63 protein-coding genes and 1 tRNA gene are annotated in these 53,476 nt (G+C 59.7%); 54 read left to right on the top strand and 10 right to left on the bottom strand.

The genetic code is table 11. The annotated features are described in order from the left end of the window. From NKH02_RS15145 to NKH02_RS15120, 6 genes are all read left to right on the top strand, one after another. Window positions 1-311: pilus assembly protein (locus tag NKH02_RS15145; protein WP_352879760.1), on the top strand; the 311-nt coding region annotated here is incomplete at its 5' end. Window positions 312-1,171: 860 nt separating this feature from the next. After that, window positions 1,172-2,386 carry a tyrosine-type recombinase/integrase gene (locus NKH02_RS15140; protein ID WP_352879758.1) on the top strand — a complete coding sequence of 405 codons (1,215 nt, stop codon included), beginning with the start codon at window positions 1,172-1,174 and terminating at the stop codon, window positions 2,384-2,386. After that, a complete protein-coding gene (locus NKH02_RS15135) occupies window positions 2,383-2,937 on the top strand; it encodes a hypothetical protein (RefSeq protein WP_352879757.1) in 555 nt (184 codons plus the stop codon). Before NKH02_RS15140 ends, NKH02_RS15135 begins: the two co-directional genes overlap by 4 nt. Window positions 2,938-3,021: 84 nt before the next feature. Next, complete coding sequence (locus NKH02_RS15130) at window positions 3,022-3,300, top strand: helix-turn-helix transcriptional regulator (RefSeq protein WP_352879756.1); 279 nt, start codon at window positions 3,022-3,024, stop codon at window positions 3,298-3,300. Window positions 3,301-3,577: 277 nt separating this feature from the next. Further along, window positions 3,578-3,781, top strand: coding sequence for a hypothetical protein (locus NKH02_RS15125; RefSeq protein WP_352879754.1), 204 nt, complete (start codon window positions 3,578-3,580; stop codon window positions 3,779-3,781). Then, window positions 3,778-5,358 carry a hypothetical protein gene (locus tag NKH02_RS15120; RefSeq protein WP_352879752.1) on the top strand — a complete coding sequence of 527 codons (1,581 nt, stop codon included), beginning with the start codon at window positions 3,778-3,780 and terminating at the stop codon, window positions 5,356-5,358. Before NKH02_RS15125 ends, NKH02_RS15120 begins: the two co-directional genes overlap by 4 nt. Window positions 5,359-5,707: 349 nt before the next feature. Here NKH02_RS15120 and NKH02_RS15115 read toward each other — a convergent pair whose 3' ends face one another. From NKH02_RS15115 to NKH02_RS15105, 3 genes are all read right to left on the bottom strand, one after another. Next, window positions 5,708-6,616 (bottom strand): TIR domain-containing protein, encoded by a 909-nt coding sequence (locus NKH02_RS15115; RefSeq protein WP_352879750.1) that lies wholly within the window; start codon window positions 6,614-6,616, stop codon window positions 5,708-5,710. Window positions 6,617-6,793: 177 nt separating this feature from the next. Beyond that, window positions 6,794-7,384 (bottom strand): hypothetical protein, encoded by a 591-nt coding sequence (locus tag NKH02_RS15110; protein WP_352879748.1) that lies wholly within the window; start codon window positions 7,382-7,384, stop codon window positions 6,794-6,796. Between the two features lies 1 nt (window position 7,385). Continuing rightward, window positions 7,386-7,928 carry a hypothetical protein gene (locus NKH02_RS15105; RefSeq protein WP_352879746.1) on the bottom strand — a complete coding sequence of 181 codons (543 nt, stop codon included), beginning with the start codon at window positions 7,926-7,928 and terminating at the stop codon, window positions 7,386-7,388. A 421-nt stretch (window positions 7,929-8,349) separates the two neighbouring features. Between NKH02_RS15105 and NKH02_RS15100 the strand changes: the two genes are divergently transcribed. From NKH02_RS15100 to NKH02_RS15015, 18 genes are all read left to right on the top strand, one after another. Further along, window positions 8,350-8,547: a hypothetical protein gene (locus tag NKH02_RS15100; RefSeq protein ID WP_352879744.1), complete on the top strand. Its 198-nt coding sequence runs from the start codon at window positions 8,350-8,352 to the stop codon at window positions 8,545-8,547. Next, window positions 8,544-8,963, top strand: a complete 420-nt coding sequence (locus tag NKH02_RS15095; RefSeq protein ID WP_352879742.1) for a hypothetical protein — start codon at window positions 8,544-8,546, stop codon at window positions 8,961-8,963. The genes NKH02_RS15100 and NKH02_RS15095 overlap by 4 nt, the downstream gene beginning before the upstream one ends. Beyond that, window positions 8,960-10,468 (top strand): terminase large subunit domain-containing protein, encoded by a 1,509-nt coding sequence (locus NKH02_RS15090; protein ID WP_352879740.1) that lies wholly within the window; start codon window positions 8,960-8,962, stop codon window positions 10,466-10,468. The genes NKH02_RS15095 and NKH02_RS15090 overlap by 4 nt, the downstream gene beginning before the upstream one ends. Window positions 10,469-10,543: 75 nt before the next feature. Next, window positions 10,544-11,236, top strand: a complete 693-nt coding sequence (locus tag NKH02_RS15085; RefSeq protein ID WP_352879738.1) for a hypothetical protein — start codon at window positions 10,544-10,546, stop codon at window positions 11,234-11,236. A 320-nt stretch (window positions 11,237-11,556) separates the two neighbouring features. Further along, window positions 11,557-13,689, top strand: coding sequence for a site-specific DNA-methyltransferase (locus NKH02_RS15080; protein ID WP_352879736.1), 2,133 nt, complete (start codon window positions 11,557-11,559; stop codon window positions 13,687-13,689). A gap of 3 nt (window positions 13,690-13,692) precedes the next feature. Further along, on the top strand, window positions 13,693-16,290 hold the full coding sequence (locus tag NKH02_RS15075) for a DEAD/DEAH box helicase (protein ID WP_352879734.1): 2,598 nt from the start codon (window positions 13,693-13,695) through the stop codon (window positions 16,288-16,290). A 322-nt stretch (window positions 16,291-16,612) separates the two neighbouring features. Further along, a complete protein-coding gene (locus NKH02_RS15070) occupies window positions 16,613-17,971 on the top strand; it encodes a tyrosine-type recombinase/integrase (RefSeq protein WP_352879732.1) in 1,359 nt (452 codons plus the stop codon). 444 nt (window positions 17,972-18,415) lie between these two features. Continuing rightward, window positions 18,416-18,607 carry a helix-turn-helix domain-containing protein gene (locus tag NKH02_RS15065; RefSeq protein ID WP_027036524.1) on the top strand — a complete coding sequence of 64 codons (192 nt, stop codon included), beginning with the start codon at window positions 18,416-18,418 and terminating at the stop codon, window positions 18,605-18,607. Between the two features lie 79 nt (window positions 18,608-18,686). Further along, the gene (locus NKH02_RS15060) at window positions 18,687-19,040 is read left to right on the top strand and encodes a winged helix domain-containing protein (protein WP_352879730.1); all 354 of its coding nucleotides are present in this window, start codon (window positions 18,687-18,689) and stop codon (window positions 19,038-19,040) included. Continuing rightward, on the top strand, window positions 19,037-19,219 hold the full coding sequence (locus tag NKH02_RS15055) for a hypothetical protein (protein WP_352879729.1): 183 nt from the start codon (window positions 19,037-19,039) through the stop codon (window positions 19,217-19,219). Before NKH02_RS15060 ends, NKH02_RS15055 begins: the two co-directional genes overlap by 4 nt. After that, window positions 19,219-19,791 (top strand): helix-turn-helix domain-containing protein, encoded by a 573-nt coding sequence (locus tag NKH02_RS15050; protein WP_352879727.1) that lies wholly within the window; start codon window positions 19,219-19,221, stop codon window positions 19,789-19,791. Before NKH02_RS15055 ends, NKH02_RS15050 begins: the two co-directional genes overlap by 1 nt. Before the next feature lie 115 nt (window positions 19,792-19,906). Continuing rightward, window positions 19,907-20,161, top strand: a complete 255-nt coding sequence (locus NKH02_RS15045) for a DUF6074 family protein (RefSeq protein ID WP_352879726.1) — start codon at window positions 19,907-19,909, stop codon at window positions 20,159-20,161. Beyond that, window positions 20,158-20,592, top strand: coding sequence for a hypothetical protein (locus NKH02_RS15040; RefSeq protein ID WP_352879724.1), 435 nt, complete (start codon window positions 20,158-20,160; stop codon window positions 20,590-20,592). The genes NKH02_RS15045 and NKH02_RS15040 overlap by 4 nt, the downstream gene beginning before the upstream one ends. Beyond that, window positions 20,589-21,683 (top strand): hypothetical protein, encoded by a 1,095-nt coding sequence (locus tag NKH02_RS15035; RefSeq protein WP_352879723.1) that lies wholly within the window; start codon window positions 20,589-20,591, stop codon window positions 21,681-21,683. Before NKH02_RS15040 ends, NKH02_RS15035 begins: the two co-directional genes overlap by 4 nt. A gap of 11 nt (window positions 21,684-21,694) precedes the next feature. Next, window positions 21,695-22,090: a hypothetical protein gene (locus NKH02_RS15030; protein WP_352879721.1), complete on the top strand. Its 396-nt coding sequence runs from the start codon at window positions 21,695-21,697 to the stop codon at window positions 22,088-22,090. Next, on the top strand, window positions 22,074-22,550 hold the full coding sequence (locus NKH02_RS15025; protein ID WP_352879720.1) for a terminase small subunit-like protein: 477 nt from the start codon (window positions 22,074-22,076) through the stop codon (window positions 22,548-22,550). The genes NKH02_RS15030 and NKH02_RS15025 overlap by 17 nt, the downstream gene beginning before the upstream one ends. Further along, a complete protein-coding gene (locus NKH02_RS15020; RefSeq protein ID WP_352879718.1) occupies window positions 22,528-23,952 on the top strand; it encodes a hypothetical protein in 1,425 nt (474 codons plus the stop codon). The genes NKH02_RS15025 and NKH02_RS15020 overlap by 23 nt, the downstream gene beginning before the upstream one ends. A 386-nt stretch (window positions 23,953-24,338) precedes the next feature. Next, a complete protein-coding gene (locus NKH02_RS15015; protein WP_352879716.1) occupies window positions 24,339-25,424 on the top strand; it encodes a hypothetical protein in 1,086 nt (361 codons plus the stop codon). Here the strand turns inward: NKH02_RS15015 and NKH02_RS15010 are convergent. Then, window positions 25,421-26,170 (bottom strand): methyltransferase domain-containing protein, encoded by a 750-nt coding sequence (locus NKH02_RS15010; protein ID WP_352879714.1) that lies wholly within the window; start codon window positions 26,168-26,170, stop codon window positions 25,421-25,423. The two genes, NKH02_RS15015 and NKH02_RS15010, sit on opposite strands and share 4 nt — an antisense overlap. Before the next feature lie 125 nt (window positions 26,171-26,295). Between NKH02_RS15010 and NKH02_RS15005 the strand changes: the two genes are divergently transcribed. Genes NKH02_RS15005 through NKH02_RS14985 form a run of 5 tightly spaced genes read left to right on the top strand, consistent with a single transcriptional unit; the run spans window position 26,296 to window position 27,991 of the window. Next, window positions 26,296-27,000 carry a glycoside hydrolase family 108 protein gene (locus tag NKH02_RS15005; RefSeq protein ID WP_352879713.1) on the top strand — a complete coding sequence of 235 codons (705 nt, stop codon included), beginning with the start codon at window positions 26,296-26,298 and terminating at the stop codon, window positions 26,998-27,000. A gap of 2 nt (window positions 27,001-27,002) precedes the next feature. Beyond that, window positions 27,003-27,218: a hypothetical protein gene (locus tag NKH02_RS15000; protein ID WP_352879711.1), complete on the top strand. Its 216-nt coding sequence runs from the start codon at window positions 27,003-27,005 to the stop codon at window positions 27,216-27,218. Between the two features lies 1 nt (window position 27,219). After that, on the top strand, window positions 27,220-27,474 hold the full coding sequence (locus tag NKH02_RS14995; RefSeq protein ID WP_352879710.1) for a hypothetical protein: 255 nt from the start codon (window positions 27,220-27,222) through the stop codon (window positions 27,472-27,474). After that, a complete protein-coding gene (locus NKH02_RS14990; RefSeq protein ID WP_352879709.1) occupies window positions 27,459-27,668 on the top strand; it encodes a hypothetical protein in 210 nt (69 codons plus the stop codon). The genes NKH02_RS14995 and NKH02_RS14990 overlap by 16 nt, the downstream gene beginning before the upstream one ends. Then, window positions 27,668-27,991 carry a hypothetical protein gene (locus NKH02_RS14985; RefSeq protein ID WP_352879707.1) on the top strand — a complete coding sequence of 108 codons (324 nt, stop codon included), beginning with the start codon at window positions 27,668-27,670 and terminating at the stop codon, window positions 27,989-27,991. The genes NKH02_RS14990 and NKH02_RS14985 overlap by 1 nt, the downstream gene beginning before the upstream one ends. Window positions 27,992-27,996: 5 nt before the next feature. Here the strand turns inward: NKH02_RS14985 and NKH02_RS14980 are convergent, their stop codons facing one another. Then, window positions 27,997-29,298: a hypothetical protein gene (locus NKH02_RS14980; protein WP_352879705.1), complete on the bottom strand. Its 1,302-nt coding sequence runs from the start codon at window positions 29,296-29,298 to the stop codon at window positions 27,997-27,999. 260 nt (window positions 29,299-29,558) lie between these two features. Between NKH02_RS14980 and NKH02_RS14975 the strand changes: the two genes are divergently transcribed. The 17 genes from NKH02_RS14975 to NKH02_RS14895 all read left to right on the top strand — a co-directional run bounded on the left by NKH02_RS14975 (window position 29,559) and on the right by NKH02_RS14895 (window position 46,564). Further along, the gene (locus NKH02_RS14975) at window positions 29,559-31,850 is read left to right on the top strand and encodes a hypothetical protein (RefSeq protein WP_352879703.1); all 2,292 of its coding nucleotides are present in this window, start codon (window positions 29,559-29,561) and stop codon (window positions 31,848-31,850) included. After that, window positions 31,850-32,266 (top strand): hypothetical protein, encoded by a 417-nt coding sequence (locus NKH02_RS14970; RefSeq protein WP_352879701.1) that lies wholly within the window; start codon window positions 31,850-31,852, stop codon window positions 32,264-32,266. Before NKH02_RS14975 ends, NKH02_RS14970 begins: the two co-directional genes overlap by 1 nt. 56 nt (window positions 32,267-32,322) lie before the next feature. Then, window positions 32,323-32,556 carry a hypothetical protein gene (locus NKH02_RS14965; RefSeq protein ID WP_352879699.1) on the top strand — a complete coding sequence of 78 codons (234 nt, stop codon included), beginning with the start codon at window positions 32,323-32,325 and terminating at the stop codon, window positions 32,554-32,556. After that, a complete protein-coding gene (locus NKH02_RS14960; protein WP_352879697.1) occupies window positions 32,553-33,725 on the top strand; it encodes a hypothetical protein in 1,173 nt (390 codons plus the stop codon). Before NKH02_RS14965 ends, NKH02_RS14960 begins: the two co-directional genes overlap by 4 nt. Beyond that, window positions 33,725-34,108: a hypothetical protein gene (locus NKH02_RS14955; protein ID WP_352879695.1), complete on the top strand. Its 384-nt coding sequence runs from the start codon at window positions 33,725-33,727 to the stop codon at window positions 34,106-34,108. Before NKH02_RS14960 ends, NKH02_RS14955 begins: the two co-directional genes overlap by 1 nt. A 69-nt stretch (window positions 34,109-34,177) precedes the next feature. Continuing rightward, window positions 34,178-34,468 (top strand): hypothetical protein, encoded by a 291-nt coding sequence (locus NKH02_RS14950; RefSeq protein WP_352879693.1) that lies wholly within the window; start codon window positions 34,178-34,180, stop codon window positions 34,466-34,468. Window positions 34,469-34,521: 53 nt separating this feature from the next. Further along, window positions 34,522-35,571, top strand: a complete 1,050-nt coding sequence (locus NKH02_RS14945) for a hypothetical protein (protein ID WP_352879691.1) — start codon at window positions 34,522-34,524, stop codon at window positions 35,569-35,571. Window positions 35,572-35,576: 5 nt separating this feature from the next. Next, on the top strand, window positions 35,577-36,560 hold the full coding sequence (locus tag NKH02_RS14940; protein ID WP_352879690.1) for a phage major capsid protein: 984 nt from the start codon (window positions 35,577-35,579) through the stop codon (window positions 36,558-36,560). A 12-nt stretch (window positions 36,561-36,572) separates the two neighbouring features. After that, on the top strand, window positions 36,573-37,064 hold the full coding sequence (locus tag NKH02_RS14935) for a hypothetical protein (RefSeq protein WP_352879689.1): 492 nt from the start codon (window positions 36,573-36,575) through the stop codon (window positions 37,062-37,064). Between the two features lie 70 nt (window positions 37,065-37,134). Next, complete coding sequence (locus NKH02_RS14930) at window positions 37,135-37,314, top strand: hypothetical protein (protein ID WP_352879687.1); 180 nt, start codon at window positions 37,135-37,137, stop codon at window positions 37,312-37,314. A gap of 40 nt (window positions 37,315-37,354) precedes the next feature. Next, complete coding sequence (locus tag NKH02_RS14925) at window positions 37,355-38,038, top strand: hypothetical protein (protein WP_352879685.1); 684 nt, start codon at window positions 37,355-37,357, stop codon at window positions 38,036-38,038. After that, complete coding sequence (locus NKH02_RS14920) at window positions 38,038-38,742, top strand: phage adaptor protein (RefSeq protein WP_352879684.1); 705 nt, start codon at window positions 38,038-38,040, stop codon at window positions 38,740-38,742. Before NKH02_RS14925 ends, NKH02_RS14920 begins: the two co-directional genes overlap by 1 nt. Before the next feature lie 98 nt (window positions 38,743-38,840). Continuing rightward, window positions 38,841-40,589 (top strand): hypothetical protein, encoded by a 1,749-nt coding sequence (locus NKH02_RS14915; RefSeq protein WP_352879682.1) that lies wholly within the window; start codon window positions 38,841-38,843, stop codon window positions 40,587-40,589. After that, window positions 40,586-41,059 (top strand): GNAT family N-acetyltransferase, encoded by a 474-nt coding sequence (locus NKH02_RS14910; protein ID WP_352879680.1) that lies wholly within the window; start codon window positions 40,586-40,588, stop codon window positions 41,057-41,059. Before NKH02_RS14915 ends, NKH02_RS14910 begins: the two co-directional genes overlap by 4 nt. 2 nt (window positions 41,060-41,061) lie before the next feature. Beyond that, window positions 41,062-42,054: a tail fiber domain-containing protein gene (locus tag NKH02_RS14905; protein WP_352879678.1), complete on the top strand. Its 993-nt coding sequence runs from the start codon at window positions 41,062-41,064 to the stop codon at window positions 42,052-42,054. After that, a complete protein-coding gene (locus NKH02_RS14900; RefSeq protein WP_352879676.1) occupies window positions 42,051-44,438 on the top strand; it encodes a phage tail tip lysozyme in 2,388 nt (795 codons plus the stop codon). The genes NKH02_RS14905 and NKH02_RS14900 overlap by 4 nt, the downstream gene beginning before the upstream one ends. After that, the gene (locus tag NKH02_RS14895; protein ID WP_352879674.1) at window positions 44,438-46,564 is read left to right on the top strand and encodes a hypothetical protein; all 2,127 of its coding nucleotides are present in this window, start codon (window positions 44,438-44,440) and stop codon (window positions 46,562-46,564) included. The genes NKH02_RS14900 and NKH02_RS14895 overlap by 1 nt, the downstream gene beginning before the upstream one ends. Here NKH02_RS14895 and NKH02_RS14890 read toward each other — a convergent pair. Together NKH02_RS14890 and NKH02_RS14885 are read right to left on the bottom strand one after the other, a co-directional pair. Beyond that, complete coding sequence (locus tag NKH02_RS14890) at window positions 46,499-46,744, bottom strand: hypothetical protein (protein ID WP_352879672.1); 246 nt, start codon at window positions 46,742-46,744, stop codon at window positions 46,499-46,501. The two genes, NKH02_RS14895 and NKH02_RS14890, sit on opposite strands and share 66 nt — an antisense overlap. Before the next feature lie 848 nt (window positions 46,745-47,592). Further along, window positions 47,593-47,802, bottom strand: coding sequence for a hypothetical protein (locus NKH02_RS14885; protein WP_352879670.1), 210 nt, complete (start codon window positions 47,800-47,802; stop codon window positions 47,593-47,595). 787 nt (window positions 47,803-48,589) lie between these two features. Between NKH02_RS14885 and NKH02_RS14880 the strand changes: the two genes are divergently transcribed. From NKH02_RS14880 to NKH02_RS14865, 4 genes are all read left to right on the top strand, one after another. Further along, window positions 48,590-49,453, top strand: a complete 864-nt coding sequence (locus NKH02_RS14880) for an ATP-dependent DNA ligase (RefSeq protein ID WP_352879668.1) — start codon at window positions 48,590-48,592, stop codon at window positions 49,451-49,453. A 76-nt stretch (window positions 49,454-49,529) separates the two neighbouring features. Next, window positions 49,530-49,772 (top strand): hypothetical protein, encoded by a 243-nt coding sequence (locus tag NKH02_RS14875; RefSeq protein WP_352879666.1) that lies wholly within the window; start codon window positions 49,530-49,532, stop codon window positions 49,770-49,772. Between the two features lie 117 nt (window positions 49,773-49,889). Further along, on the top strand, window positions 49,890-50,075 hold the full coding sequence (locus NKH02_RS14870; RefSeq protein ID WP_352659956.1) for a hypothetical protein: 186 nt from the start codon (window positions 49,890-49,892) through the stop codon (window positions 50,073-50,075). Window positions 50,076-50,093: 18 nt separating this feature from the next. After that, on the top strand, window positions 50,094-50,414 hold the full coding sequence (locus tag NKH02_RS14865; RefSeq protein ID WP_352879665.1) for a YybH family protein: 321 nt from the start codon (window positions 50,094-50,096) through the stop codon (window positions 50,412-50,414). A gap of 52 nt (window positions 50,415-50,466) precedes the next feature. Here NKH02_RS14865 and NKH02_RS14860 read toward each other — a convergent pair whose 3' ends face one another. Together NKH02_RS14860 and NKH02_RS14855 are read right to left on the bottom strand one after the other, a co-directional pair. Further along, entirely contained in the window at window positions 50,467-50,841 is a 375-nt protein-coding gene (locus tag NKH02_RS14860; RefSeq protein ID WP_352879663.1) for a hypothetical protein, read from the bottom strand. 89 nt (window positions 50,842-50,930) lie between these two features. Then, window positions 50,931-51,212 (bottom strand): helix-turn-helix transcriptional regulator, encoded by a 282-nt coding sequence (locus tag NKH02_RS14855; protein WP_352879661.1) that lies wholly within the window; start codon window positions 51,210-51,212, stop codon window positions 50,931-50,933. Between the two features lie 52 nt (window positions 51,213-51,264). Between NKH02_RS14855 and NKH02_RS14850 the strand changes: the two genes are divergently transcribed. From NKH02_RS14850 to NKH02_RS14835, 4 genes are all read left to right on the top strand, one after another. Next, complete coding sequence (locus NKH02_RS14850) at window positions 51,265-52,092, top strand: hypothetical protein (RefSeq protein ID WP_352879660.1); 828 nt, start codon at window positions 51,265-51,267, stop codon at window positions 52,090-52,092. Next, on the top strand, window positions 52,089-52,394 hold the full coding sequence (locus NKH02_RS14845) for a hypothetical protein (protein WP_352879658.1): 306 nt from the start codon (window positions 52,089-52,091) through the stop codon (window positions 52,392-52,394). The genes NKH02_RS14850 and NKH02_RS14845 overlap by 4 nt, the downstream gene beginning before the upstream one ends. A 172-nt stretch (window positions 52,395-52,566) precedes the next feature. Further along, on the top strand, window positions 52,567-52,995 hold the full coding sequence (locus tag NKH02_RS14840; RefSeq protein WP_352879656.1) for a hypothetical protein: 429 nt from the start codon (window positions 52,567-52,569) through the stop codon (window positions 52,993-52,995). Beyond that, a complete protein-coding gene (locus NKH02_RS14835; RefSeq protein ID WP_352879654.1) occupies window positions 52,992-53,246 on the top strand; it encodes a hypothetical protein in 255 nt (84 codons plus the stop codon). The genes NKH02_RS14840 and NKH02_RS14835 overlap by 4 nt, the downstream gene beginning before the upstream one ends. Window positions 53,247-53,336: 90 nt before the next feature. Here NKH02_RS14835 and NKH02_RS14830 read toward each other — a convergent pair. Continuing rightward, window positions 53,337-53,411: transfer RNA gene (locus NKH02_RS14830), tRNA-Glu, on the bottom strand. Window positions 53,412-53,476: the final 65 nt, after the last annotated feature.

Raw genomic sequence — 53,476 nt, 5'->3', positions numbered from 1 at the left:
TCGGGATCTTCGCCTTCGGCTGGTCGATGCACTCCGTGTCCAGCGTTCGCTATGTGTTGGAGACATCATCACGCTCGCTGCAGCTTAAGAACACGCTGACCCAGGCCGACATCCAGTCGATCGCCACGCAGAAATTGGAGGCCCTGGGTTTGAAGGATGTGAACGTCGCAATCGCTATCGACCCGGCGAGCGGTGGCTTCCGCATGGCGCATCTGACCGCCAGCTATGCCTTCGTCATCGACTTCCCTTACTTCAGCAACTTCCCGATCAACTACGCGACAACCGTTACGGTACCGATGGTCGGGAGTTAGGCTAGATCTGCCCAGTACGGGCTTTGGGCGGTCATGTAACGCAAGCTTGGCACTCCGGCCGGCTTTCGACGGCACAGGGCTAGCTTATATATTCATTAATGCTAATATAAAGCTGTCGCAACGTCATGTCCGAGCATGTCTCGGAGTGTGCACTGTGGGGGTTCCAATGAGAGTGGCTATATTTTGCGCGGCTATCGTGTTCGCTGCGACGGGTGTCGCTGTTGCCAAGGAAAAGAAGGTGGCAGTCAGTGACGCCGCCGCCTTGTGTTCTACCAACCCGTCAACCAAGAAGCCCGTTCCAAAGCTGGACTGTAGTGTGACCGGAACCGCCAAATCGGAAGACAGCGGCCCAAAGGCAGAGCCGCGCCTCGGATACGACTCGAATCCGTGGATCATAACTGGCTTTTGACTTTGCTTTGACAGACGCCAAGTTCAAGCGCTGAAGGGAGCCGCCTTAACCGGCGGGCGCCCGTTTCAGCATAGCCTTTCATGCAACGCCGTCCTTGTCGCTCGAGCCGCCGGCCGAAGCATGTCGCAAGATGCGGGTGAAGTCTCTGGTACGCCCAAGGGGAATCGAACCCCTGTTACCGCCGTGAAAGGGCCGCGTTTCGGCACCCCGGTTAGCCCCCGCTAGCTCCGGTAGAGCGAACTAAAGCACTGATGTAAATATTTTTTCGGCGCCGGCGAGTAGCAGGGGCTAGCGCGGGAGCGCCCTGGCATATTAACCTGATTTTTAACCCGGTTGGCCGGGGATACTGGAGATCAGGGAAGTGGCGAGAACTGTCAGGGACGCGAAACTTGAGACGAGGGCGGCGCGGTCGCGACTGCCCAAGGGGGACGATCCGCATTGGCGAACGCTGGTGCCGGGCGAGCTTCATCTGGGATACCGCAAGAGGCGCGCCGACGCGCCGGGCAAGTGGCTGGTCCGACGCTACCTAGGGGCGGTTGAGAAGGGCAAGAACCCCTACCAGAAGGAGACGCTGGGCTTCGCCGATGACTATCGGGACGCCGACGGCGTGACCGTGCTGTCCTACGCTGACGTGCAGCGGCGAGCGCACGACTGGGCTGCGGCGGCGTTGAGGGGAGGCGCCGTCGCGTCCCCCCGGCACCCCACGGTGCGCGACGTTGTCGAGGACTACATCGCGTTCCTGAAGGCCGAGCGGCGAACTGGCCGCGACGCCGATCGGCGAGCCAGCAACTTCATCCTCCCGGAGCTCGGCGGTCTCAAGGTCTCAGAGCTGACCACCACTCGCCTGGTGCAGTGGCGGGACGCACTGGCCGCTTCGCCCGCCCGCCTGCGCACCCGGAAGGGCAGAGAGCAGCGCTACCGGGCGGCCCCGGCCACGCCTGGGGAGGCCCGCGCACGGCGCGCGACCGTCAACCGGACCGTCACGGTGCTGAAGGCCGCACTGAACCGCGCCTTCGAGCACGGCCGGGTGAACGACGACCTAGCGTGGAGGCGGCTGAAGCCCTTCGACAAGGTAGACGTGGCTCGCCCTGGCCACCTGTCCGTCGCCGAGGCCCAGCGCCTGATCAACGCCGCCGACGCCGCCAGCGGCTTCCGCGACGTCGCGCACGGCGCGCTCCTGACGGGGTGCCGCTACGGCGAACTCTGTCGACTGCTGGTTGGCGACTTCCAGCGCGGGCGGATCGTCGTCCGGGAGTCGAAGAGCGGCAAGCCGCGCGACGTGCGCCTGACCGACGAGGCAGCGTCGTACTTCCGGACGCTGGCGGCCGGCCGCCCGGCCGACGCCCTGATGTTCACCCACGCCGATGGCTCGGCGTGGGCTAAGTCGCATCAGGCGCGGCCCATGCGCGACGCCTGCGCGACTGCGCAGATCGTGCCGGCTGTTGGCTTCCATCAGTTGCGCCATACATGGGCCTCTCTGGCCGTGATGAACGGCATGCCGCTGATGATCGTGGCCGAGAACCTGGGCCACACGGATACGCGCATGGTCGAGAAGCACTACGGCCACCTGACGGAGGACTATCGCGATGAAGCAATCCGCACCAGCGGGCCGCGCTTCGGCGTCGCGATGACGGGCAATGTGGTATCGATGGAGGCACGGCGATGACGGTCGAGAGGCCAGCATGGCCGGCGGCAACCGATAAGATGGGCATCGAGCTTCTCGCTTTTTGGGTCGAGGAGCAGCTTCCGCTGCTGAAGGAGGAGATCGACGCAGCCGATGCGGAGTTCGACGAAGATACGTTGTTCTTACTGCACGTCGGGGAGCTAGATGCTCTCGCACATGGTTTCGAGGGCAAAGAGCTTGGGCGATGGAGGAACGTTGCGGAAATTCTGCGGACAGGTAACGCGACAGACGGATTCATGTCGGCAGTTGCCGATCTTATAGAGCACGGCGGTTTTACGAACCGTGCGAAACTAGCCTCGCATCGCGCTCTGCACATCTACAATGAGAAGCGTCTGGTGGAGAAAGTGCTTCGGATCGAGTTTGGCCAGCGAACGACCGAGAAGAAGCGCATCCATATGGCGACACGAATCGCTGCTTTCCTCGAAGGCGTAGAGATCGCCGACGTGCAGAAAGCGGTTAAGACTTTCAAGGATCCTCGCCGTCGGCCGCTTCTAGAAATGAGGTTGCGAGTCATGACCGGGCCTCGTGCATAATTTTCTGCGTTTCTAAAACCGGTCGATAGTCCCATAGGCTTGCGCAGGCTAGTATTGGCTTAGTTACCAAGAGGACCTAAGCCTATGAATTCAGTATATAAAACATCGGGTCAGGAGCTAGAGGCGGCACTCTCCATTCCGGAGTTCTGTCGCAGGTTCGGCATCTCAACGCCGACTTACTACAAGATGCGCGCCGAGGGTCGCGCGCCACGCGAAATTCGCATGGTCGGGGCAGTCGTTCGCATCAGCGCCGACGCCGTACGCGACTGGATCGCCGACGCCGAGAGAGAGGACGCCGCCGCCGTTCAGCGAGCGAAACTGAAGGCACGTTCGATCTATGCCCTCGCCTCAGCCGGGCGGTGAGGTCGTCATGAGCAGGGCAAGCAGGGAGCGCACCCACTGGGCGCTGAGAGTAGACGGAACCGACTTCGAGCGCATGGCGGCAAATGAGCGAGTGCCGGGCGGAGTACGGCTGTCGGTCGCCCATCGCGGGCGACGGGTTGGACATGGCCCAACCTTCTACGTCTATCGACTCGACTCACTAGGGCTGATCGTTCCGCCGGAGAGCATGAGCCTTTGGCGGCGACCTCTGGATACACCTGATTGCGCTCAACTCCGCCGAGCGCGACTGGAAGCGGCGGTGAAGCGCACCCAGGTGCGCGCGATTGTAAATGCGAACCCCGCTTGCCCCATTGATCACATCGATCGCCGAACTCTCGGCCTACTGTGGGCAATCGAAGCCGAAGACATCGCCGTCATACAGGCCGCCGGCCTCGATCCCGCGTCCGTACTGGACATGGACGAACTGCCGATCGTCGACGAGGGACCGCGGGGTACAGAATGAGCGTCCTTCAGAAGATGCCCGACGAGCCGGAGCCAGATCGCGCGGAACGACTCCTCATCTTGTTCGACGGTGAACGAACGCGCCACGGCACCTACGACCCGACCCGACTCCGCCTCGTCGGTGACAAGTTGGAGATGAAAGACGAGAGAGGGCAGGGACCACGCGACGTATCGGGTCCACCGACAATCAATCTATGGCGACGGCATCTGTCGGGCGAGCTTCCGCTTGGCGTCAGGCCAGTCGGCGACGACGGCAGGTGCCGATGGGGTGTCGTCGACGTCGACAGCTACGGAGTGGATCACGCCGACCTCGTCGCGAAGGTCGAGGCGGAGCGGCTTCCGCTCGTCGCGTGCCGGTCAAAGTCGGGCGGTGCGCACCTATTTCTGTTTCTGAGCGAATGGTCATCTCAGGCAGCGGTGAATGCGGCCTTGAGGGCGATGGCAGTGCAGCTGGATTTGCCAGCTGACACGGAGGTCTACCCCCCGGCCAGCGGCGAGGGGAATTGGCTCAACATGCCATACTTCGGGGGCGACCAGACGGACCGCTATGCCGTGAAGAAGGGCGGCCTCGCCATGTCGCTGGCGGAGTTCCTGTACTCGGCTGAGCGATCCTGGATGTCTGCCGAAGATCTCGGTCGTCTGTCGAAGCCCACCCGCCGCACCGATCGCACTAGTACCGGGGGAGGGAAAGCAGGGAGGGCAGCTCGCGATCTCGGAAGGTACTCGGCCGAGCTTGCCAGCAAGCGAGAGGGTGGCCGAGCGAAGCTGCTCTACGGACGCGCCAAGGACATGGGGAAGATGATCGGCGCGGGTTGGATCGACGAGGACGCTGTGTGGAGCGGGCTTCTGCAATCGGCGACCGCCGGCAGCGTCGATCCTCTACCCTATGGTGAGGCCAGCGGCCACATCAAGAGGGGCATCGAAGACGGAAAGAAGGAGCCGCCCACCGACGACGATGACAATCGATATCCGGTCGTTGAAAGCATCGTCATCTGGCGAGGCGGCGAGGAAACCTTGTGGGAGATTACGCTGGCCGGGCACGGCACCGTCACGCTCCCGGTAAAGGAGGCGATGCACTACTGGACTTTCAACGTGCGATGCGCCGACAAGCTCCGCACGTCCTTTCGCCAAATGAAGGCCGACGCGTGGAACGATCAGATTGCAGTTGCCCTCGCCGCTGCCGAGGAGCGGGAGATTTCCCCCGACGAAACCGTCGAGGGCATGTTCCGCGATGGGCTGCGCGAGTTCTGCTTGCACAGGCATCGCGGCGATAGAATCGAGGACCTCATCCTGGGAAAACCCGCCCACGTAGACGATGACAGGCGCATCTACTTTCGCTTTGAAGACTTTCACCGGTCCCTCGAAAGAAAGGATTCCGGCCCGTTCAGGAGTACAAAGCGCCAGGTCCTTGGCAGGCTTCTAGCGGGGATTGGCCGCGAAGGCGTCGACCACGGCAAGACGACCAAGAAGCTGAAGGGGGTGACCACCGAGGTTCGATGGATCAGGATCGACCTGTTCGAGAGCATCGAGCCGCATAAGCGAGAGGACCTTCCGGCCTTGCCGGGGGAGCCGATCTGATGGTCGCGCTGAAAGCCGCGCAAAGTATCCCGAAATCGGGTTCTGCTTTTTCGCAAATCCTCGCCGGCGTTCCGGTGTAAGCGTGTGTAAAGGACCTAAAGCCGTTAAAGCCGTTACGCGCGCGCGCGATCATACGCGCGGGCGTTCGCGCATAGCCACGGCTTTCGCGGCCATGCGCAGAAGGCCCCCGGCCGACCGCCGCCCCCCGGGTTAGGTGGGCGAGCCGGCATCCGCTGCTGGGGCCGTAGGGACATCACACAAGGCCGGCGCAGCGCGGGCGGCGGAAGGGTTACCCCCGGAGCGCGCCGCACGCGCCGCAGCGCGCTGCACGGGTTCGGCGCTAGCGCGCTCACCTGTTTCGAGTTACCCCCGGCACCAGTCCCTCTCGCTCCAGTACCCGACGTATCTCGTCCTTGGCGCTGTTAATATCCCCCTTGGGAAACGGGATGTAAGTCAGCCCGTGAATATTCGAGAAGTCGGCGCAGTTCTTCTCCATCAGAATGATCGCCCTCTCAAAGCCGAGGCGGCCCTGAAAAAGACCTAGTTCGTGTACGACGTTCATACGTGCGGTGAGACTCCCGTCGCTCGTCTCATCCTCCCCAGTCATCACTAAAAAGGCGAAGCCGGCCTGGTCGAGCATCTGCTTCAGACGTTCCGTCGTCGAGCGGCCGGCAACCGCCTCGCTGTTGAATTCTACGCACTCGAGGCCCAGCCTGTCGACGAGGTAGTCCTTGAGGTCTCGCCAGACGGCCGATCTGCCATGGCCAACGAATATGCGCTTATTGTTCGTATCTGCCATCTGTTGCTCCGTGTTTGCCGCATCAGCTAGCGCTTGCTCGACTTCGTCCCATCCCAAGCTAGTCAGCCCGTAGAAATCGTTGGCACGAAACCGCACGAGGTCGTCCTTCAATGCTTCGGCTAGAACGTGAGATACGGCGTCGCCATCGACGGCGCCGATCAAGCCAGCCAAATTTTCAGGCCAGCCGACGTCTACAAAGCCCATTCGGTCGTCGTCCAACTGGGCCGCTATCCAAAGTAAAAGGTGGTCGACCTGAACGCGGGTAGGCGGAAGTTTCTCGCCGCCCCATATGTCTAAGTTCGATGAGTCGATAACGGGCCATGGATTGCCGCATCTGCGCCTTACTGAATGGCTGAGCCGCGCTCGGAACATCCGATTGGTGACGCGCGGGTGTATCATCTCGATCGCCGTTCCAGTGATCTCGTACTGACCACAGCGCTCGCAATCGACCTGCCTCATGTCAAAACTGCCGCCGGTATCGGCAGGGGCCCGACAGATTGGGCATTCTCCATTAAGCATCACAGCCGCTCAGTTGCAGTTGCCGGGCACCGGAGTCACTACTCTGTCTCGTTCTTTGGAGCTAGTGTTCCAGATATTTTTGGACGCCGGCGGGCATATCAGCCGGCGCGGCCGTGGCTAAGGCCGCTGACGAGCGAGCTGAACCAAAAAGGCCTCGTAGGCGGGAACGTTGGCGATAAGCCCGGTCACTCTGTCGGATAGTTGAATGCCCAGCGGAGACTTTTTGAACGATGAGGGTCGCTGAAATCCGTCGTAGCCAAACGTATTCTGCGCACCGTTAGCGAGTTGTCGGCACCAGTCGCGAATATGGCTGACATGCTGGAGAAGCATTGTCGTGTCATTGCGGTCGGAGGTTAGCTGCCCGTGGAAAATCTTGTTCCGGGCGTCCATGGCGTCGCTCAATCGATTCCGCAGCACATGATGCTGGGCTCCGATCAACGCGGCGATGCTGGTGCCTGACAATTCGCCGATGCCGGCCTCGAAGTGATAGAAGTAGATGCGCCCCTGCGCCCCGAGAGCATCGCGGAGAGGTTTGACATCCTTGCGTTCAAACGCCGTCGACTGGAATACAAGATAGGTGAATAGTCTCCTCATCTGCCGCTCTGCGCGTAACAGAGAAAGCGAAAAAGCATCCACTCCTTTTGTCTGATGACCAGATTTCTCGATTTCTTCAACCGGCTGGAAATCTTCCTCGTAGCTTGCAGTCATTTTATGTCCTCACCATTTTCACGTCAAAGTTCACCAAGGCGGTATAACTTTGGATGATAGCGCCGGTTACGTACACTTTCTTTGTCTTTCCATCCACAGTCTTAGCGACGGTAGCACCCACCCCGTTCTTAATGGCCCAACCGAGTTCGATGTTGATTCGGCCTTTGAGTGGGTTGCCATGCTTGTACGGGCTGTCTTTCACGTACTTCTCATAGTCCGATGCCCACTTCTCGTCGGACATGCATAGCTCAAGTGTGTGTCCGGTGAGGTCGGGCCCGAACTCGCCGTTCCTACACAGGCGCTTTGCGGCTTCAACCGCCCGGTCGACAAGGCTCTTCATCAACTGCATGCGCATCGCGTCCGTCGCGGCGATAAGTTCATTGTCCATCACGTGCTTCTCCAGGATCTGCTGTATGAGCTCGCTTACATCGATCCCTTGCTCATCTGCCTGTCGCTTCAGACCTGTGGCGACCACTGTATCGAGACTTGCCACAACCCTCGTGGTTGATTGTCCAAACTCTGTTTTAAGACTCATAGCTCTCATGACCTCTCGGTAAGGTCGACCTCTTCGTAAGGTCGATGCCATCTACTAGCACAATGGATGGCCATGGTCAATTATATAGATGGCATCTGCTGTATCGCTGATGCCATCCGCCAGAAGCGGAGGCGTCCAGACCTTAAGGGGAGAAATTTCTCGCGTGGAATAACCGCGCTCGTCGCTGAACCTTGTCACGTTCGCGCGACCGATACCTCCGCCCCTACGCGGCGGAAACGAGTGCCAGCGCTAGCCAGTAAAAGCTAAGATAATCAAATACTTAGAGCCTAATTTTAAGCTATACTAGCCCCCGTCAGTTAATATGGAGGTTAATATGGCGCCTATTTACCCCTCCGTTCGCCCCCGAGTGGCACCGGGCAAAGGGCTCAGGTCGTCGGTCGTTCGCTCTCCTCCGGCCGAAGGGCAAGCGATGAAGACATCGGGTGTCGGCGCCGACGACCTCATCCGCGTCTTGCGCCCTCGCGCCGTCCGTATCTATCGCGACTGCATGACCGTCGGCGCGTTTGCGGCCGAGGTAGGGGACCTTCGGGCAGCGCTGCGGCAACTCGTCAGCAGTCACAAGGCTGGCCTGATAGCCTTCCAGTCTGGAAGGCGAGCGCCGAAGTGACGAAGCCCCGGGCATCGGGCGTGAGGCCGGTGTATCCGGCTACCCATCGGACCCGCATCACCAACGGCAAGGACCTGCTTCCGGGCGTCGATGGCCGCAGTTTCTGGGTCCGCCGCATGCGCGACGTGATGGCACTCCATGTCTCCGACCTTGGCGGTGTCGACGCTTGCAGCGAGGCCGAGAAGAGCATCATCAGGCGCGCCGCTGCCATAACCATCGAGATGGAGCGGCTGGAGCGTGTATTCGCACTGGCCGGGGACACAGGACCCGACCTCGACACGCTCAGCTTGTACTCGCGTCTAGCCAATACACTGCGCCGTCTTCTCGACATGACCGACCTTCAACGGCGGTCGCGCGACATCACCCCGACGATCGACGAGTACATGCATGCCGTCGCCCAGGAGGCGGTCGCATGAACATCCTGCAGGCGTGCGCCGACCCCAATCTCTTCGGCCCATGGTTCCGCCGCCCGGCGACTTGGCGTGTCTGGTTCACCTATCTGGCAGTGCTGTTCGGCCTTCCGTTGGACGACGACCAGTTGGTTCTGTTTCGGCACCACACTGGGCGCTTGAACCCGGCGACTGAGCCGTCGGCTGAGGCTTGGCTTGTGGTTGGTCGGCGCGGCGGCAAGAGCTTCGTGATGGCGCTGATCGCGGTCTACCTTGCCTGCTTCCGGCAGTATCGTCACCACCTTCAGCCTGGGGAGCGCGCCACCATCCTTGTCATAGCTGCCGACCGTAAGCAGGCCCGGACAATCATGCGCTACGTGCGGGGCCTTCTGACGAACATCCCAATCCTGTTCATGATGGTGAAGAACGAGACGGCCGAGGCCTTCGACCTGAACAACTCAGTGACGATCGAGGTTGGTACGGCCTCTCATCGCTCCACGCGCGGCTACACGTTTGCCGCCGTCCTGTGTGACGAGCTTGCCTTCTGGCGAACCGACGACAGCGCTGAGCCCGACTATGCCATCCTCGATGCCATCCGCCCCGGCATGGCGACTATCCCCGGCGCCATGCTCTTGTGCGCGTCCAGTCCCTATGCCCGGCGCGGTGCGCTGTGGGACGCATTCCGTCTGCACTGGGGGCAGGAGGCCGGTCCGCTGGTCTGGCGAGCCACGACGCGCGAGATGAATCCCTCGGTGCCGCATTCGGTCATTGACGAGGCGATGACGCGGGACGCCGCGTCCGCTCGCGCGGAATACATGGCTGAGTTCCGCACCGACATGGAGATGCTCGTCACTCGCGAGTGCGTTGCGGCCTGCGTCTCCCCCGGCGTTCGAGAGCGCCCGCCGGTCCCGGGCGGACGGTACGTCGCTTTCGTCGATCCGTCGGGCGGTAGCGCCGACAGCATGACGCTGGCCATTGCGCATGCCGAGGGCGACGACGCCGTACTGGATGCCGTCCGGGAGGCGATACCACCATTCTCGCCTGACGCTGTCGTCTCAACCTTCGCAGCCCTTATCCGCTCCTATGGGATTCGTTCCGTCACGGGTGACCGCTACGGAGGCGAGTTTCCGCGCGAATTGTTTCGTCGCTACGGCGTCGACTACCGACTGTCCGACCGGAACCGCTCCGATCTCTACCTTGCACTCGTCCCTGCGATCAATTCGCACCGCGTGGACCTCCTCGATGTCACTCGTTTAGAGAGCCAACTGGTTGGGCTGGAGCGACGGACCAGCCGAAACGGGCGTGACATCGTTGATCACCCCCCGGGCGGCCACGACGATCTAGCAAACGCCGTCGCGGGAGCCCTGACGATGGCGAGTTCAGCGGCCAAGGCGATTGTATTGGTCGGATCAATCGGCGGTTACGGTGGTAGCGGGCTCATCTCCTGGCGCGAAGTGGCGGACGACCGGCGGCCGCGCGCATGGGTGCGCCGCTACCTGAGCGAAGATGAAGCCGGGGGGCTGATGCAGTGACCCGGGACCGAGTTTTTTCAGGGTTAGCGAGATCAGCATGGCGGCTGATCTTGCTTCAAATGAGAGGATTTCCAAATGCCGAAACAGATCACTGAAATCGAGATCGAAGCTCGTATTGCGCCGGCGTCGACCCGGTGGCCAAGCACTGCAATACACTGGGAGAAGCTAAAGGAAGCCGTGGCCGCCGTGCGCGCGCTGATCACCGCCGTTGACGCGAACTGTCGCGGGGTGGAGCAGGACAGTGACCTCAGTCCGGAGGGCATCTATCGGAAGCGCGCCGAAATCGGCCGCCGTGCTGTCGGAGACCTCACTGACTTCGCGCCGCTCCGCTCGGCCGAGAGCGCGGTTAGCAGGGCTGTAGCGGTATTCGAGTCGGGGATGGTCGACCTCCCAAAGGCCCCCTCCGGCATAGCCGAAGTTGCGCTTGCTCAGGAGCTTCGCGCCCACGTACGAGCACAGGAAAATCCCACTGGTTTCGTGTTGAATCATCTAGACGACGGGCGGGTGGTTGGGGCCGTGCTGCACGCCCCCGGCTTTCTCTCCGGGCTTAAGGACGAAGGACTCAACGTGATAAGAGATCGTGCGAGATCGGCTCTGCACCCCGAGCAGGTCCAGCATCGTAAGGAGGCTGAGGAGGCTCTTGAAGTGCTGCGCAAGGGGATCGCGGCAGCCCAACGGATGATTCTGGCCAGAACGGAAACTCGCATCGACCGAGACGATAAGGTCCGTGGCATTCGCGAGCCGGTACCGGGTGGAATAGCGGCCTGAATTGGCACTCAGCGTGTCCCGCCGAAACGCCCGGAATGGGCACTTGCGCCGACGGCGGCCGATGCGGAGTTCCCGCCCAGCGGCCGGTTCGTCATAACGCCGAGCAGACCCGTGTCAACTCGTCAGAGCCGAGAAACCTCTTTTTGAGGATCCACCCCCGATTCGTACCTACCAATAGATGGGGAGCGAGTTCGCTGGAGATTGTAAAGCACAGTGAGATCCGGCAGGAATGACCATTCTGTCTCATCGCAATTACAACCCTCTGTTTGCAGAAATCCTGGATACAGGGGTGTCCGTGCCACCATCCATGAGGAGCTGACTTGTCTCGTCTAACGGAGCTTATTGCTCAGGCCAAGGCTAAGGACCCCCAGATGGGAGCGGACCTGGAACGCGAGTTCAAGGCACTGTCTTCACGTCGCGCCTTCGGGCTGAACTTCGAGCGGCACCGGCCCGAGGCTGTCGAGTTGCCTCAGCGCCCCGTACGCAAGGGAGACAAAGTGAGGGTTAGGCCCAAGAGGGGATCGATCACGAAGGGGGATCAACGGCTGTGGCTAGTTAAGAAGATCGACAAGCTCGACGGTTCTCGCGTCGCACGCCTGGAACTACTTGGTGGTGCCGAGCCGGCAACCCTAGAGGTCGCGGTGGAGAATCTGGTTGTCGTGGCCGAATTCCGGGATCTTATCCACCCAGGTTTGGTCAGTACGGGGAAAGTCGAGCGCGGCGGCGAAAAGCCGTTTCACACTGTTATCAATGGCGAGAATTATCATGCCTTGAAGGCACTAACCTACACGCACCGGGGCAAGATCGACTTAATCTACATTGACCCCCCTTACAACGGCGGGGCGCGCGATTGGAAATACAACAACGACTATGTTGCCGAAGATGATCTTTATCGGCATAGCAAATGGCTTGCCTTTATGGAAAGGCGGTTGGAGATCGCAAAGGAACTCTTACACCCGTCGGCTTCGGTATTAATCTGCTCTATCGATGAAAATGAAGTCCATCGTTTAGAATTACTGCTGGAACAGGTTTTCCAAGGCGTTCGGATACAGTTGATCTCAACTGTTATCAATCCAAAAGGTGCGTCTTTGGGGGGTGATTTTGCGAGAGTCGAGGAGCATCTTCTCATCGTCTATTTCGGTGGCCGTGTTGTCCCTGAGGTGCGGGACATGCTCGATGAGAGCAAGAACTCGGCTGCCAGTCGCACAGTCAAGTGGTCCAGCCTGATTCGAGGTGGCGCGCAAGGTATCCGCACCGACAGTCCTGGAGCCTTCTACCCAGTCTTCATTGACTGCGAGCGTTCACAAATCCATTCTTTCGGCAAGGCACTGTCCTGGGACCAAACGCGGGAATCTATAGAGGTGCCCGACAGGACCGTCGCGGTCTGGCCACCAAATCACCCGAGCGGAGTTGAAGGTAGATGGGGCATTGGGCCGGATACGGCGCGCGCGCTCCTCACAAAGGGTGCTCTTCGGCTTGGGACAATCGATCCTGAGATAGGCAAATTCCCATTGTCCTACCTCTCCTCGGGGATCATGGAGAAGGTAGAGTCAGGAGAGATCGAGACCATAGGCAGAAGGCCTGACGGCACATTGGTCGTTCGTTACCCCGAGGATACAAAAGTCACTCAGCCAAAGACCGTTTGGAAGATGGCCTCGCACAATGCGGGCGAGTACGGCAGTAAACTGCTCTGGACTCTGCTGCCACAGCGTAAGTTCCCGTTCCCCAAGTCCCTCTACGCCGTCGAGGACATACTTAGTTTTTTCCTCCGCAAGAAGACAGATGCCACGGTGCTCGACTTCTTTTCCGGGTCCGGCACTACGGCCCATGCAGTCATGCGTTTGAACCGGCAGGACAATGGTCGCCGACAGTGCATCTCCGTAACCAACAACGAGGTCGCCGCCGACGAGCAAGCCGCCCTGCGCAAGCGAGGACTCTGGCCCGGTGACCCCGAATGGGAGCAGTGGGGCATCTGCGATTACATCACCAAGCCTCGCGTCGAAGCGGCGATTACGGGCAAGACCCCGAGCGGCGAGCCGATCAAAGGCGACTACAAATTTACTGACGAATTTCCCATGGCCGATGGGTTAGAAGAGAACGCCGAGTTCTTTACCTTAACCTACGAGACGCCTGTGGCCGTCAGCCACAATATTGCCTTTGCACGTATCGCGCCGCTGCTTTGGATGCGCGCCGGCAGTGTAGGCCGGCGCATCGATGTGCTCCCCCCTTCGGGTTGGGACATGGCCGAAACCTACGGTCTGCTGACCGATCTTGATCAGACCGCGATCTTCTGCGAAGCCGCTGAAAAGGTGGATGACCTGCGGCTCGCCTACATCGTTACCAACGATGACCGCCGCTTCCAAGCAGTTGCACGGCGATTACCCGACTCGGTGGAGTGCGTTCGCCTCTATGAGTCTTACCTCTCCAACTTCCGCTTCGCGAATGGTGGGTGACTGATGAAATTCACCCTGAAGGACTATCAGGACGAGGCTGTCCGTGACGTTCTCGTGAATCTTCGCAAGGCTCGCAAGCGCTGGCACGAGGACCACGACAAACATGCTTTTTCCCTGACTGCGACCACGGGCGCCGGAAAGACCGTCATGGCAGCCGCTGCGTTCGAGGCGCTGTTCCACGGCGACGACAACTTTGAGTTCGAGGCCGATTCTGGTGCGGTTGTCATCTGGTTCAGCGACGATCCGGCTCTCAATGAGCAGACGCGGTTTCGACTGCTCGAAGCTTCCGACCGTTTAGAGTTCACCGATCTTGTGGTCGTGCAAAACACGTTCAACCGGGAGAAGTTCGAGGCGGGCAAGGTGTACTTTCTCAATACCCAGAAGTTGGGCAAGAAGAGCCTCCTCGTGCGTGGCCCCGATCCAGAGGAGGAGCGCGTCCGGGGCGGTGGCCTATTTCCAGAGACGCGTGCGGATCTGCGCTCTCACACGATCTGGGACACGATCCAGAATACGACCGACGACCCCTCTTTGACGCTTTACCTCGTGCTTGATGAGGCGCACCGGGGCATGGGAACCCAGACCAACGGGGGGCAGGACGACAAGTCCACCATCGTCAAGCGGCTCATCAACGGAGTTGGCTCAGTGTCCGCGATTCCAATCGTCTGGGGCATCTCAGCAACGGTTGAGAAATTCAACGCGGCCATGGCGGGAGCGCAAGGCCGAGGGACCCTCCCAAACGTTGTGGTGGACGCAGCCAAGGTGCAGGAGTCGGGTCTGCTGAAGGACACGATCATTCTCGACATTCCGGATGAGGTGGGCCAGTTCGATACCGTCCTTGTGCGCCGCGCTACCGACAAAATTAAGGAGGTGAGCGCTGCCTGGGCCGAGTATGCAAAGCAGCAGGATGACGCGGATATCGTAAGACCTCTCATGGTCTTACAGGTACCGAATACCCCCGACCCCAACGAGATCGGCCGCGCTTTGGAAACGATATTTCAGCAATGGCCGGAACTGACAAGCGAAGCGATCGCGCACGTTTTCGGCGAGCACAGCACCCATGTCTTCGGCTCTCACTCTGTGCCCTATATCTCGCCCGAACGCGTACAGGACTCGACCTGGATACGCGTGCTCATCGCAAAGGACGCAATCAGCACAGGCTGGGACTGCCCGAGGGCCGAGGTTATGGTCTCTTTCCGCCCTGCCAAGGATCGCACACACATTACGCAGTTGCTCGGGCGCATGGTCCGAACGCCACTAGCTCGACGCATTCCGGGCAACGACAGGCTCAATTCCGTCGACTGCCTACTGCCATTCTTCGATGCCAAGTCGGTCGAGGCAGTTGCGGACGCGCTTATGAACGGTGGCGGCGACGGTGGTGATGCACCGCTGCCTGGCCGCAGGGTGCTTATCAATCCCAAGGAGATGACACCGAACCCGGCGGTACCAGAGGCGGTATGGGAAAAGTTTCTGTCATTGCCAGCGCAGTCGCTGCCCCAGCGGGCAGCAAGGCCGGTGAAGCGACTGACCGCACTCGCTCAGGAACTCGCTGCGGACGGATTGCTGTCCGACGCAGGCAAGAAAGCTCACGCGGAAATGCACAAGGTCCTGGATGGCGGCCACGTCCGTTATGCCGATGAGATCGCCACTGCGCGTAAAAGCGTGCTCACTGTCGAGGGCAAGACCCTAACGGCCGACCTGAAGGGCAAGGGGAAGTCTTTCGATGACTTCTGGGAGGATGCCGACTATGCGGTGATAGAAGACGCCTACCGCCGCGCGTCTCGCGTCCTGAGTCCGGACCTGTCGCGGACCTACGCCGAATACCTAGCAGACAAGGCGACGGACGCGGACTCCCGTGAAGATGCCCTCATGGAGGCTCACGCCGACATCGCCGCTTTGGGACTGGTGCCTGACGTGAAGATGTATCTCGATGCAGAGGCAGATAAGCTGTCCAAGGCATGGCTCGATAAATACCGCGTTTCGATCAAGAGCTTGTCTGACGAGCGTCAGGACGCATATCGCCAGATCAGGGAGATGAGCACAGACCCAGCCGACATCGATCTCGCCAAACCGAACTCCTGGATGGAGGCCACCTCCGCGCGCGAAGCGAATGGTAACGAAGCTCCTCTACCGACCTATCGGCACCACATGTTATGCGACGAGCACGGTGTATTCCCGGCAGAAATGAACACATGGGAAGTCGACGTGCTGAAAGCCGAGATGCGGCGCGACGGCCTCCAAGCCTGGTATCGGAACCCGTCGCGCTCAAGCCAGGATTCTCTCGGCGTAGCCTATGGCGACAATGGCCAGATCAAGATTGTCCGACCTGACTTCATTTTCTTCTCGATGCAATCGGACGGCACAATCGCGGCTGATATTGTGGACCCGCACGGCACTCAGTTCGGCGATGCTGTGCCAAAACTTCAGGGTCTCGCCCGCTACGCCGAAACGCACGCATCGGTCTACCGCCGCATCGAGTCAGTTGCCAAGGTCGGGGAAAGATTGCGCGTGCTGGACCTGACCAGGGCGGAAGTGCGCAAGGCGCTGGTCGAGGCTAAGGATGCAAAAAGCCTCTACGAGAGCCGTCTCGCAAGCGACTATTGAGTTTATCGAAATCGAATCGGTCCCGCTCGCGCGGGGTCGCCCCTCGCTCAGTCTTTATTACCTGGTTTTTAACCCACCAGCGCCGCCGCACTTTGTTTGGGGAAGCTAAACCATTGTATTTGCTAGAAAAAATCTGGTACGCCCAAGGGGAATCGAACCCCTGTTACCGCCGTGAAAGGGCCTATTCAACGCGCTGCCCTTGTTCGCGCTTGTTCGCTGAAGTCCGTATAAACAAAGGTGTTGAGCATTGAAGCGCCGCAGTTGTGCGCCAACGTACGGGACGGTATATTTGACGCATATTTGATGATTTGCGGAAAGTCATTTGTCGAAGTCCCTTCAGGAATCTCCCATAACGACCCCAAACGCGCGCGCTACGCTCAGTGTCGGCGTGCACTGGCGGGGCATCGACCCGGAAGTCCACCTCGGCTATCGCAAAGGAAAACGCGGTGGCGTCTGGCTTGTACGGTGGCGCTCCGGTGCCGGCTATAAGCAGGCGCCGGTTGGAACCGCCGACGATAAGGGATCAACAAAGGGTGGCCTGACCTATGAAACGGCGGGCAAGGCTGCACGCTTGCATGTCGAGGCGCAACGGCTCCAGGCTGAGACAGATGCGAAGGGACCAGCCCTAAAGGTGAAGGGTGCTGTTGAAGTCTACGTTGGGACCCGTAATGCTCGGGAAAGCAGGCGGGCGGGCCGGGCCAAGCGGTCCGACGCCGGGCAACGGCTCGGCCGCTATGTCTTAGGAGAAGGCGAGCGCGGCGATCAGGAGACGATTCCGTCGCCTTCGCCACTGGCCGATGTGGATCTGTATGTGTTGGGCGAAAGTGATCTGCTGACTTGGCGGGCAGGCTTGCCAGCGACAATGAAGGCGACGACACGGCAACGCCTGATCAATGACCTGAAAGCCGCTCTAAATGCCGCGTACGGCGCCAACAGGGACAAGCTGCCGGCCACGCTTCCGGGCACGATTAAGCAAGGGTTCCGCGCCGCTGTTGCCGACGAGGGTACAGCGGTCGCACGAGACAACCAGATTTTGCCTGACGCCGACATCGGCCGGGTTCTTCGAGCAGCTCGCGAAGTCGACGCCGAACAAGGTTGGGAAGGCGACCTGTTTAGGCTGGTGCTAGTGCTCGCGGCCACCGGCGCGCGCCTGTCTCAAGTGGCGCGAATGAGTGTTGCTGATTGCCAGATATCGCAAAGCCGGCTGATGGTGCCAACCAGCCGAAAGGGCAGGGGCGCGAAGAGCGGGATGATTACCGTACCTGTTGGCCGAGACGTTGTAGATGAGTTGGTGCCGGTGACGGCGAAACGGTCGCCTGATGCTGTCCTGCTAGAGCGCTGGCGTCATGAACAGGCGCCCGGCAAGATTGAATGGCAAAGAGCCGGTCGGGGCTCGTGGCGGTCTTCCGCCGAACTGGCTCGACCGTGGCAAGCCATCCGGGATCGCGCCGGCCTGCCTGATGTGATCCCCTACGCTCTGCGTCATTCCAGCATTGTGAAAGGCATTCGGGCAAATCTACCCATTAGACTGGTCGCCGCGCTCCATGACACAAGTACCGCGATGATCGAGCGCCACTATTCGAAATGGATTACCTCGGGCCTCGAAGAGCTGGCACGCTCGGCTATCGTTCCGTTGGTCCCCCATAACGGGGATTCCCAAATCGTCCGCTTGAAAGCGTGACCCTGGGCAACCTTGGGATAGTAGTGAATCCGCTCGTGTCCACTATTGACTACGGCGCCCAAATCAATCAGATTCACCATGTGTTCTGTTGACACTCGGAAAAATCAGTTTTGAGGGACTTGGCCCGGCTTAGTTAGCTTGGCCACACTTGCAAAGCCTCTCCTAAGAGGCTCACGCCCTGCTGTTTTTCTGTCATCCTTTTGAATTCAGAGAAACCGGCGGCCTGTTTAATGGCTCTCGCTCGGCCTTGGGCTGATCGGAACGAATGCTGAACACTTATGTGGACAACCTGTGCATAAACACCACCTAACACTATGGAATACAAAGACAATAAAATGTCTCGGGATAACCAACTTTGGGGGTCGCACGGCAAGTCCGCATTCCGCTATAATCCGTAGGAAATCGCAGGTGTCTTTGGTGCGTAACTAGAGAAAGGAAATGCAGATGGAAGTAAGTCCAAACGCTTTTACCGTGGCGGGATTTTGTGCCGCCTTCGGTGTAGGTCGCTCACTGCTTTACGAGGAAATGCGGGCAGGCCGCATACCTTACAAGAAGGCCGGCAGGAAGACCCTGATCCGCAGGGTAGATGCGGAAGCTTGGCTCGATAGCCTTCCCGAAGGAAAGAAGGAAGCTTGAGCGGTTTGCAGACCGCTCAAGCAATCTGCCCCTTAATTTTCACAACCCCTCCCAGGGATCCGAAAAAGGAAAACAGACAATGCAGGACATAGCAGGCGCCGGGGCCGGCGTTAATTCACAAAATGTACGGGCGCCGAAGAAGTCCACAGTCACGGTTCGCATTGAACCCGATGGCAGGACCAAACGCCTAGCGGGCCGGGCGGCCTGGATGGCGCGGGTATTGATCAAGGCTGGTACGCGCGGTGTCACAACAGTCGAATTGCCGGCCGGGGTACGTGTCTCGCATGCAGTCTATCTCCTGCGCCGCGAAGGCTTCGTCATCTCGATGCAGAGAGAAGCCCACAGTGGCGAATTTTCCGGCGTCCATGGCAGATTCAGAATCGAAACGCCTTGCACGATCCTTGAAGAGGCAACGTCATCGGTGGTCGCATGAGCGGCGACGCCAGCAATTCCGAAAGCCCGGTCGACCTCGCCGCCACTTGGCTGGCTACCGGGTCGGCCGATCGGTCAAAGGCAATCATTCCCCAGCTTCAGGAGCGGTTCTCGCTGCCACTCAAAGATGCGGTTGAGGCCTGCCGGCAAGCGGCGCTGATCCGGGCGAGGGCACACTGATGGTAGACAAGTACGATTGGGGCAAGGCCTGCCGCTTCTTCCCTGGCTTTCGCGAGTCGCCCGGTGTCCAGCGCACGGCCTGGGCTTTGATGGACCTCTACAACGAAAAGGTCCATTGCGCTTTCCCAACCAGGGAAACGCTTTCCCAGCAGCTCGGGTCGGCGCCGGAAACGGTTTCGAAATGGGTTGGCATGCTCAAGCAAGGCGGGGCGCTTGGTTGCGCTCCGCTACACGTCCTTCCTGCGGATTCACAGGAATTCATCGGACGCTCCGCAAGAAGAGCGCAGGTCTATCTTCTGAATTTCTCGTGGGCGATCGACGTGCTAAGCCTGCTAGACGAGTACACATTCGATCGCCATCAACAGCTTTTGCGCAAGGTAATCGTACGGTCACCATTGCCTTCGAGAGGTGATCAAGTGGTTACCTCCATAGGTAATCAGACAGCCACTTCGACGGGTAATCATGTGGCCACCCTTATACCTTATGAACAAACCTTAGGTGATACCTTAGAAGATAAAAGGGGCTCCGAGGGTTCGAACCTTAGCGTCTACACACGCGAGAGGGCTGCCTGATGCCCTTTCACCCCAAAAACGCTCGATCCAGAAAAATTTTCGTCGCGAAGCAATGCGACCGCATATCCCCTTACATTGGGGCCGCTGACGGCCCTAAAGCTTGGAGGGCTTCACCATGCCATGCGTTGTGATCTGCTTCCCGATGCGGTGCCGGGTTGGCAAAATCCGGAAGACCGCCAAGATTCTGGCCGGCCTGAAGGGCCGGGGCGCTGATCGCTACTGGCGCCAGACCGTCGCCGGCATCGTTGGCCAACTCGGCAAGGCTGGATTTTCTGAGGCGGAAATCCGGGGGAACATTGAAACCTTCAGCGACGCTGTTCAGCACCATCTTCAGCGAGCTCCGCACCGGATCGATGGGGATGCCGCATGACGGTGATTGAGACAGCAGACGGGTTCGTCGTGGTTGACGGTGCGGCAACACTGGCCGGCCCTTTCCCCACGAACGCGGAAGCATGGCGGGCGGCCGATCGGCTGGAAGGCTCGCCCATATCGCCGGCTGAAAAGCGGGCTGACTGGATATCAACCAAGATCCTGTCGAGTGGCCCGGCGCCAATTCACCCGAAACGAAATGAAGCTCGCAAGGCAAAGCGGGAGGCGAAAAAACAGCGCAAGGCTGAGAACCGCATGAAGATCAACGCTGCAAAGGCCCCAGGCTGGTTGCGGAAGGGAGCGTCGGCGAAGTTCGATCCACAAGGCAAGAGGGCCTTCGAGACCTCGGTGCTCGGCACTTTCGGGCCTGCATCAGCTGTGCGGCTTGTAAATATCGACGACTATCTAGCCTCGAAAGGTTTGCCTCAATGACGAACGCACTTGTTTCCTTTCCTGTATTCGATGAGAAGCCATCGGATGACTATGTTGACCGGTGGCTAGAGTTTACAAACGCGACGGGGCATCCGGAGCGTTTCGAGAACGTGACAACCACCAAGCCTGAAATGATTGGCACGCTGCGACTATTGTCCGGCGAGATCGAGGTGCCAATTTTCAAACGTGATGATCAGGACATGGTGCCCTGTCCTATATGTCACCCAACGGACCCCTGGTTTAAACTCGGCCGAATGGCCTTCTTCCCCGAGGAGCGCGTCGTTCGATTCATTGGCCATGAGTGCGCTAAGCGGCACTACAAGGGCGAGTTCGACATAGCCGAAGAGCGATATCGGAAGGAGGCTCGGGTTCGCTACCTTCTGCGTCGGTGGGGGTCACTGGCAGACAATGTCGACAGGATCGCGAAGTTCGCAAACTCCCTTGTTGAGCACGCGAGGGCGCTGGAGGATTTGCGGGCCGACATCGATAAGAAGGCTTCGGGCCTTTCGAAGTTTCTATCGCGCGAACTGTCTCGGAACAGCGGCCGAATAGAAATCCAGGTGGATAGCGGCATCAAAGACACCAACGGCAACGCGGTAATAACCACCGACGTTCTTGGCGTCGCTTACGGTTCGGAATTCTGGGGCCGCCCATATGTGCCGTATCAGCAGCTGTTGAGCCTTCAGCGTGATACTGAGGATCTGAAGCGGGATTTGCCGATATGGCGCAGTGAGGATTTGGACAGCGACCACGAAGAGGAAATACTCATTCGAGCTTCGTCAGCCGACATGCTGCCTGAACGGTTGGATGAGCTTTCCTTCCTGCTAATCAGGTCGCAGAGTTTCTTCACCCCGAACAACCTGGCTCTTCTGGAGAGATGGGGCAAAAACACAGGATCACCCTTCAAATCTCTGACTTGCCGTGTCGAGAATGATCGGCTGGTGATCGCATCAAACACGTTCGCGGATTACCACTACATCAACCCTGTCCTCCCATTCGCAGCGGTTAATCGGTCGCCTTCAACCCCCAGTGAAATCCTCACCCTGCGGCGACCTCAGGCGAACAATCGGTCCGGGCAGTTACCAGGATGAATGCCGCCCAGATGAACCGACGTCCTCGTGGCGCCTCGATGCCTTTCTACGCCTACTCGTCCTTCAATAAGAGGGGCGGGAAGGTCGTCGACATCGTGACCAGGCGCCGTAACAAGGCGCTCGACATGTATCAGGAAATGTCGACCTACGAGACGATTGCGGAGTGTCTAGACATTTCAGTGACGACAGTCGTTCAGTACGTGGCACGGGCAAAAGCAAAGGGCGATGTCCGGGTAAAGCGGCCGTTCAAGCATCGAGGCCGGCAACTCGCCTTACAGCGGCGGAAGTCGATCAGCGACATGAAGGCGATGGGCCTGTCATGCCGAGAGATATCGAAACGGCTCGGGATCAATGTCCGGCTGGTCCAGATAAGGCTGAAGGAGTCGGACAATGGCACGGCCAAGTGAATTCACCCAAGAGATAGCCGACACCATTTGCCAGCGCTTGGCAGAGGGAAAAAGCCTCCGCTCGATTTGTCTCGCCGATGACATGCCCGACAAGTCGACTGTGTTGCGATGGCTGCTTGATACCGCGCGCGCGGCATTTTGCGACCAGTACACACGCGCGCGCGAACTCCAGGCTGACGGTCATGTCGACGAAATGCCCGACATCGCCGACGATGGCAGCAACGACTACATCACCAAGACAAATGCGGACGGGTCGACATCCGAACAGCTCAATAGCGAGAACATCCAGCGGTCGCGGCTGCGCATTGACACGCGCAAATGGATTGCGGAGCGCATGCGGCCGAAGAAGTACGGTGCCAAAGTCGCTCTGACAGACGGCGAGGGCGGCCCGCTGGTGGTTCAGGTGTTGAAGCTGGCGGATCAGGAAGCGCAGGCGAATGCCGACAATCCAGCTTCCTAACGCTGGCTGGCGCCCGCGCTGGTATCAGAAGAAGGCATGGGACACATGGGAGCAAGGGTGTAGGCGCCAGCTCTTGATATGGCACCGCCGTGCCGGCAAGGACGAAATAAACCTGAACATGCATGCCGTGTCTGCTCATGAGCGGCCCGGCACGTATTGGCATATGTTGCCAGAGGCCGCACAGGCGCGCAAAGCGATCTGGAACGCGGTCAACCCGCATACTGGCAAGCGCCGCCTGTTCGAGGCGTTCCCAGAAGCCTTGATCGAAAACATGAATGACAACGAGATGTTCATTCGGTTCAAGGTCCAGGCAACATTTCAGGTTGTTGGATCGGACAACTTCAACAGCCTCGTAGGCTCGCCGCCGGTCGGTGTGACCTTTTCCGAATGGGCGCTGGCGAACCCGTCCGCGTGGGCATACCTGTCGCCGATCTTGGCGGAGAACGGCGGCTGGGCCTCGTTCATCACCACGCCGCGCGGCAACAATCACGCGAAAGGAATGCTCGACGCGACAAAGGGCAATGTCTTTCACCCGCAGTCCAATCCGCGCGGATGGTTTACTGAAGTCTTGGGCGTCGACGCCACCCAGGCGATATCGGAAGAGGACATTGAAGAGCAGCGGGTGATTTACACCGGCCTGTTCGGCAAAGAGATTGCCGACCTCCTGATTGACCAGGAGTTCTATTGCTCGTTCGCGGGCGCGCTAGTCGGATCGTATTGGGGTGCCGAGGTAACCAAGGCAGAGCGTGAGGGCCGGATTGGTCGACCGATCGCGGTGAACCCGGCCTATCCCGTTCACACGGTCTGGGATCTGGGCAAGGCGTCCAACAACCCGATCTGGTGTTTTCAGGTCATCGACGGCACGCCCATCATTGTCGATTTCTACCTACCCGACAGCGAAGACTTGGCCGACTGGTGCAAATGGCTCGATAACCAGGGTTACAAGGGCAATGACTACGTTCCACATGACATACTGCATCCGCAGTGGGGAACAGCTCGCACGAGACTGCAAACGTTGAAGGATCATGGCCGCAAGCCGAAGATGGTAGGCATCGCGAGCTTTGCCGATGGCGTGAACGCCGGCCGCCAGACGATCAAGCTGGCTCGCTTCGCCGACAATGAGCGTGTCGCCGATGGCATCGAGGGCCTGAAGGCATTCCGCCGCGAATGGGATGACGACAAGAAAGCCTTCCGCGATGTGCCGGTGAAGAACTGGGCGGAGCATTATGCGTCCGCGTTCCGGTATCTGGGCTTGGCATGGCGCGAAGCCATCGTGGCAGTGGTAAAGCCGGCCGGCGATCCTGGCACCTATCAGGCGATGCCGGACGGGTCGATCCGCAGCAATCAGTCGGTGAAGGATGCCGTTGACGCCATGGTGAGGCGGAGGCGCGGGAAACGGTAGGCGATCATGTGTTTGATGGACCCGGCCAAACCATGGGACAGGCCGGCACCTACAATCAGGTCGTTTTCTGTGGTAGGCGTTGCCATTGCAGAGGACGACCTCACAATGTCAGACGCGAATCGGCCACAGTCAATGGACGGCCCGGCCGTTCTGCGCCTCGCGAAAGAAACAGGCGTCACTCTCGAACAGGCCCGCGAGCTAGTAAGCCTCTTGGGCATTGGCAACTGGTCCTCGCTATTGCGAGAGGCGCGGCTGCTTATTCGGCCTACCCAGCTGTAGGGGAATAGCAACAAAAACCCGCACTGGAGCCCGGTCCTAATTCAAACGGCTTATCTTTTCGTAGAGGCACCAGCACCCTAGCGCCGACCAATAGAATTGGAGCGGCTATGCCTCGCGCTGGTGGAGTATATTCGGCCCCTCCGGGGACCGCTGGGACGCCAAACACCACGATCGAAAGCGCGAAATACAACGCGCTGGTCGATGACCTCGTTGTAGACGCCAATGCAGCCCGGCCGCAGACGGCAGGTGGCACAGGCGCAACGACAGCGGTCGGCGGCAGCGACAACCTGAACACGGCAGGCGCCAACATCGCATCCGCTGCCACGGTCAATCTGGCCGCTGCAACGGGCGTTTCGATCACCATCACGGGGACCGTGACGATTACCGGCTTCGGCACTGTTGGGGCCGGCGCCGTGCGTGTCCTGACATTCGCCGGCATTCTCACGCTGACCCACAATGCAATAAGCCTGATCCTGCCTGGAGCCGCGAACATCATCACTGCGGCCGGCGATATCATGACGCTCCGATCGCTCGGCAGTGGCAATTGGGCCTGTGTCGGCTACCAGCGTGCGAATGGCACAGCCATCGCTATCCCGGCGTCTGCAGCCATCGTCACGCCAACGTTGACCCTGAAGCAAAGCGCCGCGCCCGCGCCTACGGCAGAAGGCGATATCCAGTGGGACACCGACGACAACGTGATTGTCGTTGGTGACGGGGCGGCAACGCAAATCTTCGCGCCGCTCCCTGCCTCTGTCGCTACCGGCGATGTGTTCTATGCCACCGGAGGAAAGTCTTTGGCACGGCTTGCCAAGGGCACAGCAAGCCAGCAGTTGCGCATGAATGCCGGCGCGACCGCGCCAGAGTGGTTCACACCGCCAAGCACTGTCGGGGCCAAGGCGTGGGTCAGCTTCAACGGTACAGGCGTGGTGGCTATCCAGAGCAGCTTCAACGTCTCGTCCGTCACCGACAATGGGACGGGTGACTACACGATCAATTTCACTAACGCCTTTGCTGACACGAATTACTCGGTCGTTGCGTCGGGTGAAGCGGAGTCTGCATTCCCCACCGAAACCAGAATTGTGAGCGTCAGGAATGGCGGCAGGGCCACCGGATCGGTGCGCATTAGAACTACAGCCTCAAATGGCACCAGCGTCGATATGCCCGGCGTGTTCATCGCCGTTTTCGCGGCTTAGCTTTTTCGCGGGAGCGTGGAACGTTCCGGCCGATCCATGCCGGCAAGTAGCCATTTGATGCGCCCCGTGATGGTGCGCCGCTTTAGCTTTGTCACCTTTGAAAAGTACTCTTCAGGGTGAACGCGATCAAGGAACGCAGGGGCGACCGGAATGAGCCCGTGATTTCTTGCGGTCTCGTCGTCAGCCAAAAAGATCAGATTTTGCCGATAATAGACGGGGATTGACGTATCAGTCCAAATCACCGGTCGGATTATGTCGTAGGCTTTGAAGCCGTATGTTTCGAAGGCATTTGCCCAATGGCTTTGCCATTGTTCGTTGACGTGATGCATGCCGCCCTGAAACGGAATAGCTGCAGAAAACAGCACAGCCGGTGCACTGCGGCATAGCCACTCGACGGCTCTGAGAGACGCCGGGCCGGAGATATGCTCCAGCACTTCTGCTGAAATGGCCAGATCGAACCGGCCAAGGTCGGGCAGATCTTGTTCAAAATTCGCTTCGGTGAATTCGTGTGGCGCAATGAGCCTTTGCTCAGCTGGCACCCAAGGGCCGTCAATTCCTCTTGTCTGCTGCACGCCAAGGCGTTTTGACGCGGCAAGCCACGACCCCGTAGCTGTTCCGAAGTCAACAATAGATTGCGGCCGCAGGAGGCCAATTAAAGGGCGCAGGACCGTTTCAGCAATATCAACTTCCCGGCTGCGGGATTCAAAGAATGCGGGGCTGTATTCTTTGCTTAAGTCTTTGCTCACGTAATATCCCCCCTTGAAGAGGGGCCTATACCAGACTCCAAGCGGGCGAGCGACAGTGAAAATCAAGCGTCTGTCCTTTTCGCACCACGTTCCTCCATCCTGCGCAAAGCTGTGAGGAAGAAGCCATGGACCGCAATTTCGCCCGCGCGCTCGCACTCGTTCTGAAATCCGAAGGGCTCTGGTCGGACAATCCGGCCGATCCCGGCGGCGCCACCATGAAGGGTGTGACCCTGGCTACCTTCCGCGCCTATATCAAGCCTGGCGGCACGAAGGCCGAGTTGCGCGCCATCACCGACGAACAGCTTTCGACATGCTATCGCCGGAGGTATTGGGATGCCGTAGTTGGGGCAGAGCTTCCCGATGGTGTTGACTATGCCGTCTTTGACTTCGGCGTGAACAGCGGCCCCGGTCGCGCGGCCAAGTACCTCCAATCGGTTGTCGGCGCTGCTCAGGACGGCCGCATAGGCCCAGCCACCATTGCGGCAGTGAAGACCAAGCCGGCCGGCGTTATCATCGATGCGCTCTGCGACGCGCGGCTGGCGTTTCTCCAGCGGTTGCCGACATGGAAAACCTTCGGCCGAGGCTGGTCCGATCGCGTCAGGTCGGTGCGCGCCGATGCGCTGAAGATGACGACGCAGCCTGCCTCGCCAGCGCACGTCCCAGTTCCGAAACTGTTCCCCGACAAGCCGGCCGTCGTCGTCATCACCGAGGCCGGAGGCATCACCGCGTCACCGCCCGGCACGGCAACGCCAGCAGCAACCCACGTCGAGACGAACTGGCTCTTCCGTCTGCTCAATGCCCTCGTCGGCGCAATCTTCAGGAGGAAGTGACCATGTGGAGGAGCAATATCCGCGCCTGGTTTAAGGATTCCGAGACCATCGCATGGGCTCGGCTTCAGATGCTCGGGGGCGCAGTGCTGGCGGTGATTGCCGCCATGGACCCGAGCCTGTTCAACCAGTACATCCCCGAGCGGTGGTTGCCGCTCTATGTCATCGGCGCCGGCGTCGTCACGGAAGTTGCCCGCCGCGTTCGCGCAAAGGACATGTGAGATGGGCGCGCTCGCTTTGTCCCTCGTTGCCAAGTTTTGGCCTTATCTCATCGCGGCCGGCGCGGCACTCGCGGGGCTGTTGACTGCCTATTCCAAAGGCCGGGCAAGCCAGAAGGCGAAGCAGGCGGCCAAAGAGCTTGTCGCCGCTCAGGATCGCCTTGAAATGGACAGGGAAGCAACGGCGGCCGAACGGTCGGCTGCGGGCATGACCGACGACCAAGCCCGAGCGGAGGCCACCAGATGGATAAAGCGCTGACAATCCCGCTGTTTCTGCTCCTGTCCGCGTGCGTGAGCACGGCGCCGGCCAGCGACCCGCGCAAAGTCTGGTGCGACCACAACACGGCCCGCCGGCCGACCCTCGCAGTCGTCCAGGTGATGACCCGCGCCGAACTCGACCAAATGAACTCGTTCAATGCAAAGGGCGTTGAATGGTGCGGATGGAAGCCGTGATGCACGATTTCTTCGACCTCCTGGGCATCAAGGCGCCCGTGCTCGTCGCAGGCCTCTCTGGCGGCATTCTGCGGGCTCTGTCACGGCATCGGTACAAGCTGCGCGAAATGGTGGCATCGCCTGTCTGTGGCGCTTTGGCGGCCGCCTATCTCACGCTGCCAGTGGTGTCATATTTCAAAGCGACAGGACTGCCGATCCCTGATCCGGCCGAGGACACTACGACGCTTGCGGCCGCGTTCCTGATTGGAGTGTCGGCCATGTGGATCTCAGATATCCTGTTCGAGATGATCGTGCGTAGGTTCAAGCCGGCCAGTGACGAGTGAGCCTGCTAGACTTCGCCCTCCAACTCCTTAGCCAGCCTATTTGCGCCTCGACTATTAATTTCGAACTCCGCGCCGTTCGTTGAAATCCTCGCTTTAGCAGACGCCCGTAACAACGAACCGAGACCATCGGATTGCGCGCTAGACTCTTTGCCGGCTCCGCCGTCAAACAGATTACGTGAGACGCCCGCGACCAAGATGTCGGGAATAGTGCCTCCGTCTTTCTTGGCTTCCATGATGGTCTCAACAGCCCAGCTTGCTCGATTCAGGTCGATCGAATACCGCTCGAGCTCCCGCTGCGCCCGGACATCAGCATGATAGATGCTCTTCAACCAAGTTATTGCATAGACTAAAAATGCAACCGACAGGGCTCCTGTGATTGCACCGCGCCCCAACAGGAACCAGCCTTGCTGGATGGTGAATTCCGACACCGGATTGAGCGATTTAATGGCTGCCGCTTGTGCGATAGCTACATATTCAACAAGGCTGGTGACCGATACCCACCCGAGAAACCCCGCTACTCCTAAGGAGATTGCGAAAACGACCCAACCGATCAAGGAGGTTCGCATTGGAACAATGGCATTGGCCAATCTCGTCTCAATGCCCTTGGTAATGTCTTCTCGTAATTTTCTTCTCGCGTGAATGTGGTCTCTATCGTCGAGCTCTTTTGTTCGTTGTAATAGCGCTTCCTCACGGTGTGCTATTTCGTGTTGTAGCTGAGCAGAGGCTTCGTCAAGCTTGTTGGATCGCGACAGCATCTCAGATTCTAGTAAAGACCGTCTTTCCGCGAATTCGGTTTCGAGTGCCAGCCTGGCGGCGGTCAACTGTTCCGTTATACCTACTGTGGTGCTTTGAAGCTGACCAAGCAGTGTCTGATGAGATTTCATCAGGTTCGTGAACGCCTTTTGGTTATGGAAGAGTCCAATCACCGGCTCCCAACCAGGGAGGAACGTTTCACTGACTAACTCATTGATCCGGCGAACTTTTTCAATGCTAAAGCTCTTGACGGACTCGTTGTTGCTAAAGTGAATTCGATCGGAAAGAGCGTCTTTTTCGCTAGCTGGCCGACTCAAACTTAAGGAAATATTTTGTACGCCGACTGACGCTTGAAATACTGAGAAAAGTTGAGATGTTGAAAAGCCATTCTCGGTGAGGCCGGTATCGTCGGATAGGGCTACGGTTGTGGCGCCAGGTGCCCCAATCTCAGTAATGCTAAAACTTGGCGCGCCCATCAATCGGCCAACTTCAACAAAGAACCGGAAAATATCTCTGGTTCGTGCTCTTGGCACGTCGAATGTATAGTCAGCCATTTTTCCCTCCGCGCAATAAATTGCATAGTGAAGGCTAGACCGCCTGCGCGCAAGTTGGGGTCCAATGGCCCAGATCTTCCTTCTGCCTCGCGTTTTCAAGCGGCTTATGTTTTCGCGCCGTGGCCCGGCATCGTGCCGCCATGGCCACCAGACCAGACAAGCGCGCGCCTGAAGAGCAGAAGCAGGGAAAGGCCCTTCGTGAAGAGGGCGCCAAGTGGCTGAACCGTGTCGAAGCCGCCGGCAAGCTTGAAAAGCAATGGATGGACGATGCCGACAAGGCAGTCAAAGCATTCACGGGCGAAACGTCGAGCAGCGATTACACCACGTCGACTGCGCTCGGCACGACCTACGATTTCAACATTCTCTACGCCAACGTCGAGACCATTGTGCCGGCGGTTATTAACAGCCCGCCAGCGCCTGACGTTCGGCGCCGGTTCGCCGACGAAGATCCGGCCGGCAAGGACGTGGCCGAAATCATCGAGCGGTCGATAAAGGTTCAGGTCGACGATTCGAAACTTCAGGTCGAGTTGGAAGCAGAGGCCCAAGACGCCTTCCTGGCCGGTCGCGGCGTGGTCCGGCTTCGGTTCAAAAGCGACTTTGTAAAGGACGGCAAGGATGAACTCCCCGGCATGGCCAATGCTGACGGAACCGGAGCTTCTGGAGATAGTGAGAGCGCCGGATATGATGGCGAAGGCGGACGAGATGGCGGAACGCCTGGGCTGGCGCCGACCGAAGTGGATCCCAATCAGCGAGGCGCCGGCGGAATTGCTCCGCCTGAGCGGCTGGCCAACGAACGCATTGAATTTGAGGCCGTAAGCTGGCGCGACTTTCGTCACGGCCCTGCCAAGCGCTGGAGCGATTGCCCATGGATGTCGTTCCGGTTCGTCGTCTCGCGAGAGAACGAAGATACGGCCTTCGATGCAGCCATGATCGGCATGCAGACGACCGACCCAGAGAGGAAGGCGCGCGGCGAATCCGATAGCGATCTGACGGGCTGGGAAATCTGGTGCAAGACCAGCCGCAAGGTTTATTTCATCGACGACACAGGCGTGGTCCTGAAGACGGTTGATGACCCGCTGGGCCTGACGAACTTCTTCCCGATCGCAACGCCAGTGCAGCCGATCGAACTCACCGGTCGCCTCATGCCGGTCAACCCGTTCTCGATCTATTCGAAGCTCGCGGACGAGCTGGACCTAACCACCAAGCGCATCAACATCATCACCAACCATATGAAGGTGAAAGGCTGGTACTCGAGCGATGCCGGCGATATCGCCAACATGCTTGCTGCCGATGACACCGAATTTGTCCCAATCGGCAACGCGGACATCTGGGCGGCCAATGGCGGGCTTGCTGGTGCGGTCGCGTTCTGGCCGGTGGAAAAGTTCATTCTCGTATTGCGCGAGCTGTACACCGCCCGCGACCAGACCAAACAGGCCGTGTACGAAATCACCGGGATTTCGGACATCGTTCGCGGCGCTTCCCAGGCGAGCGAGACGCTTGGCGCCCAGCAGATCAAGACACAGTGGGGCTCGCTTCGCATCCAGAAGATGCAGCGCATGATGGAACGCGGCGCGCGCGACCTGTTCGTGATGATGTCCGAAATCATCCCGGCCAAGTTCTCACATGAGACGCTTCAGCAGATGACCGGCGTCCAGATCATCCCAACGCAACAGGATCTCACGCCCATTCAGCCACCGCCGCCGCCGCCGCAAGGCGCGCAACTCCCGCCTGAGACGCAGCAGCAATACCAGCAAGCAGCCCAAGCCGCCCAGCTGGCCGAGAAGGCCCGGCAGGGCAAGCTGGCGCAGATGCAAGGTGTTCAACAGCTTCTCACCCAGAAGCTTTCAAGCATGTACCGCATCGATGTCGAAAGCGATTCGACGGTGAAGGCCGATCTGTCGCGGCAGAAGGCCGAAGCAGCGGAATTCTTGCAGGGTGCCGGCGCGTATTGGGCGGCTGTCGGTCCAATGGTTCAGTCCGGCGAGCTGCCGAAAGAGGTTGCCGTCGAAATCTTCGCGGCCAACTCGCGGCTGTTCAATCTCGGCAAATCTGTCGAAGACGTTCTGGAAAAGATGGTCACCGATGCCAAGGCGAAAGCCGCACAGCCTGAGACACCAAAGCCTAGCCCCGAACAACAAAAGGCTGAAGCGGAAGCGAAGACGCGAGAGGCGGACGCGGCGGCAAAAGCTGCTGACTTCAAGGCCAAACAGGACGCTTCGGCCCAGGATATGCAGTTCAAGCGCGAACAGCACGACATGACGATGAAGGAAAAACAGTTTGATCTGCGGTCGAAGCAGATTGGCGCCGCGACGGAACAGAACCAGGCGCTAGTCGCACAGGGCATCCTGCCGCCCCCGATACAAATCGATCCTATCGGCGGCGAGGCCGTTCTGAAGGAACTTGCCGCCCAGCGCGAGCAGTTCGGGCAGTTCATGATCGCAGTCACGCAAGCCCTGACCGCGCCGAAACAGGTCATCAAGGACGCGCAAGGCCGCATATCCGGCGTTGCCCCGATAATGCAGCAGCCCCAAACCGCAGGTCTCAACAGCTAATGTTTGGCGACAGCGGCCAGTTTTACCCCTATCAGCCGATGCAGTTCATGGAAGGACTATTGGCGCCCATCATCGGCGGCGCCGCTGGTCCCGTCACGTCCATTACGCTGTTTTCGACGACGACTAGTACTTCAGACACAATTGCTTGGCCCGCCAGCATTCGGTCCGGTGACGTGGCAGTTTTGGCTGATCGCGCCGCCACTCTTACCGGGGTACCGCCACCGAGCGTTATTCCCACCGGCTTCATCGGCCTAACCGACGACCAGACCACCCAAGGTGTCGGACAGGTGTCGCAACGGCTGATCACTAGTTGGCGCCTATTGGATGGTTCCGAAACCGGCCTCATAACCGGGTTGAACGGTACCGGTGGTAAGGTGCTGTATTCATTCGGGGCAACAACCCTATCGTCGGGGTAACTCCCTCTACGTGGAACCACCAAGCCACCACGGGCGATCCGACTTCCCAGAGCGTCTTGGCATCCGGGCAAGCGATCCCGCTGGTGGTGATCGGCGTAGCGGTAGGTTCGGGCGGCACTGCGGTGTTCTCTACGGCTTCACCAGCATTCGACGCCACCCAGACTGCAGGATCGGGTGCGCCGGTCATCGCCGGTTACAAGCTCTACAATGCTTCGCCCGCAAATCACACGATCGATATGGCCGACCTGGGCATCAACGTCCTGGCCAGCGGCTACTTGAGGTTCACATGAGAATTCCAAGCGGCAAGATCGATCAGAACATTTACTTCGTCGCCGTCGATGCGACCGACCTGAAAACCCGCAAGACGGCCCTGACCACCTTCACCGTGTACCGGAGCCGGAACGGCGGCACCGCGACGGTCTACACCACGCCAACCGTTGCCGAACTGTCAGCGGCGAACCAACCCGGCGTCTATTCGCTGCTGATCGACGAGGACACCACGATTGCATCGACATCGGATGCGGAGGAATATTGCGTCCACATTACCCAGGCGAGCATGGCGCCTGTTACGCGCGTGATCGAGCTTTTCCGGCGCGACACGACGAGCGGTCGAACCCAGCTTGTCGACGCCAACGGCCGGATTGATGTTTCAGCCATTGCTGGCACAGCGCAGACAGCGCGCGACATCGGTGCAAGCGTGCTTCTGTCGTCGGGCACCGGCACCGGTCAAATCAGCCTCACGGCGGGCATTGCATCCGTGAATGCGACCCAGATTGCAGGCTCGGCAGTGAACACGGCAACCGCACAGCTTGGCGTCAACGTGGTCAATGCTGGCGGCACCGCCTGGAATTCCGGCGCGATCACGGCAAGCACCTTCGGCGCCGGCGCGATCACTGCGGCAAAATTCGCGGCAAACGCCCTTGATGCGGTTTGGTCGACTGCGGCGCGTACCCTGACAGCCGGAACAAACATCGTCCTCGCTAAGGGAACCGGCGTGACCGGCTTCAACGATCTGGATGCGCCCGGCGTGCGCGCTGCGGTCGGCTTGGCTTCGGCCAATCTTGACACTCAGCTGTCCGGCATCAATTCCAAGACAACCAACCTGCCGCCAGATCCCGCCGACGCTTCCGACATCGTAGCGTCGTTTGGCACGGTCACCACGACGGTAAATGCTATCAAGTTGAAGACGGACAATCTGCCGGCCGCGCCCGCCGCTGTCGGCGACGTTCCGACTGCAAACGCCAACGCCGATGCGCTGCTGGACCGGGCCGCTGGCGTCGAAACAGGCCTGACGGTGCGTCAGGGGCTCCGGCTGTTCGCTGCTGCGCTGCTTGGCAAGGCTAACGGTCTGGGAACGGGAACCGCGATATTCCGCGACACGAACGACACGAAAAACCGCATCAACGCCTCAGTCGACGCGGACGGCAACAGGCTTTCGGTCAATCTGGACCCTAGCTGATGTTTGGGGACCGCTATTTTGGAAAGCGGTACTTCGGCAACCGGTACTTCGGACCGGGCGCGGCCGGCGCGCAGGTCCTTCAGCAACCAGGTGGCGGTTTTTATCGCCGCCACAATAAGCCGACTATCTATCTCGACCGCGATGGCAAACCCGTCGATCTGCGGACCTATGGCCGCGAGCCTGCCCCGTCTGCACTCATCGAAACGCTTGAACTCTCTCCACAGGTCATGGCGGCATTGCAAGCCCTGATGCCGCAGAGCGGGCGTCCGCAGCTCACCGACTTGACCGCCGGCCTCGATACCAAAATGGGCCGCATGATGATTGAGCGAGAGGTTGCGGCAATGGCCGATGATGATGCTCTGGCGGCATTGCTACTCTGCTGAATTCCAAACGGCTTATCTTTTCGCAGTGGTCGACCGCACCCTTCGTCCTGCCTCCAAGCGGGACTTGAAATGGCTCGGTACGTGTTTCGAAACGGCATCCTCGTCGACCGGCAAACGGGCGCTCCCATGGAGAAGCCATTCGCGGGCCAGATCACTATGCCGAATATCATGTCGGACATTCCGGACTACCGCTCTCCGATCAACGGCGCGGTAATCGGCTCACGCTCACAACGGCGCGACGATCTGAAGAGACACAATTGCGTCGAGTATGAGCCCAGCCTTTCCCCGACCAAGGGCAAATTTCGCAATCCCGACTTCTGCAAGAAGCGGGGCCTTCAGGTGTCAGAGGAATTTCAATGAGCGCTCAACTAGCCGCCGTAGCTGAAGCCGCACCGGCCGTCGTCGATGTCGGTGTGGTCAACGACAATGACGCCGCCGCCGACGATTCGGCGCTTGAAGCCATTTGGAACAAGAACGAGCGCGACAACGGCGCGGACCGCGACAATGGGAAGTTTGTCAGCTCGGATCGCGACGCAGCAGCCGACACGGGATCGCCGAAAGGCGGTGATGGCGGGGAACCGGCCGGCGATGGTCTGACGCCTGGCGCCGGTTCGGTTCCCCTGCCTGACAACTGGAAAGGCCTTCAAGGGGCCGATGTCGTCAAGGGCGCGTGGGAGAAGACCCCTGCTGAAATCCGCGCCTTCGTCGCCGCGCGCGAGCAGGAATTGCAGGGCAGGCTTTCCGATCACGGCCGGCAGCTTTCGACCGTCAAGCCCATTCAGGAAGTCATCGAACGGCATGCCCATTACTTCGACCCGCAGAAGGGCCGCAAGCTCGCGGATGGGTCCGTGGTCACGCCAGCGAAGGCGATTGATTTCCTTTTCAATGCCCAGGCCAATCTAGACCGGGCTCCCGTCGAATCCATCATGTCGATCATCGACAGTTACGGCGTGCGCGACAAAATCGCAGCAGCCTTTGGCCAGACCGTCCAACAGGGCGAAACCGAATTGCGGCAGGAAATCGCCGGGCTTAAACAGATGCTCTCTTCTGTTCATAACCCCGCTACGATCGACGACCGCATAAACCAAAAGCTTCAGGAACGTGCCGATCAGACATCGGCCGAGACTGAGTTGACCCGCTTGTCAGCCGACAAGCCGCTCTACTCGGAAATTCCCGAAGTCGACATGGTTGAAGCAATCCACAAGGCGCGAAGGAAGCTTGGTGATGCCGCCTCGAAAGAGGCCGTCTTCGGTCTGGCTTACGACATGGCCGTGAACGCCGATCCCGACCTACGGGCCAAAGCAGCCGCTGGAAAACCAGTCGCTACCAATGGCGCCGCCAAGGTCGAAGGCGCTCGTCGGGCCGCCGCCGTCAACATCCCCTCAACAGCATCAGGCAAAGGCCGGGCTCTCACTGAAGATGAAGAGCTTGCCGCTGTCTACGAGCGCAACCAAAAAGGATAAGTCCGATGGCTGGTCCGTCGACCACCTTCACTGAAATGGTGTCCACCACGCTTCGCAACAGCGCGAACGAGGTGGCGGACAACGTTTCGAAGAACAACGCCTTCCTCAACCGGCTGAAGAAAAAGAACAAGATCCGCAATCTTGACGGCGGCACCGAAATTCAGGTGCAGCTCGAATACGCGGAAAACAACACCTACCAGCGTTATGCCGGTCTCGACACGCTGAACACCAACGGCTCGGATGTCGTCACGTCCGCGAAATTCGATTGGGCGCAGGTCGCTCTGCATGTCGTTTCGAGCGGAAAGGAGCTTCGCCAGAACAGCGGCAAGTTCGCGATGATCAATCTCGTAAAGACCAAGAAGGGCAACGCGCTGAAGACCGCCGCGAATAACTTCTCTGTCGACCTGTATTCGGACGGCTCGCTGTCCAACCAGATCGGCGGCCTGGCCAACATTCTCCAGACCAACGGTCAGGGTACGGTCGGCGGCATCGACTCCGCAACCTGGACGTTCTGGCGCAACAAGTTCCTGGAGGCGACCGGCACCAATCTTGCCGCCGCGCCTTCGGCCGCAAACGCCGCATCGTTCAAGGCCGACATGAACAAGCTCTGGCTTTCGTTGACGCGCGGCGCCGACAAGCCGGACATCATCACCTTCAGCCACGACTTCTATTCGCTTTACGAACTCGGCGAACAGCAGTTGCAGAGGTACCAGGATGCCGAGTTGGCGCAGTCCGGGTTCATCAGCCTGAAGTACAAGACCGCTGACGTAATTTTCGACGACAACACGAATTTCACGACCACGGCCGAGAAGGGCTACTTCCTCAACACCGACTACGTCTACGTCGACCAGCACAAAGAGGCGCAGTGGACGCAGGACGACGAGAAGAAGCCCGTCAATCAGGACGCTGTTGTCATCCCGTTCTACTGGATGGGCAACCTCGTCACCTCGAACCGGTCGCTTCAGGGCGTCCTGTTCGACGCGGCATAAGGAGCGAAAACCATGACCTCTTTTGTTGGCGCCAACATCACCAAGACCTACACCGCGGCTGATCTCACGGGCGCGGAAAGCGGCAAGGCTCCCCGCCTTGGCGACACCTACGAATCGTATGACGGCAAGGTCTATCGGTTCGTGAAATACAACTCTGGTGCCGGCGCAATCGCCGCCGTCGCCAACAACGTGGTCGGCTTCTACGCACCGGCCGGTGTCTCTGCCGGCCAGTCGAACGAAGTCACCTCGGATGTGTCCGACACCGCCGCAAACGGTGCCGGCGTTCTCGCTGCTGCCCCCGGCAACGGCGAATACGGCTGGATACAGGTCAAGGGTGTGGCAACGGTCACTACCGCGCTGGTTTCCGGCGGGGACGGCAACGCCCTTATCCTGTCGGGCACCACGGACGGCACCCTGAAGGTGGCCGCCGCCGTGACCGATACGGTCTGCGCCTACGCGATCGACGCGTCGGCGAAGATTGTCATGTGCGCCTTCCCCTACTGATCCGGCATCCGGGCGGGGCTTCGGCTCCGCCCGTCCCCCTTTCAACCGCAGGAGAATGGAAATGCCGAGAGTGAAAGCACAGGCCGCGTCAGCCGAAACCTGCGCTGTAACGAACAGCATCCGGAAGCTTTGGAGCGGCGGCGAGCGCCTTCGCGCAGCCGAAGCCTTCAAGGCGGCAGCATTCGACGAGGCTCAGGGAGACGCCATCTTGGCGGAGCTTCCGGACCTCCGCGACCTCATCAGCGAATAAGGGCGCTTCGGCGCCCGCCATGTTTCAGGAGCAAAGCAAGATGTCCGAAAACCAAGCCCCGATGATCCGCGTGATGGGGTTCAAGACGAGTTACGAAATGCTGCCCATCAAGGGCGATCCGGTGGCGGAGAAATGCGACCTGAAGGGCTACAAGCTCGACGCGAGCGCCCGACGCATTCTTGAACGGCAGGCGGAGGATTGGGTGACCTATTCGCCGTCGCACTCGCCGATGAACACCAAGACAACCGAACGCGTTCGCCTGATGCTCCCCGACCCGTCCAAGATGGGCGAGGACCAGGACGGCGAAAAGCTGAAGTTCATGACGGCGCGCTGGATGCAGATCGAGCCTGCCTATGAGGCGTTCAAGAAAGGTCAGGACATCCCTGTCAACGGCATGGCGCTTGCCGCATGGCCTGGCGTTTCGCCCGAGCAGGCCGAAGTGCTTCGTCAGTCCGGCATTCGCACGGTGGAAGAAGTCCGCGACCTTCAGGAAGGCCAGATGGAAAAGGTCCGCCTGCCGAACATGCGCGAGATGCGCAAGCAAGCAAAGCTGTTCCTTGAGAACACCGACGCGGCCAAGGCATCCGAGCGCGAGGCCCAGAAGGACGCCATTATTGAGCAGATGGCGGAGCAGAACGCCGCCATGGTCGAGCGTATGGCCGCCATGGAAGCGCTCTTGGAAGAGCGAACCCAACCCAAGGCGAAAGCCAAGGACGCTGCCTGATGTCCATTCTCGACGTGGTGAAAGGCGCGGCGACCGTACTCGGCATGGATGTGCCGACGCTGGTCTATGGCAACACCAGTCGAGAAATGGTTGAGATGCAGGAACTCGCCAACGTCATGGCGTCGGAAATTGTCGACGCCTATGACTGGCAGAAACTGCTTGTCCTGAAGACGTTCACGGGAGACGGCACCACCGCTGACTTCAATCTTCCGACCGACTACGAACGGATGCAGCAAACATCGTCGCTGTGGTCGTCCCGATGGCTCTGGGCAACGAGCCATCTGACCAGTCCAGACCAATGGATTGAGCTTCAGGTGACGCCGATCGCCACGGTGAACGGCTACTGGATTATCTACGGTGACCAGTTTCACCAATGGCCGGTCATGGCCTCCAGCGAGACGGTCAAATTCTTCTACCTCTCAAATCAGATCGTCAGTGCCAGCAATGATTCGCTGAAGCCGATGTTCACGGAAGACGCGGACGCATTCCGGCTTTCCGAGCGTCTGCTGAAGTTGGCGATCATCTATCGGTGGAAGCAGAACAAGGGCCTTGCCTATCAACAGGCGCTCGATGACTTCGAAACGCTGAAGCTTCGGCTGATCGACAAAGATCCCGGCTCAAAGCCTGTCGTGTCAGGCCAGCCGCCCCTTAGCTGGCGTGGTCGCGGTGTCGCGTGGCCTGGGACCGTCTCAGGTGCGCCGTGAGGCTGGGAGAACGGTTCCCCGGCCGCCGCAAGGCTGTTCCGTCACAGGCTGCGGCTAAATCGCAGCCGTACACCTTTGGCGCGCCTGTCGCGGGCTGGGTGACCAATCAGAGCCTTGTGAAGTCCAAGCCATTTTCAGCGCAGACGCTTGAAAACTTCCTGCCGACCTCGACGGGCATCATCATGCGCGGCGGGTCGGTGAAGCGCGCCACCATCGGCGCCGTCCCGGTTCAGAGTTTCATCACATACAATGCCGGTGGCACGAAAAAGATTTGGGCCTGCGATGCGACCACAATCCGCGATGTCACATCGCCGGCATCGCCAACGGTAGCGCCTGCCGCCTCTGTTTCGGGTCAGACCTCTGGCTACTATTCCTATGTCAATTTCACCACGTCCGGCGATAGCTACGTGGTCGCGGTCAATGGAACCGATTTCCTTCAGCTCTACAGCACGACCTTTGATTGGTCGGCGGTTAATGGCCTTGGCACCTATCGGTTGAATTTCGATGCGCAGACCGTCAATTTCCCAAGTTCGGGCACGGTCACCGGCGGAACGAGCGGTGCAACCGCGACCATCGTCAAGAACGTCGATAACGGCGCGACCGGTTCCTTGCTGGTCCAGTCAATCACCGGCACATTCGTGGACAACGAGATCATCACTGGCGGTGGTGGTTCGGCGACGGCAAACATTCCGGGCGGCGTGGTGCAGATCTCCGCCGCGATTACCGGCGTGGCGACTTCGGCGCTGTCGCACGTCTGGCTTTACCGAAACCGCCTGTTCTTCATCGAGGGCGGCACGATGCGCGCGCGCTATCTCGGGATTGACAGCGTGACAGGAGCGCTGGGCTCGCTGAACCTGTCGGGCATTTTCCAGCGCGGCGGCTCGCTGCTCTTCGGCGCTACGTGGTCTCTCGATGCTGGCGACGGCATCGACGACAAATGCGTGTTTGTCACCACGGAAGGCGAGGCGGCAATTTTCGAAGGATCGAACCCGGCTGGGGCGACTGCGGCGGAATGGAACTTGGTCGGCCGCTATGACCTGACTGACCCGCTGGGCAAGCGTGGCACGATGCGAGCCGGCGGCGATCTGATCGTTGCGACCAAGGAAGGCCTGGTGCCGATTTCGGCCGCCATCAACAAGGATGCAGCAGCTCTGTCACTCGCGGCCATCTCACGCAACATCGAGCCGGATTGGAAGCGCGAGGCGGCTCGGCGCCTTTCCCTGCCTTGGGAAATCATCAAATGGCCCGACATGAACTATGCGATTGTCTCGCTGCCGATCACGTCGACCGGACAGGAATCGTGGGCGTTCGTGGTCAACCTCGAAACGGGCGCGTGGTGCAAGTTCGTCGGCTGGGCCACGCGCTGCATCGAACTGCACGACAGCCGGCTTTATTTCGGCACCAATGACGGCAAGGTCTACGAGGGCGAAATCAGCGGCAACGATGACGGCCTGCCGATCTATTACACCTATGTCGGCAACCCAGATCACATGAAGTCGCTGGGCGGGCTGAAGACCGTTCACCAAGCACGACCGACCTTTCTTAGCGCCACGCCCTACAACCCGAAAATCTCATTCTCTGTCAACTATTCCGTCCAGCTTCCCCCGGCGCCCGCTGCGGCAGATGGCGGGACGGCCGACCTATGGGATTCCGGCCTCTGGGATGTCGCGAAGTGGGACCAGGCGCAGCCGGTGGCGTCGGTCGGCGGCGGTCAATGGATTTCGATCGGCAAGACCGGATACGTCATGCAGCCGCAACTGCAAATCACCGGGTTTCTTAATCAGCGGCCGGTCACCGAATTCGTTCAGCTCGATGTCACCTTTGAAGCGGGGGCTGTCGTCGTATGAGCTACCGGATCGCAATCGAGAACTTCGGGAAGGCCTATGTCGATGTCCAGCCGTTGCTGGCGCGCCACTATGGTGAGATGCAGGCTCGCCTTGAGGGGCGAGGCATGCGTTGCCCGCCCTTCAATCCCCGTCTTGCGACCTATGTCGCGTCGAGCGACAGCGGTGACATTCTTCTATTCGTCGTCAGGACAGAGACCGGCGAGGCGATTGGCTACGCGCTGATCTGGCTCGCGCTCGACATGCACAATGGCGAACTCATTTCGCAAGAGGATGCGATTTACGTCCGGCCGGATCACCGGAACGGAATCGGCATGAAGCTGACGAAGCATATTCTGGAAAACCTCCGCTCGCGCGGCGTCAAGCGGGCTCACGTCACGACGATGACCGACCTACGCGTTGCCAAGCTCTGCGAACGGGTCGGCTTTCGTCACACAGCCCACGCAATGACCCTGTTTTTTGAGGAACCCTGAAAATGTGCGCTCCCAAAGCCCCGGCTCCGCCCGATCCGAAAGAGACCTCCGCCGCGTCGACTTCGACGAATGTCGGCACTGCGGTTGCGAACGCCAATCTTGGCAACGTCAATCAGGTGACGCCCGATGGGAGCCTGACCTATAACCAATCGGGCACCTACAAATGGAATGATCCTTACACGGGCAAGTCCTATGACATCCCGACGTACACGGCCACGCAAAGCCTGACGGATGCCGGCAAGGCGATCAAGGACCAGACCGACAGCGCGCAACTGAACCTTGGCAAGCTCGCCAATTCGCAGTCTGCTTTCCTGAACGACTTTCTTGCCAAGCCGGTCGACCTGTCGAACGACGCGACCGAAGGCCGGTTGATGGATCTCGGAATGAAGCGCCTCCAGCCGGCGCTGGACGCTCGTCGGCAGGCGAACGAGGCCGATTTGATCAACCGTGGCATTCGGCCCGGTTCGGACAACTACGCCCAGGCGCAGAACATTCAGGACCAAGGCGAAAACGACGCCTACAACTCGCTGCTGCTGTCCGGTCGTGGGCAGGCGGTGCAAGAGGCCTTGGCCCAGAATTCGGCGCCCATCAACAACCTGACGGCGCTGCTGTCCGGCTCACAGGTCAGTCAGCCGAATTTCGTCAATGCGAACATGCCGACCATACCGACGACCGACACCGCCGGGCTGATCAACACGAACTATAATCAGAAGCTCCAAGCATGGCAGCAGGACGCCGCCGGCAGTAGCGATCTGATGGGCGGTCTCTTCGGCCTCGGTGCGAACCTGATCAAATTTTCAGACCGCCGCCTGAAGAAGAACATCCGCGCGATCGGCACTTATGCGAACGGCCTGACGAAATACGTCTTCGAATATCTCTGGGCTGATGGCGAACAGGTCGGCGTGATGGCTGACGAGGTTCGCGCCTATCGGCCTCACGCCGTGACGACAGTCAACGGGTTCGATGCTGTCGACTATGGGAGGGCATTCGCATGACCGCGCAGCCGGGTTTCATCTTCGGCGGAGACACTGGCGTCCAGACGCCGGAGGAACTCGCGCGTCTTCGCGCCATCGCTGACGCCCTTCGTGGTCCTGTGGCGCCGAAGACGGCAGGGCAGGGCCTTTCTGCCATCGGCGAGGCTCTTGGCTACCGGATGGCCAACAACCGGGCAAACAAGGCTGAAACCGACTGGCGCAAGGGTGGCGACGGCGTGTTTTCGGCTCTGTTCGGCTCTAGCGCCACCGGATCGGCGCCGGCCGCTGCTGGCGGGGCTCCTACGGTCGACAGCGGCAATGTTGCAGCGCCTGGCTTGGGCGGCGCGGCTGGTCCTGCTCCGGACCTGACCGGCAACGACATCTATTCCGGTTTCATGGACACGGTGAAAAGCAAGGTAACCAATCCAAACGGTCTAGCTGCCGTGGCATCGACCGGGAACGCGGAAAGCCGGTTCCAGCCTAAGAATGCCTTTGGTTCATGGTCAGACCCGAGCGAAAGCGGCGCGGCCGGAACGGCGGGCGGCATCCTGTCTTGGCGCGGCCCTCGCTTCGAAGCAATGCGCAACTTCGCGGCCAAGAACGGCGGCGATCCGAACAATCCTTCGCCGCAGCTTCAGGCACAGTATTTCCTTCAGGAAGACCCGACACTTATTGACCGGCTGAACGCGGCGAAGTCGCCGACCGAAGCGCAGCAGGTCATGAACAACGCATGGAAATTCGCCGGCTATGACCGGGCGGGCGGTGAGGCCGGGCGCCGTATCGCCCAGGCCAATTCGTTTGTATCGCGGTTTGCAGGCTCCCCTGCCGATCCGGTCAAAGTCGCGAGCCTCGACCCATCTGCCGGAATGGCCGCAGCGGCTCTTGCTGGCGCGCCTCCAGTGACGGCCCAGCCACAGAACCCCGCCCAGGCCCTTGCGGGCGGCCCGCCTGCACCAATGCCGGTCCAATCACCGCGCGCCGCTGGTGGTGGTGGCGCGCCCATGCTTGGCGCGAAGCCCGCACAGGGCGCTATTCGCACGGGTGCGGACGGCAAGACATATCAGTATGTCGAGACGACCGGCATGGCTGGCGCGACAGGTGACCACGGATGGATTCCGGTCAACACCGGAGCGGCACCCAGCGCAGCCGGCAGCGTTCAGGTTGCGGATGGCGGCCCGACCGTCCCGCAGCTCATGAAGGCGGCGACAGATCCACGGTTGAGCCCTGAACAGCGCGGCGTCGTTGGCATGTTGCTGAAACAGAAAATGTCCGCTGCCGACCCAGCGACGCAACTGGAGATGGAGAAAAACCGTCTCGATATGGAGAAGACCCGTATTGAGACGGAACGCCTGCGCAATCCGCAGATGACGCCGGCCGAAAAGGCGCGGCTCGATTTCGACGAGCGCAAGCTCCAGTCTGATCAAGACAAGCTGATTGAAGTTGGCGGCTCGCTGGTCGATCCGAAAACGCATCAGGCCGTTTACACGGGTCAGCAGACTGATTGGGAGAAGCTTGACGACGGCACGCTTTACAATAAGCGCACGGGCGAAACGAAGGCTGTCGCGGCATCCCCCGGCGGCGGCCAAGGCAACATGTTCAAGGGGAATGCGGTCGACGCCCAGGCGCTCAACTGGCTGGTGAACAACAACAAGGTCACGCAAGAACAGGCGGCCCAGATCGCGGCCGGCAAGACCATCACCGGCCCGAACGGCGAATTGATGTTCCTCACGCCTTCCGGCATCGTTGCACAGATGCCAGGACAGGCACCGCAGGCTATCACGCCGCCGAGCGCTGGCGGCGCTGCTGGCCCCGCTGCGGTGGCTCCGGCTCCGGCACCAGCCGCGCCCGTGCTGCCACCTCCTGCAACCCCTGCGTCACCAGCGCCGACGAGCCCGCGCGCGGCAAACCCGCCGCCTGCCGGGAATGGCGGCATCGTGCCTTTGACCGGCCCCAAGGTGAACACCAAGGGTCCGAACGAGGCGCAGCAGCGAGACGCCAAGCTTTATGATGTCGTGGCGCCCGAGTTGAAGATTGTAGAGGACAATTTTGGCGCCCTTTCCAATCTGTCGGATCAAGCAATTTCGGCGGTTCCCTACGGCTCCAATTACGGCGCCGACTATCTGAAGTCACCGGAATATCAGCGCGCCTCGAACTCTCTGAAGACAATCATCGCGTCCTACCTCTACAGCGTGTCCGGTGCCACGGCGGCGCCTGCCGAAGTGGAAAATCAGGCCTCCATTTTGACGCCCAAGCCCGGCGAAGCGAAGGAATCGGTTGACGACAAGCTGGCGCGCGTCCGGGCGATGGTGGACGCGATCAAGAACAACCGTGGCGAGGCTCCCGCAACATCCAGCGGCGGAGCTGGCACGACGAGCAACGGCTTGAAATGGAGCATTGAACCCTGATGGCAACGCTCAATATCCAGGGCCTGAAGGTCAAGGTCGACGACGCATTTCTCTCGATGAGGCCGGAGCAGCAGAGCGCGGCAGTTGAAGAGATTGCAAAGTCGTTGCCTGCGGCGGCCCCTACGGGCAGCGCGGCCGACGCCGACGCGCGGGCGAAGGCCGGGATCGTACAGGCACAGCAGATCATGGCCGCTGGCGGCCCTAAGCCAGAAGACGGCCACGATGCGCCTACATTTGTTCCAAACCCGGATATGGGCGCTGCGGGAACCTACCTCACGTCGACAGGCGAGGGCGTACCGATCGCCGGCCCCTACATCGACAAGGGTCTGACTGCCGCGTCCGCCGGCATCGGGTCGCTGTTGACAGGTGAACCCTATTCCAAGGTCAATGCCGAGATGACCCGCATGAACGAGGCGAGCCGCGAGGCTCACCCTGTCGCGCGGACCCTGGGCAATGTGACGGGAGCAGTTGCCGGGACATTGCCGGCAATGATGGCCGCCCCGGAGGTGTTTGGTATTGGCGCTGCGTCGAAGCCTCTGCAATATGGCATTAGCGCGCTTTCTGGAGCCGCGATCAACGGTGTGGATTCTGCTGTGCGTTCGGGGGGAGATATCAAGGAAGCCGGCAAAGGCGCCGGGATCGGGTTTGCGACTGGCTTGGCTGCGCCATTCTTGGCGCCGCTGATCGGCAAGGGCGTGAAGGCCGTTGCCGACAACCTTCACATTGGCGCAGTCGCGCGCGCTCTCGGGCTCGACAAGAATGCCGCCAAGGTCTTGGCGGGCGCTGTCCGTCAGGATGCCGTTGATCCCGCTGCACTGTCGCAGCTCGGCGACAATAGCATGCTGATGGATCTTGGCCCGAACATGCGGCACACGGCCGGCGCTATTGCCGCCACGCCTGGCGAGGGCAAGACCATCGTTCGAAACGCCATCGGCGCACGCGATGCTAATGCCAACTGGCGTATCCGGTCGGCCCTTGATGAAACGCTTGGCGAAGCTCCCACGCCCTCGCGCATCATCGATCGAGCCAACACCAATCAACAGCGCCTCGCGCCTGAATATCGAGAGGCTTTGCGCGATGCTGGCCCGGTCGACACATTGACGATTGCCCGATATCTCGAAACCGAAGCCCAGACATTGCGCGGGGAGCCGCAGCGCCTTGTGCAGCGTGTCCGCACGATGCTGGACCATCAGCCTACGCCGGCCGACATTGCACGGGCTCAGGCCAATGGCCAACCGCCTCCCGGCACGTCTCTAGTTTCGGACGCCAGCGAATTGCTGAACACTCGGCACGCCATAGACGACATGCTGGAGACGACCGAGGGAACGAACGCCGTCAACGCCCTGACAACGGCGCGGCAGGCTGTCGACGACGAGCTTCGAGCATCGGTTCCCGGCATCAAGGAAGTTGACGCAAAATATGCAGAGCTGGCCCGGCAGAAGGATGCCGTTCAGCGCGGCCAGTCCGTCCTTTCAAGCGGCCGGGAAGCGCCGCGTCCCGACGAACTCGCCGCAGAAGTCCGGCAAGGCGCGTTGCCACAAGGGCTGCAAGTCGGGCCGTCCGCTGTGCCGCTGCGGTTGCGTGAAGGCGCTCGGGCGGAGATAGAGCGCATCGTAGGCACCAACGCAAACGACCGTGTGGCGCTACAGCGGCTCATCAAGGGCGAAGGCGATTGGAACAGGGCTCGTCTGTCGACGCTGTTCGGGTCCGATAAGGCCCGCTCCATCATCGATCTGCTCGACCGGGAAAAGCTGTTTGCCGATACGTCGAACATCGTCACGCGCAATTCGGAGACGGCGGCGCGTGTCGCTGCTCGTGAAGCAATTGATCCCGGCAACGCCCCCGGTTTTGGCCTGCGCGAAGGGTTCATTGCCGGCGGCGCCCGTGGTGCGGCCCGAGCCGCTGGCATGCGGACAGTGGATAAGGTCATTGACGCTTTGAACAACGGTGGAAATGAAAAGGCGGTAACCGACATGGCACGCACCCTGACAGGCGGCCCGCAACAGAGCGCAGTACTGGAGGCGCTTATGAAGGCCGGCCGGGGATCTCGGCTTCAACAGTCACAGGTCGATCGTGTTGCGCGCGCGCTGTTGCTCAGCGGCCCCGCTGCGGCCAACCGCCCTTGAATACCGCTCTTTACGGTCCTCATAGTACCAGATGAGCAGGACTAGGAGTGTGCCCACCATAAAGCCGACGACCAGGCCCATCATGAATTTTGGCTCAAGACTGCTAAGAAACCAGTCTAGCCCCTGATGCAGTACCGCCAGCACCGCAATCGTAATCACGGCGGCAATGATCTGAAGCACGGTATTCCTGGACATGGGGCGGGAACATATTCCGAAATTGGCGCGAATGAAAGATGAGCGGTGACTGGGTAATGACTGGGTAGGGATACAGTTCACCATTCATTTACGATATTAGCGCAGGCTGAAATTCGGACATGCTAGGTAGCTCGTACATGCCCTTAGCCCCGGTGCAGACCCAGCGCCGGGGCTTTTCTGTTTCGCTACGGCTCGGTAGCGCCTGCCCGCACTCCAAATTCATTGCGACTAGACTTCACGAACGCCTCCGCCATACGGGCTGGAACATCGTCGTCGCTTCAGAACGCATACCTATTGAAGCTGTGGCGGTGGCGTCCCATCGTCCCTCGCCACCACCCCGTCGTCAGAAGCTTTGCGTATCTGTCGAACAATGCCAACTTCTTCGGATAGGTGCGGTAAGTGAGGTGGTGGCAGCCGGAGCAACGATGTTGATCGACAGACTTAAACCAGCGCCCAGGCTTTACAAAGCCCAATCCACATTCCGAGCATCGGAATTCCATCTCAACCGAATGCAGGCTCTGAGAGAGAGAGAGAGAGAGAGAGAGAGAGAGGCATCTTGTCCTTTCCTACAGCCGCTTGAACTCGGAAAGTCCTAGCCGTATTCGCTGGCCTTCCGCATAGGACAGGGCGAACGATTCCAAGTCGAATGTGCGGGTAAGTTCCTCGTCATCGGCCACTATGCGGACGAACCATTCTCCGCAGGCCTCGGCGACTTCAACGCGAGGGGGAGCCCTGTTCGTATTCGCGCTTTCCATCGCAGCCTCCCAGAAAGCAATGGTATACGAAATCATTAAATCTTCGCTTGCACAAAGACAAGGCCGACCCCAGGGTACCTACCCATTCAAGGCATCTGGTTCGACGAGGAATGATGCAGCGATCAGGTCGTCGCCAGCAATCTGGCCGCGACCGTCACCCATAATGGCTGCAACCTTTTGGAAGGTCTTTATTTCTGCCTCAGTTATGCGTGCTGCCCGCACTCTCGCCTGGAGATCAGCCAGGCGCGCCACGAGCGCTTGCGAAGTCTCGACTTCAAGGTTCACCATCTTAATTTGTCCGGTTGAGTGGCGATTGACGTGCACGTTCTGTGCCCGGCCCACAAAAACACTGCTCCGCGCCAAACGTTCCCTTTGTGGGGCTTCGGTCTCAATAGCGACGGGACCAAAGTCCTCCCGAAAAACGCAATGGTCCTGCAGCCGGATTTAGCCGGAACCCCGCTATGAAATGATTGTTGTTTCAGTCGTGAAATCGGCACAGCTACGTCCGTTCCTGTGCTGATAGGACCCGCAGCTACGATAGCTAGCGGGTCCTTATTTTCAAGTTTGCGCCAGCGTCAAACGATTAGGGGAACTTAATTTGCCGCCCCCCAGGAATGACAATCAGCCGCCACCGGCACGATGGCAGAATAGCGCTGGGGTGCTTCTTGCTGCCGCTGCCCTGATCTCATCCTTATCCGCCCTGCTCCTGGCGTCCTGGATGTTTGTATGAGCGGGGCGTCAACTTTCTCGCGATAGTGGTTGGCGGACACTCCTCGTTGTCGACCGCTCACACGATTTTCAGGCGGTTATTCCACGATGACAAGCAGCGGCTTGTGCTTTGGCTGTTCGTGCCAAATCACTTGGCGAAGGTCGCGCATGTCGACCTGCTGACCGCAAATCGGGCAGGTGTAGAAATTGTCATGCTCATCGGCCGGCTCACCGTCGTGCGCCTTACCAGGGATTGGCGGTCCAAGGTCGGATAGGTTCGTCATAGCTATCAAACATTCAATTCGTCTAAAATGTTCCGGAACCATTTTAGCGCGCGCTAATTGAATCGCACTATGCGAGTCAGCGCATGCCTCTGAAGTTCATCAATCCCATGGAGCCGGAGCTGGTGGACACGCCACCGCAGGGCGACGAATGGCTTCATGAGATCAAATTTGACGGGTATCGCACTCAGATTATCAAGGATGAAAACGGGATCCGGCTGTTCACCAAGAACGGTTACGACTGGACCGGCCGCTACATCGAACTTGCCGGAGAGGCGGAGGCGATCGAGGCGGAAAGTTTCATCATCGATGGCGAAACAATCACGGTCAACGAGGCCGGCCTGTCCGACTTCCACGCTCTGCAATCAGCCGTCACCCGCCGTAAGCCGTCGCGCGACCTGTATTTGGTGGCGTTCGATCTCCTGCACCTGAACGGGCATGACTTGCGCAACATGCCGGTGGAAGACCGCCGCGAAATCCTGCAGGAACTGATTCCAGCCGTCGGCCGCATTCAGGTCAGCAAAGCCATGCCCGGAACAGGCGACGCGGTTTACCACCTGGTCGACAGGGCGGGGCTGGAGGGCATGGTCTCGAAGCGCAAGGACAGCGTCTACCGCAGCGGGCCGACGATGAACTGGCGCAAGATCAAGTGCTATGCCGAAAAAGAAATGGACATCATTGGCGTGCAGCGCGAGGCCGGAAAGCCCGCAATGGTGCTCATGGCCGACAAGGGCCAATATGCCGGCGGCGCTTTCGTTGCCTTCAAAGCCGACAAGCGTCAGCGACTATGGGATCGTGTGCAAGGGAAGGTCGGCGGACCAGTGCCGATCGGTCTAAAGAAGGAAAAGGCCGAATGGCTGAAGCCTGGTCTCGTCGGCCGCGTGAGGTTCCTGAAGGGCGAGGAGAGGCTCCGCCATGCCAAGCTGCTCGATTTCCGGGATAAGCAATAGCCAGCGCTTGCAGCAGTCGAGATCAGGAATATAATCCTCTAGTTGCGGCGACATCCCTCAAACGGAGTTCGCTATCATGGCTAGATCAAAACCCTCAAAGCAGTTATCCCAGGCTGAAATCGAGCGCTTTCTGGTGGCAGCGGAAGCGCTGCACCTGAGCATCATCAAGCCGTTCATATCGCCGCATTGCGACCACTACAGGCAGACGCGCGTCCTGCATGAGGTGCTGTTGAACACCGTCCGGGAAGTCACGGGGAAGGAAGTGGAGTTCATCCGGTGGAACACCACAGGGCCGGTGCGCCCGCCTTCGGCTGCATAGCGCCCACTTCCGTACGACCATTCCAGCAGATCGGCGTCAACGCCGCTTGGTTTCATTCTGTGACTTTCCGTCCCAACCGGCTTACCATTTCTGGCTGCCGCGAAGGGAAGAGCGAATATGGCCTTTACTGTCATCTGGTATGGACGACAGGGCATCGTCGCCAAGGAAATGTTCGACGCCGAAAAAACGGCAAAGGATCATGCAATCTCCATGTTTCAGACCCGGAAGGGCGACGATGGAATCGTGTCCGTTGAAATTCGAAAGGAAAACGGCACTGTCGTTTTTAGCCATGCGGAAAACTAACAAAAAAGGAGCAGGCTTATGTCAATCCGCGATGAACTGCAGAGGGTTTGGGACATCTACGTCGCGGCATACCGCGCCGGGGATGCTGCCGGTTGCGTGTCCATATTTACCGATGACGCTGAAATGCATTCTCCGTATGCGCCGCCAGCACGCGGCCGCGCGGCAATAGAGGCGCTGCATGCCATCTGGACCCAACATGCCGCCCCCAACAAAACACTTGCTGTGATCGAGACAGGAGGCTCCGGGAATCTGGCCTGGTCTTCTATTCGGAAGGTGAGGGGACCGGAAACGAAACTTCGCTCAGCGTCTTTCTGCGTCAGGCCGGCGGAGGCTGGCTGATCCGGATGTGTAGCCTGAACAGTAGCGACCTGGCAGAATAACCGACCATGCCTTAGATGACGTTTGCCGCTCTAACGGCTGCAATCAGAAACAGCATGAGAGATCCGACTGCGACAAGTGGCGTAATCCAGAATGTCACTAGCGCGAGGTACTTTTTCCCGACGGTGAGCGATGGTTCCCTACCTTCGCGGATGGCCCTCAAGACATGGGCATAGACGTTGGCGACCACAGAGAAGTTGATCCATGCTAGGCCACCGGCCACAAGCGTCGTGGCAACGCCGTAGATGAGCAACGGGCCGCACGCCTGATATAGCCGAGCCGTTGCTGCTCCTGCCTGCGAGATTGCCAAGAGGGAGCCGGCATGCACCGCTAAAAGCGACGCTAGAACCCACTTGCCGTACTCATATTGTCTTTCAAGAGCTCCCAACAGCAACTCCTTGTGGAGCTGGTACTGGGTTTCGACAGGGATCGGCGACGTTCGCAAAGCTGCTTGGAGGGGCTTTGGACCGGGGCGCCTCATTTCTTCAGCCTCACGCCAGCGCCGCCACCATTCTCTGGGATGAACTCAACGCCGGCTGATTCAAGCGTCGTTTGGATCGCCCTCAGCGTCGAGGCTTTAGGATCAGTTCCGCCGCTTTCGATATTGTTGAGACCTGTCGTTGAAATGCCTGCGCGCTTCGCAAGTTCGGCTTGAGTGAGGCTAAGCATGGCTCGCGCGCCACGTATTTGTTCGGGTGTGATCATGCGCCCTGAATACAGGGTAATTGTTTTTTTATCAACTCTGCTTGACGTTTTCAATACTTGTGGTTAGCTCAACCCCGCTAGAGAAATTGTCAACCGGAGTGACCCCATGCCGAACACCTCTGTTCGGGCAGCCGCCGAAGGTATGCCTGAGATCAACCGCCGCCGCCTCCTGCTGGGCCTCGCGGCTGCTTCAACCGCCGCCGCTGCCGTAGCGGTCGCGCCTCATTCTCGTGCTGCGCCAATCGAGGACCGGGAACTGATCCGCCTTGCCGAAGCGCTGCCGGCCAAGGTCGCGGAATACCTGGCTGCACAAAGGGAGGCCGACAAGGTCTCCAAATACTGGAAGAGCCAAGTATGGGCGCCCGACGAACTGACTGTGCCGGGCACTGCCGCTCCATGGGAAGGGCGTGCAGATTCGCAGCCCGGCCAGGCAGAAACAACGGTGCTCGGTGATTATCTATGGCGTGCCGGTGACAAATTCCCGCGTCGAATTGTCGTCAAGTCTTGGCACGTTCACCGGAAGCTAAAGGAAGCGCGTTGCGAAATGCGCAAAGCTCTCAAAGCGAGCCGGCTCGCGGACAGTCTTGACCTTGAGCTTGAGATTAGCCGGCTTGAAAAGCTGAAGGTGTCCGCCGACACCTACGAGCGAGAGCACGCCAAGGTCAGCCGGGAGGCGAAGGAGGACCATGGCAAGTTCTGGCCCATCGCCGGGGAATTGCACGAGGCTCTTGAGAAGCATGTGGCGGCCATCATGAACGAGACCGATCTGACGATGGAGGGTTTGGTCATCAAGGCGCAAGCGTTGGCCGAGTGGGACCAAACTGGTCGGGCGGCCGGACATAGTTTCGGCAACGTCGCATTCAGGCACGGCAAGGCCTGGCACGGGCAGATTGCCGCGTCGATCCTTCGCCATGCGATAGGCGGTGCAGCATGAGCGCGCTGGCCTGCCTCCCTGACCCGACCATCCGCCGCTCGATCGAAGACGAGATTGAGCGGCTGATTTCCCTGCTCGACCTCGTAGAGCCGGACCCGGATCTGGAACTGTATCTGGCTGGCGGCGGGGCCGAAGTGTTCGGCATCAACGACAGGGAAGGGGACGCCAGCGATGATGAGCCGTCCTTGGGCTGGACCGTGGCCACAAACCAGACGGTCGCCTTGATGGGCGGCGCCAACCCTTTCTTTCTGGACGGCGAAGTGGACGGGGGCGATTCACCCGAGCAGCCAGACCATTACTGAACCTTGCGCAATTATGCGCTAAGTGGCCCGCTGCCTCTCGGTGGCGGGTTTTCATATAGCGGTGGGGACTAACGGGATTAGCGGTACTAACTTTTGCGACCCGCTAGCGGCTGCCAGCGCAGCTCATCATCATCGGCCAAGCATAACCTTAACCATTCTGAGGTTTGCCGAGATGCCTGAGACGAAGGAACAGCGCGAGCGCATGAAGGCGCGTGGCTATTACCGCACCGACGAGTATCGAGCGAAGTCCCGCGCCAAACGCGAGAAGGCCCGCGCCAACTACAAAAAAAGAGCACGGTCAGAAGCTCAACTAGCGGCGGAGCGGCGCTATGCCAAGGGTAGAGTTCAAGCGCCGAAGGTCTTCACTGATGCTGAAAAGGAGAAAAACCGCGAGAAAAACCGCAAAAAAGATCGAGCCCGCGTGGCTGCACGAAAGCAGGATCCCGAGAAACGCAAGCGCTACAACGAGAAATCTTGTCGGCGACGTAATCGGCAGCGGGCGATTAAGCTTTACAAGTTTCCAAGTGCTGTCGATCGGCTCCATCTGCTGGCAAAGAAAGCGCTGCCACCTGGGTTGCCGCGCTGTACACGGATGACGTGATTTCTGAAATCACGCTGGCGATATTTCTCGGTACGCTAGTGGAAAAGGACCTCGGCAAGCGAGCCGGTGAGTTTCTCCGCGCTTACAACCGCGAATACGACAGCTTCAAAACGCTCTCGCTCGATGCCCCGATGGGTGGCACCGATCTGCGCAGGATTGATTTGCTGGAGGCGCCAGCTCCCTATGAAGGTGATGACGACGAAGAAGACGAAGATATCTTAATGCTGAAAGGGCAGCATTTTCGGCTGTGATTGTGCGTGAACGTTCGCCAAGATTCGCTGCGCTTATTCGATGCTTATGTGACGCTTGAGGGGAAGAACAAGCTAAGTGCTTGAAAAGTCTGGTACGCCCAAGGGGAATCGAACCCCTGTTACCGCCGTGAAAGGGCGGTGTCCTAACCGCTAGACGATGGGCGCGCTCAGACGAAGCGGCTTATACTGGCGTTGCGCGCAACCGGCAACCCGTCAGGTGCCACCTTGGG

This window comes from Mesorhizobium sp. M1396, assembly GCF_040317725.1.
Lineage (GTDB): Bacteria > Pseudomonadota > Alphaproteobacteria > Rhizobiales > Rhizobiaceae > Mesorhizobium.
The sequence above is the reverse complement of the archived record's forward strand: the minus strand, read 5'-3'. Positions and strand labels throughout refer to the sequence as shown.

Excerpts from the sequence above, each read along its gene's own strand:
- NKH02_RS15135 (WP_352879757.1), top strand. The coding sequence starts at position 2,383 with ATGACGGTCGAGAGGCCAGCATGGCCGGCGGCAACCGATAAGATGGGC.
- NKH02_RS15130 (WP_352879756.1), top strand. The coding sequence starts at position 3,022 with ATGAATTCAGTATATAAAACATCGGGTCAGGAGCTAGAGGCGGCACTC.
- NKH02_RS15120 (WP_352879752.1), top strand. The coding sequence starts at position 3,778 with ATGAGCGTCCTTCAGAAGATGCCCGACGAGCCGGAGCCAGATCGCGCG.
- NKH02_RS15115 (WP_352879750.1), bottom strand. The coding sequence starts at position 6,616 with ATGAGGCAGGTCGATTGCGAGCGCTGTGGTCAGTACGAGATCACTGGA.
- NKH02_RS15110 (WP_352879748.1), bottom strand. The coding sequence starts at position 7,384 with ATGACTGCAAGCTACGAGGAAGATTTCCAGCCGGTTGAAGAAATCGAG.
- NKH02_RS15105 (WP_352879746.1), bottom strand. The coding sequence starts at position 7,928 with ATGAGAGCTATGAGTCTTAAAACAGAGTTTGGACAATCAACCACGAGG.
- NKH02_RS15100 (WP_352879744.1), top strand. The coding sequence starts at position 8,350 with ATGAAGACATCGGGTGTCGGCGCCGACGACCTCATCCGCGTCTTGCGC.
- NKH02_RS15090 (WP_352879740.1), top strand. The coding sequence starts at position 8,960 with ATGAACATCCTGCAGGCGTGCGCCGACCCCAATCTCTTCGGCCCATGG.
- NKH02_RS15085 (WP_352879738.1), top strand. The coding sequence starts at position 10,544 with ATGCCGAAACAGATCACTGAAATCGAGATCGAAGCTCGTATTGCGCCG.
- NKH02_RS15075 (WP_352879734.1), top strand. The coding sequence starts at position 13,693 with ATGAAATTCACCCTGAAGGACTATCAGGACGAGGCTGTCCGTGACGTT.
- NKH02_RS15065 (WP_027036524.1), top strand. The coding sequence starts at position 18,416 with ATGGAAGTAAGTCCAAACGCTTTTACCGTGGCGGGATTTTGTGCCGCC.
- NKH02_RS15060 (WP_352879730.1), top strand. The coding sequence starts at position 18,687 with ATGCAGGACATAGCAGGCGCCGGGGCCGGCGTTAATTCACAAAATGTA.
- NKH02_RS15055 (WP_352879729.1), top strand. The coding sequence starts at position 19,037 with ATGAGCGGCGACGCCAGCAATTCCGAAAGCCCGGTCGACCTCGCCGCC.
- NKH02_RS15050 (WP_352879727.1), top strand. The coding sequence starts at position 19,219 with ATGGTAGACAAGTACGATTGGGGCAAGGCCTGCCGCTTCTTCCCTGGC.
- NKH02_RS15045 (WP_352879726.1), top strand. The coding sequence starts at position 19,907 with ATGCCATGCGTTGTGATCTGCTTCCCGATGCGGTGCCGGGTTGGCAAA.
- NKH02_RS15040 (WP_352879724.1), top strand. The coding sequence starts at position 20,158 with ATGACGGTGATTGAGACAGCAGACGGGTTCGTCGTGGTTGACGGTGCG.
- NKH02_RS15035 (WP_352879723.1), top strand. The coding sequence starts at position 20,589 with ATGACGAACGCACTTGTTTCCTTTCCTGTATTCGATGAGAAGCCATCG.
- NKH02_RS15030 (WP_352879721.1), top strand. The coding sequence starts at position 21,695 with ATGAACCGACGTCCTCGTGGCGCCTCGATGCCTTTCTACGCCTACTCG.
- NKH02_RS15025 (WP_352879720.1), top strand. The coding sequence starts at position 22,074 with ATGGCACGGCCAAGTGAATTCACCCAAGAGATAGCCGACACCATTTGC.
- NKH02_RS15020 (WP_352879718.1), top strand. The coding sequence starts at position 22,528 with ATGCCGACAATCCAGCTTCCTAACGCTGGCTGGCGCCCGCGCTGGTAT.
- NKH02_RS15015 (WP_352879716.1), top strand. The coding sequence starts at position 24,339 with ATGCCTCGCGCTGGTGGAGTATATTCGGCCCCTCCGGGGACCGCTGGG.
- NKH02_RS15005 (WP_352879713.1), top strand. The coding sequence starts at position 26,296 with ATGGACCGCAATTTCGCCCGCGCGCTCGCACTCGTTCTGAAATCCGAA.
- NKH02_RS15000 (WP_352879711.1), top strand. The coding sequence starts at position 27,003 with ATGTGGAGGAGCAATATCCGCGCCTGGTTTAAGGATTCCGAGACCATC.
- NKH02_RS14995 (WP_352879710.1), top strand. The coding sequence starts at position 27,220 with ATGGGCGCGCTCGCTTTGTCCCTCGTTGCCAAGTTTTGGCCTTATCTC.
- NKH02_RS14990 (WP_352879709.1), top strand. The coding sequence starts at position 27,459 with ATGGATAAAGCGCTGACAATCCCGCTGTTTCTGCTCCTGTCCGCGTGC.
- NKH02_RS14985 (WP_352879707.1), top strand. The coding sequence starts at position 27,668 with ATGCACGATTTCTTCGACCTCCTGGGCATCAAGGCGCCCGTGCTCGTC.
- NKH02_RS14980 (WP_352879705.1), bottom strand. The coding sequence starts at position 29,298 with ATGGCTGACTATACATTCGACGTGCCAAGAGCACGAACCAGAGATATT.
- NKH02_RS14975 (WP_352879703.1), top strand. The coding sequence starts at position 29,559 with ATGGACGATGCCGACAAGGCAGTCAAAGCATTCACGGGCGAAACGTCG.
- NKH02_RS14970 (WP_352879701.1), top strand. The coding sequence starts at position 31,850 with ATGTTTGGCGACAGCGGCCAGTTTTACCCCTATCAGCCGATGCAGTTC.
- NKH02_RS14960 (WP_352879697.1), top strand. The coding sequence starts at position 32,553 with ATGAGAATTCCAAGCGGCAAGATCGATCAGAACATTTACTTCGTCGCC.
- NKH02_RS14955 (WP_352879695.1), top strand. The coding sequence starts at position 33,725 with ATGTTTGGGGACCGCTATTTTGGAAAGCGGTACTTCGGCAACCGGTAC.
- NKH02_RS14950 (WP_352879693.1), top strand. The coding sequence starts at position 34,178 with ATGGCTCGGTACGTGTTTCGAAACGGCATCCTCGTCGACCGGCAAACG.
- NKH02_RS14940 (WP_352879690.1), top strand. The coding sequence starts at position 35,577 with ATGGCTGGTCCGTCGACCACCTTCACTGAAATGGTGTCCACCACGCTT.
- NKH02_RS14935 (WP_352879689.1), top strand. The coding sequence starts at position 36,573 with ATGACCTCTTTTGTTGGCGCCAACATCACCAAGACCTACACCGCGGCT.
- NKH02_RS14925 (WP_352879685.1), top strand. The coding sequence starts at position 37,355 with ATGTCCGAAAACCAAGCCCCGATGATCCGCGTGATGGGGTTCAAGACG.
- NKH02_RS14920 (WP_352879684.1), top strand. The coding sequence starts at position 38,038 with ATGTCCATTCTCGACGTGGTGAAAGGCGCGGCGACCGTACTCGGCATG.
- NKH02_RS14910 (WP_352879680.1), top strand. The coding sequence starts at position 40,586 with ATGAGCTACCGGATCGCAATCGAGAACTTCGGGAAGGCCTATGTCGAT.
- NKH02_RS14905 (WP_352879678.1), top strand. The coding sequence starts at position 41,062 with ATGTGCGCTCCCAAAGCCCCGGCTCCGCCCGATCCGAAAGAGACCTCC.
- NKH02_RS14900 (WP_352879676.1), top strand. The coding sequence starts at position 42,051 with ATGACCGCGCAGCCGGGTTTCATCTTCGGCGGAGACACTGGCGTCCAG.
- NKH02_RS14895 (WP_352879674.1), top strand. The coding sequence starts at position 44,438 with ATGGCAACGCTCAATATCCAGGGCCTGAAGGTCAAGGTCGACGACGCA.
- NKH02_RS14885 (WP_352879670.1), bottom strand. The coding sequence starts at position 47,802 with ATGGTGAACCTTGAAGTCGAGACTTCGCAAGCGCTCGTGGCGCGCCTG.
- NKH02_RS14880 (WP_352879668.1), top strand. The coding sequence starts at position 48,590 with ATGCCTCTGAAGTTCATCAATCCCATGGAGCCGGAGCTGGTGGACACG.
- NKH02_RS14875 (WP_352879666.1), top strand. The coding sequence starts at position 49,530 with ATGGCTAGATCAAAACCCTCAAAGCAGTTATCCCAGGCTGAAATCGAG.
- NKH02_RS14870 (WP_352659956.1), top strand. The coding sequence starts at position 49,890 with ATGGCCTTTACTGTCATCTGGTATGGACGACAGGGCATCGTCGCCAAG.
- NKH02_RS14865 (WP_352879665.1), top strand. The coding sequence starts at position 50,094 with ATGTCAATCCGCGATGAACTGCAGAGGGTTTGGGACATCTACGTCGCG.
- NKH02_RS14850 (WP_352879660.1), top strand. The coding sequence starts at position 51,265 with ATGCCGAACACCTCTGTTCGGGCAGCCGCCGAAGGTATGCCTGAGATC.
- NKH02_RS14845 (WP_352879658.1), top strand. The coding sequence starts at position 52,089 with ATGAGCGCGCTGGCCTGCCTCCCTGACCCGACCATCCGCCGCTCGATC.
- NKH02_RS14840 (WP_352879656.1), top strand. The coding sequence starts at position 52,567 with ATGCCTGAGACGAAGGAACAGCGCGAGCGCATGAAGGCGCGTGGCTAT.